The following is a 57,671-nucleotide window of genomic DNA, read 5'->3' as shown; positions in this document are numbered from 1 at the left end:
AAGCAATGCCCTGGATAAAAAGCAAACCGCGCGTAACAGTGGTTCGGCCGGTTGGTTGCGAAACTGGGGCCATGGTTGGCACAGCGGCCTCTTCTACTACGGCGACGATGCTCTCAACGGCTACCGCTTTGAACGACTCGACTCACGCATTGCCAAGCAAATCGGTTTGGGCAAAGCGTCCCTTGAGTTGGCGGGAAACCTGCAGCAACGCCTCGACAATCAACCCACCACTTTCGTTGACAACAATTACGACTCGCGCCGGGTTCTGTACTTCAGCGCGGAGTTGACCTTTTAAGATGCCGGGTTGCCTGCCACGCCCACTGCCAAGCCTTGGCCAACTGCTGGCCGGGTTGTACCTGGCACTCATCGGCTTGCTGTTCAGCCTGCCGGCAAATGCTGCCGACATTTTGCTGACCAGTGCGCAGGACAGTCCAGGTGTGCAGTCATTCGTCAGCGCGCTACGCGCAATGCGTCCCGCTGACAGCGTGCAGTTTCAGCTGCTGTCGAGCCTGCCGATGCCGGATAAGCTGCGGCCCGGCACACGCCTCATTTTGCTCGATCTACCCAGCCTCGACTGGCGCCTGCAAGAGACCCAAGGCCCGCCAACCCTGGTATTGCGCATCAGTCGCTTGCAAGCTCGCCAGCGCTTTGGCGCCACAGTCCCCTTACGCCTGAGCTTGCTTTGGAGCGACCCGCCGCTCGACCGACAACTGCGCCTGATCCGCCTGATATTGCCGCAGGCCCGACGAATTGGGGTGCTTTACGATGGCCACAGCGAATTCCTGTTGAAAGAGCTGCAAATGGTCGCTCTGCCGCTGAACCTCGAAGTGGTCGCCGGGCGCTGGGACAACACCAGCGATAGCCGCCCCTTGCAGGCGTTGCTCAAGAACAGTGACGTGCTACTGGGTCTGGACGATCCGGACCTGTACAACCCTAAAACCGCAAAAAACCTGTTGCTCAGCAGTTATGCTCGACAGCTTGCCCTGATCGGCCCTAACGCGGCATTCGTCAAGGCCGGTAGCCTGGCCAGCACCTACAGCGATCAAAGCGACTGGCTGGCGATACTCGACGAGTTGCTCGACCGGCCCCCGGCAGGTTGGCCGCGCACGCTCTACCCGAAGCACTTCAAAGTATCCAGCAATCTGCAAGTGGCCCGTTCATTAGGGATTGAACAGATGAATGAAGCTTCCATTGCAAGACAGTTGGCCGAAGGAGAAAGCCGCCCATGACTTTCCGTCGTCGCTGGGACATCAACACCCGCACGCAAATCATCAGCCTCGGTCCTGCCCTGCTGCTGACGCTGCTGTTGATCAGTTTCTTTACCTTCGTACGGATTCAGGACCTGCGACAAGAGCTCAATCACACCGGCCAGCTGATTGCCAATCAACTGGCGCCTGCCACCGAGTACGGTGTGATTTCGGGCAATAACGAAGTTCTTGAAAGCTTGCTCAAGGCCACGCTCGCCACCCCCAACGTACGTTTTCTGGAAGTACAGGACAGCGCCAACCGCATATTGGTTTACGTCGAACAACCTTCTGAAACCCATAGCCGTTCGCAACAAGTCGAAGTGTTCCAGGCTCCGGTGCGTTTGCAACGCATCGCGCTCAACAATGATTTTTTCCAGGACAGCCACTTGCTCAAGACGAGCGCTGGCGAAGATTACCTGGGCCGCGTGATCGTCGGTTTGTCGAATGACGCCTTCAGCCAACGCCAACAGGAAATCCTGTTCAAGGCTGCGATCCTGGCGTTGTTCGCGCTGCTATTTACCTTTCTGGTGGCCCGGCGCCTGGCAGTGGGGTTTTCCAAACCCATCCGCGACATCGGTAATGCGGTCAAGGCGATTCAGGAAGGCGATTACAAAACACCGCTGCCGATCGTCGACGACACCGAACTCGGGGCGCTCTCGCAACATATCAACAATCTTGCCAGTGGCCTGGAACAGGCCAGCCGCGAACAGCATCAGGCAATGGCGCAATTGATTCAGACCCGCGAAGAAGCGGAAAAGGCCAACAACGCCAAGTCGGATTTCCTGGCAATGATGAGCCACGAATTGCGCACGCCAATGAATGGCGTGCTGGGCATGCTGCAATTGCTGGAAACCACGGCAATGACCGAGGAGCAGGTCGAATACGCGGCACTGGCCTCGGAATCCACCGAACACTTGCTGAAGGTCATCAACGACATTCTCGATTTTTCGCGTATCGAGCGTTCGGAACTGGAGCTTGAACACATTCCGTTCAACCTCGCGGACCTGATCGGCACCTGCGCCCAGTCGTTCCAGCACAACGCTGCGCAACGCGGCCTCGACCTGGCATTGATGATCCCCGAAGACATGCGCGCGTTGCAGGTCCAGGGCGATCCGACGCGAATCAGGCAAATATTGGTCAACCTGATCGGTAACGCCCTGAAATTCACTGAGCAAGGACGTGTCAGCATCGAACCGCAATGGCAGTCGCTGGATCACGAACTGCTGTGGTTCACCTGCACCGTTCGCGATAGCGGCATCGGGATTTCAGCGCAAAGCCTGGAGTTGATGTTCAATGCCTTCCAACAGGCCGACAGTTCTATTTCAAGGCGTTACGGTGGCACTGGATTAGGCCTGCCGATTGCCCGCACGCTGGCGGAGCGGATGGGTGGCACCCTGCGCGCACAAAGCGAAGAAGGCCTGGGTTCAGTGTTCACGCTGGAAATCCCGCTGGCTCTGTATAAGCAGAAACTGCCCGTGGTCACCCCCAAAGCACCCGCCGGCAACAGCGATGGCGAGGGACGCAACGTGTTGCTGGTGGAAGACAACCCGGTGAACCAGACGGTGATCGAAGCCATGCTGCGCAGCTTGGGCTTTACCGTCAGCGTCGCGGTCGACGGCGCGCAAGCAGTGCGCAGCGCCGAAAGTCTGATTTTCGAAGCGATATTAATGGATTGCCGTTTGCCGATCATCGATGGCTATGAAGCCACCCGGCAGATTCGACAATTGCCCGGTTGCGCCGACTTGCCAATCATTGCGCTGACTGCCAATGCCTTACAGGGTGACCGGGAGGCCTGCCTCGCGGCGGGGATGAACGATTACCTGGCCAAGCCGTTCAAACGCGCCGATCTGCAGCAAATTCTGCTGCGTTGGGTGCAGTAGTACAGGCCTTTCGACCATCTGCGACTGGCGTGAAAGGCGAAAGTGCGGCAGTCTTAGGCACCCGAACAGGCCCGAAAAGGGGCTTGAATAATAATTTCAGTGCACAAGTGTACATTCATGTCCTTGGTGCTGTGACTTTCACCACAACGCAATAGTCTATGAGTAGGCTGCTGACTCGAGGCATGAATGCTTCGATCGGCCGGGAAGATTTGCCCCCCCTGCCGCATGGGATTATTGAGGAGCTCGCATGACCAAACAAAACGCCTTTACTCGGGAAGACCTGCTGCGCTGCAGTCGCGGTGAGCTATTCGGCCCAGGTAACGCGCAACTGCCCGCCCCGAACATGCTGATGGTGGATCGCATCACCCATATCAGCGAAGAAGGTGGCAAGTACGGCAAAGGTGAATTGGTCGCCGAGCTGGATATCACCCCGGACCTGTGGTTTTTCGCCTGTCACTTTGAAGGTGATCCGGTGATGCCGGGCTGCCTGGGCCTCGATGCCATGTGGCAATTGGTCGGGTTTTTCCTCGGCTGGCAAGGTCTGCCGGGCCGCGGTCGTGCACTGGGTTCGGGCGAAGTGAAATTCTTCGGACAAGTCCTACCGACTGCCAAGAAAGTTACCTATAACATTCAGATCAAACGTGTGTTGAAAGGCAAGCTGAACCTGGCCATTGCCGATGGCTCGGTCAGTGTCGACGGCCGAGAGATCTACACCGCCGAAGGCCTTCGGGTCGGCGTTTTCACCTCCACTGACAACTTCTAAGGGTTATCCGCATGCGCCGCGTCGTTATCACTGGTCTGGGCATCGTTTCGTGCCTGGGCAATGACAAAGAGACCGTCTCCGCTAACCTGCGTGCAAGTCGCCCTGGCATCCGGTTTAATCCGGAATATGCCGAAATGGGTCTGCGTAGCCAGGTTTCCGGCTCCATTGACCTTCCTCTCGAAGAGCTGATCGACCGCAAGATCTATCGCTTCGTGGGCCACGCGGCAGCTTATGCCTACCTGGCCATGAAAGACGCCATCACTGACTCCGGTCTCACCGATGAGCAGGTTTCCAACCCGCGTACCGGCCTGATCGCAGGTTCGGGTGGTGCTTCCACGCTGAACCAGATGGAAGCGCTGGACATCCTGCGCGAAAAAGGCGTGAAGCGCGTTGGCCCATACCGTGTAACGCGGACCATGAGCAGCACCGTTTCCGCTTGCCTGGCCACACCGTTCAAGATCAAAGGCCTGAACTACTCCATCGCATCGGCCTGCGCCACCAGTGCTCACTGCATCGGTACCGCCATGGAACAGATCCAGATGGGCAAGCAGGACATCGTGTTTGCCGGCGGCGGTGAAGAAGAGCATTGGAGCCAATCGTTCCTGTTCGACGCCATGGGCGCGCTGTCCAGCCAGTACAACGAAACCCCGGAAAAAGCTTCCCGTGCCTACGACGCCAAGCGTGACGGTTTTGTCATCGCTGGTGGTGGCGGCATGGTGGTGGTCGAAGAGCTGGAACACGCTCTGGCTCGCGGCGCGAAAATCTATGCCGAAATCGTTGGCTACGGCGCGACCTCCGATGGTTACGACATGGTCGCACCAAGCGGCGAAGGCGCCATCCGCTGCATGCAAATGGCTATGTCCACCGTTGATACGCCAATCGACTACCTGAACACCCACGGCACCTCGACTCCGGTCGGCGACGTCGCGGAAATGAAAGGTGTGCGTGAAGTGTTTGGTACCAACGCTCCGGCCATCAGCTCCACCAAGAGCCTGTCGGGTCACTCCTTGGGCGCTGCCGGCGTTCACGAAGCGATCTACTGCATGCTGATGATGGAAGGCAACTTCATGGCGGGTTCCGCCAACATCGACGAACTGGACCCGGAAGTGGCAGACATGCCGATCCTGACCAAGACTCGCGAAGATGCCACCATCAACACGGTGATGAGCAACAGCTTCGGTTTCGGCGGCACTAACGCCACGCTGGTACTCAAGCGCTGGTCGGGCAAGTAACACCCCCGCCGCTTCGCTGCACAAAAAAACGCCCCGACTGGTTCGGGGCGTTTTTTGTGCCTTAAAAATAAAACCCGGGGGTGAGCCTGTTCGCGATAACGGACTGTGAGCCAGCACACATGTTGAAGGCCAATACGCCATCGCGAGCAGTCTCGCTCTCACGGGATTTGGCGAAAACCCAGTTTATTTGTTCAACACGAACATGAAACTTTTGTCATCAAACTCAAGGCCCTGCGACCAAATGTCGCGTATTTGGCGGGCTGCAGGATTTTTACCGAATTCGCAAATATTCGTTACCGAACTTACCTGTTTACTTAGCAAGCTATCAAAATATATAAAAGAGTCCTGCACATGCCTTGGTGCAGGTAACTGAGATTGGAGCTAGCAGATGACTGTAAAAGTAACTGAACGCGACGATTCACATATGTCCCATGAAGGCGTAGCTGCCGGTATCCGGATTTGGGATGTGCATCAACAAGACATGCTGGTCGGCATGTTCCACTCCGAGACTGATGCACACAACTACAAGTCTGAACTTGAAGTACTGGAGCAAAAGCGCGAAGCGCAGTCCGCCTGAGCAATTACAGCATTGAAAACGACAAACCCCGCCATGAGCGGGGTTTGTCGTATTGGCTGCCGCTAACGGCTTACCACATCAGATCGTCAGGGATCTGATAGGCCGCGTACGGATCGTCTTCAGCGTTCACTTCTTCGGTTTGCACATTCATCTGCACGATCCGATTCGGGTCGCGCTCCTGAATCTTCAGGGCCGCTTCACGCGGGATGACCTCGTAACCCCCGCCATGATGAACAATCGCCAGCGAGCCGCTACTGAGCTTGTTGCGCATCAGCGTGTTGACCGAGATACGCTTGACCTTCTTGTCGTCAACGAAGTTGTAGTAATCCTCGGTGGTCAGCTTTGGCAAACGCGAGACTTCGATCAATTGCTTGATCTGCGCGGCACGGGCCTTCGCTTCAGCCTTCTCCTGCTGCTGACGGTTCAGCTCCTGGTCTCGCTTGACCTTCTCGGCCAACGCCTCCTGCGCGAGGCGCTGCTGCGTGTCGTCCTGTTCGATCTGGCCTTTATGGACCAGACGTTGCTGTTTCTGCTTCTCTTTGCCGACCTGTTTGGCCTGCTTTTGGTTGACCAGCCCTGCTTTGAGCAACTGGTCGCGAAGGGAAATGCTCATGGCGCTTATTTCTCACTTAGGCAACTGCTCAACCGCAGTTGGGCAAATTCTTTTCCTGACGTTTGGCCTCGCCCCACAGGACGTCCAACTCTTCGAGGGTGCAATCTTCTATGGGACGATGGGTGTCGCGCAATGCCTGTTCGATAAAACGGAAGCGTCTTTCGAATTTGCTGTTGGCACCGCGCAAGGCGGTTTCCGGATCGACCTTCAGATGCCGCGCCAGATTGACCACGGAAAACAGCAAGTCGCCGACTTCATCGGCAATCGCCGCCGGGTCGTTGTCCGCCATCGCTTCGAGTACTTCATCCAGTTCTTCGCGAACCTTGTCCAGCACCGGCAAAGCATCTGGCCAATCGAAACCGACCTGCCCTGCGCGCTTCTGCAACTTGGCAGACCGCGACAATGCCGGCAGCACAGCAGGCACATCGTCGAGCAACGACAGTTGCTCGGGCACGGAAGATTTCTCGGCGCGTTCCTCAGCCTTGATTTCTTCCCAACGCTGTTTGACCTGCTCTTCACTCATACGCGGAACATCCAGTGGCGCGTACAAATCGCCAGTCGGAAACACGTGCGGATGGCGACGGATCAGCTTGCGCGTAATGCTGTCGACAACGCCTGCAAATTCAAAACGCCCTTCTTCGCGCGCCAACTGACTGTAATAAACCACCTGGAACAGCAAGTCGCCCAGCTCACCCTGCAAGTGATCGAAGTCGCCGCGCTCGATGGCGTCGGCAACTTCGTAGGCTTCCTCAAGCGTGTGCGGAACAATGGTGGCATAGGTTTGCTTGATGTCCCACGGGCAACCGAATTGCGGGTCGCGCAGCCGGTTCATCAGGTGTAATAAGTCTTCGAGTGAATACATCAATCAATCTCTACACAAAACCAATGTGGGAGCGGGCTTGCTCGCGAAGAGGGAGTGTCAGTCAACATTAATGCTGGCTGACCCACCGCTTTCGCGAGCAAGCCCGCTCCCACAAGGGATCGGGGGATCATCACGGCGTCCGGTTACGACGGGTTTCGATGATGTTCGGCAACTGGGAAATACGTCCCAGTAATCGACCCAATGCATCCAGCCCCGGAATCTCGATCGTCAGCGACATCAGCGCGGTGTTGTCCTCTTTGTTCGAGCGGGTGTTGACCGCCAGCACGTTGATGCGCTCATTGAGCAGCACTTGCGAAACGTCACGCAGCAAGCCCGAACGGTCGTAGGCCCGGATGATGATGTCCACCGGATAAGTCAGCACGGGCACCGGGCCCCAACTGACCTGGATGATGCGTTCCGGCTCGCGTCCGCCCAGTTGCAGCACCGAGGCGCAGTCCTGGCGGTGAATACTCACACCCCGGCCCTGGGTGATGTAACCGACAATCGCATCACCTGGCAACGGCTGGCAGCAGCCCGCCATCTGCGTCATCAAGTTGCCGACGCCCTGAATCTGAATGTCGCCACGCTTGCCCGGTTTGTAGCCGGTAGCCTTGCGCGGGATCAGCTCGAGCTGTTCGTTGCCGCGCTCCGGCTCGACCAGTTGCTGCGCCAGATTGACCAGTTGCGCCAGTCGCAAGTCGCCGGCACCTAATGAGGCGTACATGTCCTCGGCGGTCTTCATGTTGGCCTTTTCGGCCAACTTGTCGAAGTCTACCGCTGGCAAACCAAGGCGAGTGAGTTCGCGCTCGAGCAAGGTTTTACCGGCCGCAACGTTCTGATCGCGCGCCTGCAATTTGAACCAGTGAACAATCTTCGCCCGAGCTCGCGAGGTGGTGACGTAACCCAGGTTGGAGTTCAGCCAATCACGGCTCGGAGTGCCGTGCTTGCTGGTGATGATCTCGACTTGCTCACCGGTTTGCAGGCTGTAGTTGAGCGGCACGATGCGCCCGTTGATTTTTGCGCCACGGCAGTTGTGACCGATTTCGGTGTGAACGCGGTAGGCAAAATCCAGCGGTGTCGAACCCTTCGGCAAATCGATCGCGTGACCGTCAGGGGTGAAGATATACACCCGGTCGGGCTCGATATCGACGCGCAGCTGTTCCGCCAGACCGCCAATATCGCCCAGCTCTTCATGCCATTCGAGTACCTGGCGCAGCCACGAGATTTTCTCTTCGTAGTGGTTGGAGCCCGATTTTACGTCGGTGCCTTTGTAACGCCAGTGCGCGCAAACGCCCAGCTCGGCCTCTTCGTGCATCGAATGCGTACGGATCTGAACTTCCAGCACCTTGCCTTCAGGGCCAATCACGGCAGTGTGCAGCGAGCGGTAGCCGTTTTCCTTGGGGTTGGCGATGTAGTCGTCGAACTCTTTCGGAATGTGTCGCCAGAGGGTGTGGACGATACCCAGCGCGGTGTAGCAATCGCGCATTTCCGGCACCAGCACCCGCACGGCGCGCACGTCGTAGATCTGGCTGAACTCCAGACCCTTGCGCTGCATTTTGCGCCAGATCGAATAGATGTGTTTGGCACGCCCACTGATGTCTGCATCGACACCGGTGGCCTGCAATTCATTTTTCAACTGGCCCATCACGTCGGCGATGAAACGCTCGCGATCCAGCCGCCGCTCATGGAGCAACTTGGCAATCTGCTTGTATTGATCGGGCTCCAGGTAACGGAAGGACAAGTCCTCCAGCTCCCACTTGATATGACCGATGCCGAGACGGTGAGCAAGCGGCGCATAAATGTCGAAGACTTCACGCGCAACACGATTGCGCTTCTCGTCGTCGGCGGTTTTCACCGCCCGGATTGCGCACGTGCGTTCGGCCAGTTTGATCAACGCGACACGCACGTCGTCGACCATCGCCACCAGCATCTTGCGCAGGTTCTCGACCTGGCCTTGCGTGCCCAGCACCGCTGATTGACGAGGGCTGAGACTGGCGCTGATGGCCGCCATTCGCAACACGCCATCGATGAGTTTGGCCACGACCGGACCAAAGCGCTGACTGACCGCGGGCAACTGGATCTGGCCCTCGCGCACGCCGCGGTACAAGACCGCAGCGACCAGTGAATCCTGGTCGAGCTTGAGGTCGGCGAGGATCTCGGCGATTTCAAGACCGGTGCGGAAACTCGAGGTCCCTTCAGACCACAGGTTCTTTGCCGCATTGGCTTGTTGCTCTGCCTGTCGAGCGAACTCGCAGGCTTCCTTCAAGGCTTCGCGATCCAGTGCCAGATCGACACTGACCGCGTGATCGAGCCAAGCCTCGAGATTGATACTGCCGTCGGTGTTGATCGGCTGGTGTGCTCTCACCTGTACCATCTTGCTTACCTTCCCTACGACGCAGATTCAATGCGTCAAAATCGCTGACCTTCGTTGCCCGTGCGCCCACGCCAAGGCTGGTGCGTGGCTGCACGGGCGGGACAGTCGGACCAGACGAGCCATCCTAGCTCGCTTCAAATAACGCCATGGCCTCGACATGTGCCGTCTGAGGAAACATATCGAGAATCCCGGCACGTTTTAACCGGTAGCCCTGCTTGATCAATTCGACCGTATCGCGCGCCAGAGTTGCAGGGTTGCACGACACATACACCAACCGTTCAGCGCCTAACGACTTGAGTGTGCGCACCACCTCGAAAGCACCGTCACGTGGTGGGTCCAAGAGTACCGCACAAAAGCCTTCGGCGGCCCATTCGACATCAGTCGAAAGCTGGGATAAATCGGCCTGAAAAAACTGTGCGTTATGCAGATTATTGCTAGCAGCGTTGGCGGCTGCCCGCTCAACCATCGCTTGCACACCCTCTACCGCCACCACTTCACGCGCGACCTTGGCCAGCGGCAAGGCGAAATTACCCAACCCGCAGAACAGGTCCAGAACCCGTTCATTAGCGTGGGGCTTCAGCCAGTCCAGCGCCTGGGCGACCATGGCTTCGTTGACTGCCGCGTTGACCTGAATGAAATCTCCCGGCCGATACGCCAAGGTCAAATCCCACTGTTCAAGCCGATAACCCAATGCTTGATCCGCCTCGACCGGATGCGGCTCGCCATCGCCGTGCAGCCACAACTGAGCGTCGTGGAATGCGCAAAAATCCTTGAGGATGACCCTGTCAGCGTCGGACAGCGGCGCCATGTGCCGTAGCAAAACGGCCAACGATGTACCGCTGAACAATTCCACATGCCCCAACGCCTGAGGTTTGCTCAACCGCCGCAACATTTCCGGCAGGCGCGTCATGATCGGTTGCAAGGGCTGTACCAGCACCGGGCATTCGTTGATTGCAACGATGTCCTGACTGCCCGCAGCGCGAAAGCCGACCTCAAGCTTTTTGGTCTTCATGTCCCACCGCACGGCCACTCTGGCGCGACGACGGTAGCCGAACTCCGGACCACTCAAGGGTGCGGCCCACTCCTGGGGTTCGACCCCTGCGACTTTGGACAATTGCTCGGCGAGCATGCGCTGTTTCAGGGCAAGCTGTTCGTTGTGAGGTAGATGTTGCACGCTGCAGCCACCGCAGCGGCCAGCATGCGGGCACGGTGCCGGGCGCCGTAATTCGCTGGCTTGAAATACACGCTCGGTGCGTGCTTCGACCACTTTGCCGTGCGCGCCCAACACCCGCGCTTCAACTTCTTCACCCGCCAATGCGCCGATGACGAACCAGGTGCGACCTCCAAAAAACGCGATACCCCGACCGTCATTAGCCAGGCGCTCTATATGCAAGCGCTGCTTTTTGCCGGTCGGAATTTGCGGGGCCTTGCTGCCGCCAGTCGGCTGGAAGCGCAGGCCTCTCTCTTGCTTGGCCATCAGTTGGGCGCGTCGAAGATGCCGGTCGACAAGTAACGGTCGCCACGGTCGCAGATGATCGCAACGATCACCGCGTTTTCAACTTCCCGGGACAAACGCAGCATCGCGGCCACGGCACCGCCCGAGGAAACGCCACAGAAAATGCCTTCTTCACGGGCCAGACGTCGGGTCACGTCTTCAGCTTCGACCTGTGCCATGTCGACGATACGGTCCACGCGGTCAGCCTGATAAATCTTCGGCAGGTATTCTTGCGGCCAGCGACGAATACCCGGAATGGCCGAGCCTTCCATCGGTTGCAGGCCAATGATCTGCACGCTGTCGCTTTGCTCTTTCAGGTAGCGAGAAACGCCCATGATGGTGCCGGTGGTGCCCATCGAGCTGACGAAGTGCGTGATGGTACCTTCGGTTTGACGCCAGATTTCCGGTCCCGTAGAGGTGTAGTGCGCTTCAGGATTGTCGCCATTGGCGAACTGATCCAGCACCTTGCCACGGCCTTCGGCTTCCATCCGCTGGGCGAGATCACGCGCGCCCTCCATGCCTTCTTCCTGGGTGACCAGGATCAGCTCGGCGCCATAGGCCGTCATGGCCGCTTTGCGTTCTGCACTGGAGTTGTCCGGCATGATCAGGATCATCTTGTAACCCTTGATTGCCGCGGCCATGGCCAACGCAATGCCGGTATTACCCGAAGTCGCCTCGATCAGCGTATCGCCTGCGTGAATCTGCCCGCGCAACTCGGCACGGGTAATCATCGACAGCGCCGGACGGTCCTTGACCGAACCCGCCGGGTTGTTCCCTTCAAGCTTGAGCAAAAGGGTGTTGCTGGTAACGCCAGGCAGGCGCTGCAAACGGACCAGCGGAGTGTTGCCGACGCAATCGGCGATGGTTGGGTACTGCAATGTCATGGCGTATTCGCAATCCAGACTGCGGGGGCGCCCATCATACCGGCAAACCGATCCAGGCCATATCACGCAAAGTGTTGTACTTATTGCTTATAGGAATAAGCGTCGCGGAATAAATCCAGCGCCGCAGGGTGAGTCTCCCGCAGTACCGCGCAAACACATACTGGCTGGGTTTCATCACCCCATGACTGGCACGGCCACCGTGGGAGTGGGCTTGCCCGCGAGGACGTTATCGCTGAGACCGCGCCCCTCAGCCACCAGGCGCAGGTTCATTCGCAATCCGGCGCCGGTGTTTTCCGCCCAGATCGTCCCACCCTGACGCTGCACCGCATTGCTCGCGATGCTCAACCCGAGCCCGAACCCGCCATTGCCCGGGCGCGAGCCGTCGAGACGAATGAACGGTGAGAAGATTCGCTGCAGATCGGCCTCGGCTACACCGCCGCCCTGATCCTCCAGCCACAGGTGCCAAAATTCGCCATCACGCCTGCCGCCCAGGCTGACCACGCCGCCCGCAGGTGAGTGACGAATGGCATTGCGCAGGATGTTTTCCAGCGCCTGAGCGAGTGTGTTTAGGTTGCCCCGCACCCAGCAGGTGGCAGCGACCGCGCAATGCAACTGGCTCGCTGGCCAGCCACTTTCATAGCAGGCGTTTTCGGTGAGCATTTCCCACAGCGCCTGAATCTGAATGGCCTCATCAGGCAACGGTGAACGCTCGGTGTCGAGCCAGGCCAGTTGCAGCGAGTCTTCAACCAGCCGCTGCATGCCATCGACTTCGCGGCCAATGCGCTCGCGCAACTCAGCCAGGTTTTGCTCGCTTTCACTGGCCACCCGCAGGCGACTCAACGGGGTACGCATTTCATGAGACAGGTCACGCAGCAATTGTTGCTGCAGAGCCACCGTGGTTTGCAGGCGTTCGGACATGTGATCGAAGGCGCGACCCAACTCGCCCAGCTCATCCTGACGATTGGTGGTGTGGCTGGACAGGCGCACGCTCAGCTGATCAGCTCGCCAGGCGTTGGCCTGTTCGCGCAGGTTATTGAGCGGCACAACCAGCAATCGGTACAACCCGACGCATAACAGCAAGGTAAACAGGCCCGGAATCACGCCGTTGGTAATCACGCGCCAGAACACTTGGTAGTGTCCGGGCATAAACCGCTGGGGCAATTCGATGACCAGGCTGCCCGCCGCCGGATCACCGGGAAACGGGACACGCAGCCACGGCAGTGCTTTTCTATGAATGGGCCATTCCAGTCCGCGCAAGAAAGTCAGGCGCTCGATTTCCTTGGCGGTGAGCGGTTTGCTGCTCAAGGACTGCAAATCACCGCCGATCACGCCCACCCAGGTGGATTCGCGACGCTGCATTTTCTGCAGCCAGGCATCGACGCCTGCACGCTGGCCACCCTGCCACGCCTGCTCGGCCTCGGCGGCATAACGTGCAAGAGTGCCTCGGGCGTCATCCGACAGGAATTGGTTTTTTTCCTCCATGTACCGGCCCCAAGACCAGCTCAGCCAGATCATCAGCAGGCAGAACGCAACCAGCAGGCAGGCCAGTTTCCAGAACAGCGAATGCTTGCCCGGCAGATCAGACCATTTCATCGGCAGCACTCAACACATAACCCTTGCCCCACACGGTGCGGACTTCGCGCTCGGTATAACCGATGGCTTTGAGCTTGCGACGAATCTGGCTGATGTGCATATCAAGGCTGCGGTCATGGGCGGCATAACCGCGTTGCAACACCTGCTGATAAAGGAAGGCTTTGCTCAATACTTCATCGCCGTTGCGACTGAGCGTCTCCAGTAACCGATACTCGCTGCGAGTGAACCCGGCGGCCTGATCGCGGTAAAGGACATCACACAGCTCATCGTCAAAATGCAAGTTGTCCACCAGCGTGGTAATCGTCGCGGGTGCTGGCCGACGGTCCAGCGCCACTCGCCGCAAGATCGCTTCAATACGTACCCGCAACTCAGCCATGCTGAAGGGTTTGGGCAGGTAATCATCGGCACCGGAGCGAAAACCGCTGATGCGATCAGACTCGGCACCGAGCGCCGACATCAGCACCACCGGGGTGGAATGGCTCTGACGCAACTGGGTCAGCACATTCAACCCGTTCATCCCCGGCAGCAGAATATCCATCAGCACCACATCAAAGGCTTGTTCGCGTGCAATGGACAGGCCTTCCTGGCCGTTCTGGCACCAGGTGACCTGAAAGCCACAGCGCTGCAAATGCTCGTGCACATAGGCACCGAGCACCAGGTCGTCTTCGATGGACAGGATTCGCGGATGGCTAACAGGGACGGGATTCATCAGTATCTGCAAATAATTCTCAGTTGCCTGATTATTCAAGATTGCTCCGTCGTCGGCAACCCATGTTTGCCCACGACGCAAAACCATGGGCCAACGCTACGAATCACGACATCAATTTACGAAGATTGCCCGCAAGCAAATGGCTACACTGCGCAGGTGGCGTGTGCTGGACGTACGCGCAGCTTCTTTTAATAGCGGGATGCAGGAGAGATGCGTGCTCAAGAAACTGGGAATTAAAGGCCGCGTGCTGTTGCTGACCCTGTTGCCGACCAGCCTCATGGCGTTGGTATTGGGCGGATATTTCATCTGGATTCAGCAGTCCGACCTGCAAACCCAATTGATGCAGCGTGGCGAAATGATCGCCGAACAGCTCGCACCGTTGGTGGCCCCTGCCATGGCTCACCAAAACAACGACCTGCTGGAACGCATCGCCACCGAGTCGCTGGAACAACAAGACGTTCGCGCGGTGACGTTCCTCGCCCCCGACCGCACACCGCTGGCCCATGCCGGCCCGACCATGGTTAACCCTGCGCCACTGGGCAACGGCTCGCAAATGCTGCGCCGCAGTGGCAATGACGCGACGCGCTACCTGCTGCCGGTGTTTGGCAAACATCGCAATCTGGCAGGCGATGTGATTCCCGAAGAGGCCGATCGCCTGCTGGGCTGGGTCGAACTCGAACTGTCGCACAACAGCATGCTGTTGCGCGGTTATCGCAGTCTATTCGCCAGTTTGCTGCTGATTGGCGGTGGCCTGATCGGTGCGGCGCTGCTGGCGTTACGCATGGGCCGCACGATCAACCGGCCGCTCAGCCAGATAAAACAAGCCGTCGCGCAGCTCAAGGACGGGCACCTGGAAACCCGTTTGCCACCGCTTGGCAGTCAAGAGCTGGACGAGTTGGCGTCTGGCATCAACCGTATGGCCGGCACCCTGCAGAACGCGCGCGAAGAATTGCAGCACAGCATCGACCAAGCCACCGAAGACGTCCGCCAGAATCTGGAAACCATCGAGATCCAGAACATCGAACTGGACCTGGCGCGCAAGGAAGCCCTTGAGGCGAGCCGAATCAAATCCGAGTTTCTGGCCAACATGAGCCACGAAATCCGCACCCCGCTGAACGGGATTCTCGGCTTCACCCATTTGCTGCAAAAAAGCGAGCTGACCCCACGCCAACTGGACTATCTGGGCACCATCGAAAAGTCCGCCGACAGCTTGCTGGGCATCATCAACGAAATTCTCGACTTCTCGAAAATCGAGGCCGGCAAACTGGTGCTCGACCACATCCCTTTCAATCTGCGCGACCTGCTGCAAGACACACTGACTATTCTCGCTCCGGCTGCACACGCCAAGCAGCTGGAACTGGTGAGCCTGGTGTACCGTGACACGCCGCTGTCACTGGTGGGCGACCCACTGCGCCTGAAGCAGATTTTGACCAACCTGGTCAGTAACGCGATCAAGTTCACCCGCGAAGGCACCATCGTCGCCCGGGCGATGCTTGAAGAAGAGCACGAAGACAGCGTGCAACTGCGCATCAGCATTCAGGACACCGGCATTGGCCTCTCAAGCCAAGACGTTCGTGCACTGTTCCAGGCTTTCAGCCAGGCTGATAATTCACTGTCCCGGCAACCTGGGGGCACCGGTCTGGGGTTGGTGATTTCCAAGCGCTTGATCGAGCAGATGGGCGGTGAGATTGGTGTCGACAGTACGCCAGGTGAAGGGTCTGAATTCTGGATCAGCCTGAGCCTGCCCAAAACCCGTGACGATGCCGAAGACTTGCCCGGGCCACCGCTGCTGGGGCGTCGCGTGGCGGTGCTCGAAAACCACGAACTGGCGCGACAAGCCTTGCAGCATCAACTGGAAGACTGCGGCCTGGAAGTGACGCCGTTCAACACGCTGGAAAGCTTGGCCAACGGCGTGACAGGCGCGCATCAAACAGACCAGGCAATCGACCTGGCGGTGCTCGGCATCACCAGCAACGACATGCCGCCAGAACGTCTGAACCAGCACATCTGGGACCTCGAACACCTGGGCTGCAAGGTATTGGTGTTGTGTCCGACCACTGAGCAGACAATGTTCCACCTGTCTGTCCCCAACCCGCACAGCCAGCTTCAGGCCAAACCTGCCTGCACCCGCAAACTGCGGCGGGCATTGTCGGACCTGGTCAACCCGCGTCAATTGCGCAGCGAACCCGGCGAGCCGGTATCCAGCCGAGCACCAAAAGTGCTTTGCGTCGACGACAACCCGGCCAATCTGTTGCTGGTACAAACCCTGCTCGAAGACATGGGTGCCAAAGTGCTCGCGGTTGAAAGCGGTTATGCGGCGATCAATGCGGTGCAGAACGAAACGTTCGACCTGGTGCTGATGGACGTGCAGATGCCCGGCATGGATGGACGCCAAAGCACCGAAGCGATTCGCCAGTGGGAAAGTGAGCGGCACTGCACTCCCCTGCCGATTGTCGCGCTCACCGCGCATGCCATGGCCAATGAAAAACGCGCATTGCTGCAAAGCGGCATGGACGATTACCTGACCAAACCGATCAGCGAACGGCAACTGGCGCAGGTGGTGCTGAAATGGAGCGGGCTGGCGCTGCGCAATCAAGGGCCAGAACGAAACGGCGACAACCTCGGTAACGCGCCTGAACTGCAAGTGCTCGATCACGAAGAAGGTTTACGCCTGGCCGCTGGTAAAGCGGATTTGGCGGCGGATATGTTGGCCATGTTACTCGCCTCGCTTGAGGCCGACCGCGAAGCGATCCGTTTTGCCCGCGACGCCAACGACCAGAACGCCTTGATCGAACGTGTCCATCGCCTGCACGGCGCGACCCGCTATTGCGGAGTGCCGCAATTACGCTCTGCGTGTCAGCGCAGTGAAACCCTGCTCAAGCAACAAGACCCCAAAGCCTACAGTGCGCTTGAAGAGCTGGACCGGGCGATCAATCGCCTGGCGGCCCAGGCCCGTATAAACGCTTGATGCTTTTTCCAGGAGGAACGCATGCGCACCATTCTTTTCAGCAGCCAGACCTACGACCGCGACAGCTTTCTGAACGTTGAGCTACCCGACGGCATCGAGCTGCACTTTCAATCGGCCCGCTTGAGCCTGGACACGGTGGCGCTGGCGGAACATCACGAGGTGGTTTGCGCCTTCATTAATGACGACCTCAGTGCTGCCGTGCTGGAACGCCTGGCCGCCGGTGGCACACGCCTGATAGCCCTGCGCTCGGCCGGTTACAACCATGTCGATCTGACAACGGCAAAACGCCTTGGGCTGACGGTCGTGAGGGTCCCGGCCTATTCGCCGCATGCAGTGGCCGAACACGCGGTAGCGCTGATCCTGGCGCTCAATCGCCGTCTGCACCGCGCCTATAACCGTACGCGCGAAGGCGACTTCAGCTTGCACGGGCTGACCGGATTCGACCTGGTGGGCAAAACTGTCGGCGTGGTCGGCACGGGGCAGATCGGCGCAACTTTCGCAAAAATCATGAATGGCTTCGGTTGCAAATTGCTGGCGTATGACCCTTACCCCAATCCGCTCGTCGAAGCGCTCGGCGCTCGCTATGTCAGCCTGGAACAGCTGCTGGCCGAATCACAGATCATCAGCCTGCATTGCCCGCTCAATGAGCAAAGCAAACATTTGATCAACGGTGAATCACTGACCCACTTGCAGCACGGCGCGATGCTGATCAACACCGGACGTGGCGGCCTGGTGGACACACCGGCGCTGATCGAAGGGTTAAAGAACGGTCAACTGGGCTATCTGGGGCTGGATGTGTATGAAGAAGAGGCTCAGCTGTTCTTCGAAGACCGATCCGACTTGCCGCTGCAGGACGATGTACTGGCGCGACTGCTGACATTTCCCAACGTGATCATCACGGCGCATCAGGCGTTCCTGACCCATGAAGCGCTGGGTGCAATTGCCGCGGACACGCTGCACAACATTGCAGCCTGGGCGGCTGGCAAGCCGCAGAACCTGGTGGATGCGCACTGAACCGGATCGAAGGTCACAGGCACCCTCCATGCTGTGTTGATGTCCGTGCTAGCATGCCGCGCATATTTGGAGGACCCATGGTCGAGCACGATTTTCGTTATAACCTGATGAACCCGCAACACACCCTCACCGAATGCCGCGCCCTGGTGCCAGGCCGTTATCAGGTCACCGGCAACGGCGGCTCGATTCGCAATAACGACGTGCTGGTGGTGACGCTTAAAGGCAGCAAGGACTTGTCCATGCGCCTGAGCGTCGAAACCGTTCGCCACCTGATCAACCCGCCAGGCCAATGGGTCGCGGTGGCCAGTGGTCCGGTGTTCGGCGAATTGGCAATCCACACCTGGAAAGTCAATTGCGACACCTGCGCCAAAGAGCTGAGCTTCGAATTTGCGGTCGACGCCAAACTCGGCAACAAGGCCCAAAAACCTGCCGCTAGCGCGCGAATTGCAGAATTGGGCTGGACGACCGTTGGCGAGAAACACGTGTGCCCTAAATGCCAGGAGCCTGCGTGATGAAACGCCTTGCCCTGAGCGCGCTGCTTGGCGCCAGCCTGCTGGGATGCGCCGCAGAGCCTGTGCAACTGCAACAGAACCGCAGCTACATTCTGGAATGGATTGGCGAGCGTCCGCTGATGGACTACAGCCACTTGACCATTACCCTCGGTGACGACGGTCGGGCTTATGGCAACGGCGGCTGCAACCATTGGTTCGCGCCGTACACGCTGGAAGGTCACACGCTGAGTTTCGGCAAAATAGGCAGCACCCGCAAACTGTGCGCCCCGGCCGTCATGGAGCAGGAACAACGCTTCTTGCAGGCACTCGAAAACGTTCAGCGCTGGGATATTTCGCCGATCGAGCAAACACGCTTCTGGCCAGCCGAAGGCAAGCCACTGCGCCTGTGGCTTGAAGAGGGTTGATCCCCCGCCAAAAGCTTGTGTAGTGAGCGGATTTATCCCCGCTGGACTGCGCTGCAGGCCCTATTTTTGGAGTCGCTTCGCAACTCGACGGGGATAAATCCCCTCGCCACAGAAAGCATCAATCAATGATCAGTTTTTCGCCTGCAGCGCTTCGAGCTTCGCGATAACGCCTGCCGCCGTCTGCTCGCCCATCAACTGCTCGGGGATTTATCCCCCGCCACAAGCTCGTGTGGTGAGAGGATTTATCCCCGCTGGACTGCGCAGCAGGCCCTATTTTTGGAGTCACTTCGCAACTCAACGGGGATAAATCCCCTCGCCACAGACAGCATCAATCAATGATCAGTTTTTCGCCTGCAGCGCTTCGAGCTTCGCGATCACGCCCGCCGCCGTCTGCTCGCCCATCAACTGCTCACGGACCTTGCCTTTGTTGTCGATGATGTACGTCACCGGCAACGCCTCGCTACGCGGAATGTCGTAAAGTTCGGCGGGATCTTGCGCCAGCACGGTGAACTTGATTCCCAGTTTTTCACTGGCAGCTTTTAGCTCTTCACCCTGCACATTGTCGAAATTAACCCCGAACACGCCGATTTTCTTATCCTTGAGCTGATCGGCCAACGCGTTCAACTGCGGAATTTCGGTTCTGCACGGCCCGCACCATTCAGCCCAGTAATTGAGCACCAGCCATTGCTTGTCCAAGCGTTCGGCGGCGACTTTGTGTCCATTCTGGTCGGTACCATAGTCGTTGCCGCAGCCCCCGAGCATTAACGCGCCGATGATCGCCAATGCTGCTGCCAATCGCCTTTTCATGTCGTGTTCCTTGGTCGAATTTGAATGCGCCTGCGACCCATCGCCTCCCACGGTTCTGGATTACGCGCTGCACGGTTAGAATAGCTGTCACCTTACGCAAGATGCGACCCGCACATGACCGATCTGACGCTTTATCACAATCCGCGCTGCTCGAAATCCCGCGGTGCGCTCGAACTGCTCGAAGCCCGTGGCCTGACCCCGAACGTGGTCCGTTACCTGGAAACCCCGTTAAACGCCACGCAAATCCAGAGCCTGCTGAAAAAGCTTGGGCTGTCCGCACGGCAATTGCTGCGCACCGGCGAGGATGAGTACAAAACCCTTAACCTCGCCGACGCAAGCCTGAGCGAGGCGCAACTGATCGCCGCCATCGCGGACCACCCGAAACTCATGGAACGACCGATTCTGGAAGTCGGCGACAAAGCCGTCATCGGCCGTCCGCCAGAGAACGTACTGGAGTTGCTGCCGTGAGCGAGCCGTACATTCTGGTTCTGTACTACAGCCGCAGCGGCTCGACAAACGAAATGGCGCGGCAGATTGCCCGAGGTGTAGAGCAATCGGGTATGGAGGCGCGCCTGCGCACCGTGCCGGCAATTTCCACCGAATGCGAAGCCGTGTCGCCGGACATCCCGGATGAAGGCGCGTTGTACGCAAGCCTGGACGACTTGAAGAACTGTTCAGGCCTGGCACTCGGCAGCCCCACCCGTTTCGGCAATATGGCGGCGCCGCTGAAGTACTTTCTCGATGGCACCAGCAACCTGTGGCTGACCGGCGCTCTGGTGGGCAAACCGGCCGGGGTTTTCACCTCAACAGCCAGTCTGCACGGCGGTCAGGAAACCACGCTGCTGTCGATGATGCTGCCGTTGTTGCACCACGGCATGCTGATCACCGGCCTGCCTTACAGTGAATCTGCGCTGCTGGAAACACGTGGCGGTGGCACGCCGTATGGCGCCAGTCACCATGCCGGTGCCGATGGCAAAAGCCCGCTGGATGAACATGAAATGGCGCTGTGCCGGGCCTTAGGGCTGCGGTTGGCAAAAACTGCACAAAAACTGGGGAACTGACGTGGCCAAAAAGCCGAAGGTTTTACCCGCCATCGAATGGCTTGAGCCACGGGTCAGGGCGATGCGCGCGATCAGCCTGCTGTGCTATTTCGGCCTGGTGGGTTTGTTGTGCGTGTATTACCTGCTGATCGCCGACCTGCATGGCGCGCGGCCGTGGGTGATTCTGCTGATCGAACTGGTGCCGTTGCTGTTGCTGGCACCGGGAATGATCATTGGCAGCGCCCGCGCCAATTCCTGGCTGTGTTTTATGGTGAACCTGTATTTCATCAAAGGCGCGCTGGCTGCCTATGACCCTAACCGGCAAATGTTTGGATTGCTGGAGATGGGCGCGAGCCTGGCGGTGTTCTGCTCGGCCCTGTTGTACGTGCGCTGGCGTTTCCAGTTGAATCGCAAGTTGGCGGGTGAAGGCGAGATTTCTGTTGCCTGACCGGATGCCTTCGCGAGCAAGCTTGCAGCCACATTGAACGCGTTTCAAATGTGCGGGTGAGCCTGCTCGCGATGCCGTCGACGTGGTCTCAATGATTCACGGTATACGCCAGCATCATCGATATCTGGCTCATCGGCCGTCCGCCACTTTGTTCGTGCCACTGATTGAACACATCCTGCACCAACGCCAGATCACGCTGGCTGGTCGGCACTTTGTCGACGATCTTTTGCGCATTCAATCCCGCGACGACGTCGTAACTGGGCACAAACGTATCTTTGCCGACCATGCGCAAGAACCGCGGCGCCGACAACCCGCCCAACTGGTGACCGTGTTTTTTCAGGTAGGTCCACAGCCCGACGATCTCGGTCACTGGCCAATCGGCGATGAACGCGCCGAAGCTGCCCTTCTCGTGCGCCACGTCCAGCACCAACTGAGCATTGCGCGGCACGCTTTTGAGCTTGCCCAAATGGCGAATGATGCGTGCGTCCTGCATCAGGCGCTCAAGGTGCTCGGCGCTCATGAGCACGACTTTTTCCGGATCAAACTTGAAAAACACTTCTTCGAAGGCCGGCCATTTCGCGTCCACCAAGCTGTGCTTCAACCCCGCGCGGAATACGCGCAATGCCATGGTCGACAGGTAGCGGTCGTCGCTGATCTTGCGCAATTGCGCCGGGGTTTTGGGAACGGGCAGATGGGCTTCCAGTTCAGCCGCTGAACCGAAGCGGTTCAGACAGTATTCGTGCAACCACTTGTAGTCGCGCATGCCCTCTCCTAAAGATTGAAATGAAAACGGCGCCCGCAAGCGCCGTAAGTCAGAGCGGTGTCGAACCTCAGAGGTTCACAACGTTGACGAACCGCGAGGCTGCGGTTTCATCGATACGCAGGTTGGTAAAGTCGAACAGGTTGCGATCCGCCAGTTGTGACGGGATCACGTTTTGCAGGCTGCGGAAAATACTTTCGGTGCGACCTGGCGTCTTGCGGTCCCATTCCTGCAGCATTTCCTTGACCACCTGGCGCTGCAGGTTTTCCTGAGAACCACACAGGTTGCACGGGATGATCGGAAATTGCTTGAGGTCGGAATAGGCTTGAATGTCTTTCTCGTTGCAATACGCCAGCGGACGAATCACAACGTTGCGGCCATCGTCGGCGCGCAATTTCGGTGGCATGGCCTTGAGCGAACCATTGAAGAACATATTAAGAAAGAACGTTTCGACGATGTCATCGCGGTGGTGGCCGAGGGCCATTTTGGTCGCGCCAATTTCGTCGGCGAACGTATACAGCGTGCCTCGGCGCAAACGCGAGCACAGCGAGCACGTGGTTTTACCCTCGGGGATCAGCTCCTTGACCACTGAATAGGTGTCTTTCTCGACGATGTGATATTCCACGCCCAGCGCTTCTAGGTAAGCCGGCAGAACATGCTCAGGAAAACCCGGCTGCTTCTGATCCATGTTCACGGCAACGATCTCGAACTTGATCGGTGCAACCTTCTGCAGGTGAATCAGCACATCAAGCAGGGTGTAGCTGTCCTTGCCGCCAGACAGGCAAACCATGACCTTGTCGCCTTCTTCAATCATGTTGAAGTCGGCAATAGCCTCGCCGGCCTGACGGCGAAGGCGCTTTTGCAGTTTATTCTGGTTGACCGTAAGAGTGCCCATGACGCAAATCCGTGAGGTGTGACGAAAGGCCGGCATTTTACGCAAAAATGCCTCAGGGGCGAAGACCCCGTCCGCCTACCGTGTGCTGACAGTCCCAGCGGCGATTAACAGGGGTTTTTACAGCGCGATTTGCTCTAACGCCCTGCTCCTGCGGGGTTAAGTCCTTTCTATACTGCGTCATAAGGTCGCACACATATTCAGACCTTTACTTACTTGGCCACTTTGGCCCGTAGGCGCTCCACTGGGGGGCGATGGCAAAAACAAGAGGAGTGACTGGCATGATCCATCACGTAGTGGGGCTCTTCACCCACCCTGATCAGGAATGGAAAGACATTCGTGGCGATCAGGAAGAAAGCATCAGCCATATGTACTTGACCCACACCCTGATATTGGCGGCAATTCCCGCTGTATCGGCGTTTATCGGCACCACCAAGGTCGGCTGGGTTATCGGCAGTCGAGCGCCGGTGATGTTGACTCAGGAAAGCGCGCTCTGGATGACGATCATGTCGTACCTGGCGATGCTTGGCGGCGTGGCGGTAATGGGTGCGTTCATTCACTGGATGGCCCGCACGTATGACGCCAACCCAAGCCTGGCACGGTGCGTGGCGTTCGCGACGTACACCGCGACACCGCTGTTCATCGGCGGCCTGGCGGCGCTCTACCCACACATGTGGCTCGGAATGATCATCGGCACCGCAGCCATTTGCTACACCGTGTACCTGCTGTATGTGGGGCTACCGACCTTCATGAACATTCCATCGGACGAGGGCTTTCTGTTTTCGAGTTCTGTACTGGCTGTAGGCCTGGTGGTGCTGGTGGCCATCATGGCGTTTACCGTAATTGTCTGGGGTTTGGGCGTAGGGCCCGTTTATACCAACTGACCCAATTAAAAAGCGAAATCTGCCAATACCGGCCGCCGCGAGGCGGCCTTTTAATGTCAGGGATTTGAGAATGGCGACGACCATTCGGCGCCTCGGCGATTCGCAAGCGCACGGGGTTGCGGCATACTCAAGGCTTGTGGAGACCCATCAAGCATGCCCGAGCAACTCAATACCCGCGTCGAAGACTGTTACCTGCAAGCCGAATCCTTTTTTAAACGTACGTTCAAACGCCCCGTGGTGAGTCTCAAGCTGCGCGGCCAGAAAGCCGGTGTCGCGCATTTGCACGAGAACTTGCTGCGCTTCAACCCTCAGCTTTACCGTGAAAATAGCGAAGACTTCCTCAAGCAGACCGTGGCCCACGAAGTTGCGCACTTGATTGCCCATCAATTGTTCGGCGATAGCATTCAGCCGCACGGTGAAGAGTGGCAACTGATCATGCGCGGGGTGTATGAACTGCCGCCCAACCGTTGCCACACGTACGACGTTAAACGCCGCAGCGTGACGCGTTACATCTACAAATGCCCATGCGCCGACAGCGACTTCCCGTTTTCGGCACAGCGCCATAGCCTGGTGAGACAGGGGCGACGGTATTTGTGCCGGCGCTGCCGCAGTACGTTGGTGTTTAGTGGCGAGATGCGGGTCGAGTAGCGGAATTTTTTGTGCCTGGACTGACCCCATCGCGAGCAGGCTCGCTCCCACAAGTGATTTGTGGCGTGACGTAAATCCAGTGTGGGAGCGAGCCTGCTCGCGATGGGGTCCACAGCATCACTACACAATGACCTTGGTACACCGCAACGCTCCCACAAGTGATTTGCGGCGTGACGTAAGTCCAGTGTGGGAGCGAGCCTGCTCGCGATGGGGTCCACAGCATCACTACACAATGACCTTGGTGCGCCGCAACGCTCCCGCAGGTGATTTGCGGCGTGACGTAAATCCAGTGTGGGAGCGAGCCTGCTCGCGATGGGTCTACAGCATCACTACACAATGACCTTGGTACACCGCAACGCTGCCGCAGGTGATTTGCGGCGTGACGTAAGTCCAGTGTGGGAGCGAGCCTGCTCGCGATGGGGTCCACAGCATCACTACACAATGACCTTGGTGCGCCGCAACGCTGCAATCCGCTCGACACTAAACCCCAATTCCCCCAACACCTGATCCGTATGCTCACCCACCGCCGCGCCGATGTGCCGCGGCGTGGGCAAGCCATCGGAAAACTTCAGCGGACAGGCCATTTGCGCTTGGCGAGTACCATCGCCACGCGGCACTTCTACCACTAGATTTCGCGCCTTCAGCTGCGGATGTCGCACCGCTTCACCCAAACTCAACACAGGTTCGACGCACGCATCGAGTTCGGCAAACAATGCGCATAACTCGGCAAAGTCGTGCTTCTCGAACTCAATCTTCAGTGCGTCCTTGAGCTTCTTCTGCTGTGCCGGTTTTGGCGAAAGGCCCAACGCCGCCAGTGGTTCCAGTCCCAATGCGCTGCACAACTGTTTCATGAACGGCGGTTCCAGGCTGCCCACGGCCATCCAGCGCCCATCGCGGGAACGGTAATAATCGTAGAAGCTGCCGCCATTGAGCACCTGCTGTTCACGGCCCGGCTCTTCGCCGCAAGCGAGGTAACCGGCGCCGGCCATGGCGTTCAAGCTGAACGCGCAATCGGTCATGCTCACGTCCAGATGCTGCCCCTGCCCCGTTTGTTGCCGGGCAATCACTGCCGCCAGCAGTCCGATAACCCCGTGCAACGAACCGCCGGCGATGTCGGCCACTTGCATGCCCAATGGCAGCGGGCCGCTGTCCGCCCGGCCGGTATGACTCGCCAGCCCCGCCAGCGCCAGGTAGTTGATGTCATGGCCGGCGCGGTCCTTGTAGGGGCCGGTCTGGCCGTAACCGGTAATCGACACGTATATCAGCTTCGGATTGATCGCCTTCAGGGCGTCATACCCCAACCCCAATCGCTCCATCACACCGGGGCGGAACTGCTCCAGCACGATGTCGTGGTCTTGCAACAACTGCTTGATCACCTCCAGCGCTTCAGGCTGCTTGAGGTCCAGCGCCAGGCTGCGCTTGTTGCGGTTGAGGTAGGCGTGGCTGGCGGAGACACCTCGATCGTGCGGCGGCAATACGCGCAACAAGTCGATGCGGGTCGGCGATTCGATGCGCAACACCTCGGCGCCCATGTCCGCCAGCAACAGCGAGGCGAACGGCCCCGGCAGCAGTGTCGAAAAATCCAGAATCTTGAGTGATGCCAGTGGACCGGGCATGAATGACCTCCTGTGCGATCCCACAAGCCTAGGCAGCCAATGGCATTGCAGCAATCACCCGATGCGTCAGCAACGGTGACCGTTACGCTCAAATCGCAGGCATTAAAAAACCCGCCGAAGCGGGTTTTTCATTCCAGACAGCCTTTACTTGACGCTGTTCGGGGTTGGGCCTTCGGCCACACCCAGGTCGTCTTCAGGACGGGTATCGGCGATACCACGACCACCAGACGCCAGTTCGGCGTGCATCACATCGACGTCCAGTTCCTTGACCCATTTGGCCACAACCAGAGTGGCAACCGCGTTACCCACCAGGTTGGTCAAGGCGCGGGCTTCGGACATGAAGCGGTCGATACCAAGGATCAAGGCCAGGCCGGCAACCGGCAAGTGGCCCACGGCGGACAGGGTTGCAGCCAACACGATGAAGCCACTGCCGGTCACGCCTGCGGCGCCTTTGGAGGACAGCAGCAACACCACCAGCAAGGTGATCTGGTGCGTGATGTCCATGTGCGTGTCGGTTGCCTGAGCAATAAACACGGCGGCCATGGTCAGGTAGATAGCCGTGCCGTCGAGGTTGAACGAGTAACCGGTCGGGATCACCAGGCCTACAACGGATTTCTTCGCGCCCAGGCGCTCCATTTTGATCAGCATGCGCGGCAGCACCGATTCCGAAGAAGAGGTACCCAATACGATCAGCAGTTCTTCACGGATGTAACGGATCACTTTCAGCACGCTGAAGCCGTGAGCACGAGCGATACCGCCCAGCACCACCAACACGAACAGCAGACAGGTGATGTAGAAGCACGCCATCAACTGACCCAGTTGCACCAGCGAACCCACACCGTAGGCACCGATGGTGAATGCCATGGCGCCCAAGGCGCCGATTGGCGCGAGCTTCATGATCATGTTGATGATGTTGAACATCACGTGAGCGAAGCGATCAATGAAGTCCAGGATCGGCTTGCCATAGGCGCCCAGGCGATGCAGGGCGAAACCGAAGATCACCGAGAACATCAGCACTTGCAGGATATCGCCGGTCGCGAACGCACCGAAGATGGTGTTCGGGATGACGTTCAGCAGGAAACCAACAACGCTTTGATCTGCACCGGCGGCAACATATTGCGCCACTTTGGAGGCATCCAGCGTGGTCACGTCAATGTGCATGCCGGCACCCGGCTGCACGAGGTTGACCACCACCAGACCGACCAGCAAGGCAATGGTCGACACAATTTCGAAGTACAGCAGCGCGTAACCACCGGTCTTGCCAACCGACTTCATGCTCTGCATGCCTGCGATACCGCTGACGACGGTGCAGAAGATAATGGGGGCGATGATCATTTTGATCAGTTTGATGAACCCGTCACCCAGTGGCTTGAGGGCGACACCGGTTTGCGGGTAGAAGTGACCGACCAGGATGCCGATAACGATGGCTACGATCACCTGGAAATACAGGGATTTGTACAGTGGCTGACGAGTCGTCATTGCAAAGTTCCTCAAGAGTGTCGCTGACAACATCCATCTGTTGTCCTGACACCTCAATTGCGAACCCTCCTGCTTCTGGAGGGATTTGTTTTTTCGAGCTGCGCAACGGCAGGCATCTGCTCGTTACATCGCAAGGCCCGTGCCACTATTACCGAATTGACCGCAAGCCTTCTGACATCAAGGGTTACAGGTTTTTAGTTGCCTGCGAACCGTTATGCTGAAGTGGCGGTTTTCCGCCTATCAGCTGATTCACGTCCTGCTATTTGGCGGATATCCGCCTTGTCCCGCGCCAGCCTCCCCGTCTAACATCCGTTGCTCAATGGATGGACCTGCCCTTTTTATGCGCGAACGCACTACCGCCAGTCACTTTGCCCGTGCCGCCCTCGGGGGTGCACTTAGGCGTGGGTATGACTGTTCAAGCCTGTTGCAGCAATTGGGAATCAGCCCCGAATTGCTGGACGAACCCCGGGCGCGCATCGCTCCCGAGCAATTCACGCAATTGATAAAGGCCTTATGGCTGGCACTCGACGATGAGTACCTGGGTTTCGGGCCGGCGCCGAGTAAACCGGGCAGCTTCGCGATGATGTGCCATGCCGTGATCCACTGCCGAAACTTGGAGAAAGCACTTCATCGGGGTTTATTATTTTATAGCCTATTCCCTGAAGGTCCGCGTCTGACCCTGACCCGTGAAGGCGAAATGATGCGCCTGAGCCTTGACGATTCGACGTTCGAGGACCCGGATCACTTCCTCACCGAAAGCCAGTTGATGGTGTGGCATCGCCTGGGCAGTTGGTTGATTGGCCAGCGAATTCGGCTGGAACAGGCGACGTTCAGCTACGAAAAACCCGCACACGGCGCTGAATACGACTTGCTGTTCCCCTGTCCCCAGCAGTTTTCGGCGGCGCAGAGCAGTGTGCTGTTTCACAGTCGTTACTTGAGCATGCCGTTGTTACAAGACGAGCGGACCCTCAAGCACTTCCTCGAGCGCTCACCTGCCGACCTGCTATCGCGCCCGGATGACGGCGACAGCCTGAGCAGCCAGTTACGACGCCTGCTCAGTCGGGACAGCTCTCGCTGGCCGGACCTTGAGGCCGTGGCAGCGCATTTGCACATCAGCCCGCAAACGTTACGTCGGCATCTGCGCGAAGAGGGTTCAAGTTTTCAGGAGCTGAAGGATCAGTTGCGGCGCGACATTGCGATTTATCACCTGGGCCGTGCGGACCTGTCGTTGCAACAGATTGCCGAACAACTGGGGTTTTCCGAACCTTCGGCGTTTCATCGAGCGTTCAAAAAATGGACCGGGTTGACGCCGGGGGCGTATCGCGCGCAGGAGAACTGATTGTGTTGCGGGCCTTGAATAACGCCATCGCGAGCAGGCTCGCTCCCACAACGGTCCTGTGTTCGCAGGGCTTATGTGGGCGAGCCTGATCGCGATGGCGGCGCAAGGAGCAGCACTCAGAACAGCTCAAACCGTCGGAAAATGAATCCGGAATGCCGCGCCGCCCATGGGCGAATCGCCCAACGTCAGTTTTGCGTTGTAGCTTTCGATGATGTCCTTGACCACCGCCAACCCGATCCCTTGGCCCGGATGCTGACGGTCCAGGCGTTCGCCGCGCTGCAGAATACGGGCGCGCTGATCCGGAGGAACGCCCGGGCCGTCATCCTCCACACACACCTCAATGCCGTTGACCGTTTGACGCACGCTGACGCGCACTTCTCCAAGGCATAAGCGGTAGGCGTTCTCTAGCAAGTTGCCCATCATTTCCAGCAAGGCCCCCTGCTCGATTGGCACGTAACACTGGTCCGGCAAATCCAGCGCGACCAAAACACGTTTATCGCGGTAGACCTTGTCCAGCGTATCGCAGAGGCTTTTGAGCACCGGACGCAGGCGCACCTGATGGCGCACCAGACCGCTTTTGCGCAGGCTGGCCCGCTGTAGCTGATAGCTGATTTGCTGGCTCATGCGCTCGATCTGCGTCTGTAACACCCAGGCCTGCTCCCTGTTTTCCGGGCGTTGCGCCATGTCTTCGCTGACACCTTGCAACACCGTCAACGGGGTTTTCAGACTGTGCGCCAGGTCATCGAGGGAGTCACGGTAGCGGCTGCGTTGCTCACGCTCACTGTGCAACAAGCGGTTGAGGGAGCCGGTCAGGCGCAGCAGTTCGCGCGGGTGTTGCTCGCTGAGACTCTCGCGGGTACCGCTTTCGATCTCGTCCAGCTCTTGGCTCAGCCGTCGCAACGCCTGCAGGCCCCAGGTCAGGCCGATCCAGAGCAGCGCCAGCAGCACCAGCAAAGCGGCGCCGAAACCCAGGTACAGGTTCTCACGCAGGCCTTCGAGGGTCACTTCGTACTCGCGAACCGGTTGCAGTGCGACGATGCTGAAGGCTGCACTTTTGCCGCCAAGCAGCTTGACCTCAACGTCGTAGACGAAGAATTCCTGACCGTCAGCCTCGCGAATCCTCGCGAATTCGTTGCCGCGTCCGTCATAACGCGGTTTGTAATTGAGGTTTTCTTCCTTGGTACCTTTCGAGCGCCAGACCAGATGGCCTTCACGGTCGTAGATGTAGCCGAGCAAACGGCTGTCTGTGAGGTTGAAGCGCTCGTCAGGCAACTGCGTGGGCATTTGCAGGCGATTGTTTTCGACCCGCGCGGCGGAGATCAAGGTTGTGACATCCGACGCCAGACGCTGCTCGATTGAATCCTGCAACGCCAGGCTGAACGCGCCCTGCATCGCCGGCAACAGCGCCAGCATGAACAACACCGCCAACAGGGTGGCGGCGAGCATCAAGCGAACACGGAGCGAACGAATCAAGTGCAGCGCTCATTGAACAGATAGCCGAGGCCGCGCACGGTATCGATCGGTTTGAAACCGGCCGGGCCTTCAAGTTTACGGCGCAGGCGCCCCACCAGCACTTCGATCACGTTTGGATCGCGCTCGTCGTCGTCCGGGTAGAGCTGTTCCATCAAGCGGTCCTTGGCCACCACTTGTTGGTGATGCCGCATCAGGTACTCGAGAATCCGGTACTCGTAAGCCGTCAGCGCCAGCGGCTGTTCATCAAGTGATGCTTGTTTACGATTGAGGTCCAGCAAGAGTGGCCCGGCGACGATGGTCGACTGGGTAAAACCGCTGGAGCGGCGCAAAAGAGCATTCAGGCGCGCATCCAGCTCTTCGAACTGGAACGGCTTGACCACGTAATCGTCAGCCCCGGCGGCCAGGCCTTCGACCTTGTCCTGCCAGTTGCCACGCGCCGTGAGGATCAAAATCGGAAACGCCTTGCCGCGCGCGCGCAGCTGCCGAATCAGGTCGAGGCCGCCCATGCCCGGCAAGCCGAGGTCGATCACCGCCAGGTCATGGTTGAATTGCTCGGTCTGGTACAGCGCCTCTTCGGCGTTGGCCACGGATTCAACCACGTGACCACTGTCGGTCAGGCGGGTTTGCAGGTGATGGCGCAACAGCGCTTCATCTTCGACGACCAGCAGTTTCATAACGCTCTCCCGGGCAAATCAACATCTCCAAAGGTACATTGACGCGGTTCGATGGCTAACAGTCTGGCTGTTTTTAGCCCTGCATGGAGTACGACAGATCATAGCGGCCCATAAGCTCTTCCTGACGAAGTTTAATGCCATTGTGCGAGACCGACACGTTGTCGTAACTGGCGCAATAACCGGTCGGGCTGCTCTGCTGGCTCAACCGAGCTCCCCAGGCACTGCCGTGGCTGACGCCAGCATCGATAGTTGAGCTGCTCAGTGCCAGGGTTTTCTTTACCTTCTCGTTGGTCTTGCCTAGTGTCAGGTTGGCAAAATTATCGTCGGAGGCGAACGCCGCAGTGCTCGCGCTCAGGACGGTGAAAGCCAGAAGCAGGTTTTTAAAGCTCGTCATTCGGGATTTCCTCATGCGCTATCAGCTTTTCGGGCACGAGCAAGGTTAACCATCCGGTGCTGAACTCCCCCTGAACGCACTCTGAACCTAAGCTGAATCAAATCGTCTAGGCTGTTTTGATGACTTCCTCAGGAGAACCGAACATGCGCATGTTTCTTGCCCTCGTATTAATCGCGTTGAGCGGTGCAAGCCAGGCTGCTATCAAGACTCAGGAAATCCCCTACCAGAGCACCGATGGCACCAAAATGATCGGCTATTACGCCTACGACGATGCGATCAAAGGCCCGCGCCCGGGTGTCGTGGTGGTGCATGAGTTCTGGGGGCTGAACGACTACGCCAAACGCCGCGCGCGTGATCTGGCTGGTTTGGGTTACAGCGCGCTGGCCATCGACATGTACGGCGACGGCAAAAATACCGAGCACCCAAAAGACGCCATGGCGTTCATGCAAGAGGCATTGAAGGACAGTGCAGTGGCCAGTGCCCGGTTCGAGGCCGGGCTGGATTTATTGAAAAAACAGCCGCAAACCAACCCGGATAAAATCGCCGCCATAGGTTACTGCTTTGGCGGTGGCGTGGTGCTGAACGCCGCCCGTCAAGGCCTGCCATTGGCGGGCGTGGTGAGTTTCCACGGTGCGCTGGCAACCAATACGCCAGCGACGCCTGGCAGCGTCAAAGCAAAAATATTGGTCGAGCATGGCGCGAAGGACAGCATGGTGACGCCTGAAAACGTTGCCGCGTTCAAAGCAGAAATGGACAAGGCCGCAGCCGACTACACATTCGTCAGCCTCAAGGATGCCAAGCACGGTTTCACCAATCCGGATGCCGATCGGCTCAGCCATGGCGATCATGGTGGCCCGGACATTGGTTACAACAAGGCTGCGGATGAGAGCTCGTGGGCGGATATGCAGGCGTTCTTCAAGAAGATTTTTAGTTGATGAGGTAGACCGAGGCCCAGTCTTCGCGAGCAGCTCGCTGCCACATTCGATCTGTGCGACACCCAAGATCCTTTCTGGGGGCAAGCCTGCTGACTGCGAATCCAGGGCTTTGCACTACCCAGCCCCAAGGCAACCCGGCAAAATGCCCGACATGAACTCAACCACTGTCCTACCCGCCTGCTGCTCCCCGCTCGATAGCGTTTGGCCGCTGCCTTTTTTGCTGCCGGACACCGTGCTGCTCAGCACGCACTTCGATACCTCGCAACTGGCCAGCGATGATTTTCAACGCAGCGCAATCGATGCACCGGCAAGCATTCAGCGCTCGGTTGCCAAGCGGCAAGCCGAGTTCTTGGCGGGGCGCGTTTGCGCACGAGCCGCACTGCAGCAATTGGAAGGATTGAGTTTCAGCCCGGCCATCGGTGAAGACCGGGCGCCGGTCTGGCCGGCGCACATTACCGGCTCGATCACCCATAGCACTGGTCGCGCGGCGGCGATTGTCGCCAAGAAAGCCGCTTGGCGCGGGCTGGGCATGGATTTGGAAAACATGCTGAACCGCGAGCGGGCCGAACGCCTGGCTGGCGAAATCCTCACGCCGCCCGAGTTGCAGCGCATGGCTGTTGCGCCTCGCGATCAGTTGGCGATGCTGGTAACGCTGACGTTTTCGGTGAAGGAAAGTGTGTTCAAGGCGCTCTACCCGATCGTTCAAAAACGGTTTTATTTCGAGCATGCCGAACTGTTGGAATGGACCGAGGCGGGCCACGTGCGGTTGCGGTTGCTGACCGACCTTTCCAGTGAATGGCGCAACGGCACGGAACTGGATGCACAGTTCGGGATAAAGGATGGGCAACTGTTGAGTCTGGTCAGTATCAAAAGCTGATCAACGCTTCTCCTGGTTCCTCGGCCAACTCAAACTGAAACAGGCTCCGCCCAGACTTTTACTCTTGCTGATCAGCGCACGGCCATCATGCCAATGGATAATGCGGCGCACGATGGACAGCCCCAATCCATGCCCGCCCGAAGCGCGGGTGCGGCTGTCATCGAGGCGCAGGAAAGGAGTAAAGATTTTCTCCCAGGCAATTTCCGGCACGCCTGGCCCGTCATCTTCAATGTCCACCCGGCAACGCTGCTGGCCCACCTGGTAACTGACCGTGACCGTGGACGATGCGTGACGCATGGCGTTGCTCACCAGGTTCTGGATCGCCCGGTGCAAGTAACGCGGCTCGGCCTCGACCCACGCGTCGTCGCAGTCGGCGGCGGACAGGCACAGCCCGCGCCGCACAGTGACGTCGGCACGCAGCGGTGCCAGCTCTTCGATCACTTGATTCACCAGCGCATCCAGGTCGATACGCTGAAAATTCAAGGCTGGCGAACCTTGCTCCAGCCGCGCGTACGTCAACATCTCGTCCACCAGCCGATCAAGGTCCTCGATGTCGTGGTCCATGCCTTCGCAGTATTTTTGCAGCGCTTGCGGCGTGTTGGCCGAGCCGATCATCTCCAGGCCAAAGCGCAGCCGCGCCACCGGCGTACGCAACTCATGCGACACCGCGCGTACCAGCTCGCGCTGGATGGCCAGCAATTGTTGCAAGTGCTCGGCCATCCCGTTGAACGCCGACGCCAACCTTCCCACGGAGTCCGCGCCGCGCGCAGGCACGCGAGTTTCCAGGCTGCCTTTGGCTATGCGCGTGGCGGCAGCCTCCAGCCCCCGTAAACGGCGCTCCAGTTGACGCACCAATAAATAGACGATCAACCCGATCAGGCTCAGGCCCAGGGCTGCAATCAACACCAGCCACTCCGGCGGATAAGGGTTCATCTGATACAACGGGCCAATCTCCAGCACCCACGGCGTACCCACCATGCCGGCAAATACCCGGATCGAATCCCCTTCCTTGCCCAGCGCCATGACGGTGTCGCCCTCAGACACGCGGCGACTCTGGTCTTCATCCATGTCCGCCTCGTCGACGGTGACCAGACGCAAGTCAAAACCGAAACCCTTGTCTTCCTTGAGCTGCGCCAGACGCTGCGGCTGATCCGCCACCGGAACCCGCACCAATTCATCCGCCAGCAAATAAATAGTCGCGCGCGCCAGTTGTTCGCTGATTTGTTGGACTTCCCCGGTCAGCATTAACTGTTCTTTGTCGCTGACCAACCGGTAAACCTTCGCCGCGTGAGGGCCGGTTTGCTCCACCAGCGCTTGACCGCGCAACACTCGGGTGCGTTGCGTGAGGTCGAGATCGGTCTGGGTAAAAGTCTTCAACGCCAGTGGAATACCCAGCAACCGCTCCCACACCAACAAGGCGCGGTGGCGTTCGGTCGCGTTCATTGGTTGCAGGTTGTCGGCCATCAGCGAAAACGTGCCATGCGCCAGACGTTCGCGATATTGCTCACTGCGCACCTGATTGAGCAGGTGCAATGCGAGCACGCCGAGCACCGCGACCAGAATCAGCGCGGCACACATGCCGCCATAAATACGCAGGAAAATCGAGTTCACAGCGACGGGTCTACGCAGGCTTCCGGCACGAACAAGTAGCCTTTGCTACGAATGGTCTTGATCAAGCGCGGATGGTCCGGGTCATCGCCGATTTTCGGACGGATCCGCGAAATGCGCACATCGATCGAGCGATCCTGGCCGTCGTAACCGATGCCGCGCAGGGCGGTAAAAATCTCTTCCCGGGACAGAATGCGCCCGGCGTTTGCCACCAGCAGCCACAACAGGTCGAACTCGGCGCTGGTCAATTCGATGCCGTTGTCGTGCAGCCAGGCTTCACGCAGCGCGTTGTCGACCACCAATGGGCCAAACTGCAGCCGGCGCTGTTTTTCCGGGGCCACGTCCGGCGCTTCACTGCGGCGCAACAAGGCCTGGATACGCGCCAGCAGCAATCGCGGGCGCACGGGTTTGCACACGTAATCGTCAGCCCCCAGATCCAGGCCAAGAATCTGATCGGTGTCGTCGGTGCGTGCGGTCAACATCAGGATCGGGCCGTCGAAGCGGTCGCGAACCTTGCGGCAGATACTCAGGCCATCTTCACCCGGCAACATCAGGTCAAGAATGACCAGGTCAGGTTGTTCCTTGAGGATGCGGGCGGCCGCCAGCGCGCCGTTGCCCTCAATTGAAACGCGCAGGCCGTTGGTTTCAAGGTAATCGCGGGTCAGTTCGGCCAGACGCTGGTCGTCTTCCACAATCAATACCTGCCAGGCTTCTTGCTCCACGGTGACCTCTGCTTGCCAACAACACTGATAAGGAAGGATCCGCCCGTCTTTTTGTCATGATTGGGGAGGATAAGAATGCGTGTCCATCGGCCGATTGTATAAACGTCGAACGCGTGTAACACAAGCTGCCAAATGCGTTCGGACAGCAGGTTTTTTTGTGATAGGGTTCGCGCCCCTAAAAATCCGCCCGGACCGGTGCCGACAACTGAAATCCCATGACAAACGGTCTACTCCAGCAGGGTCGCGGCCTACACGCTATTTACACCTTTCACGCACAATTTACGCACAGGTTTATCCACAGGTAGTACGTTGCAACACCCTCCAAAACGCATTATCTTGTAGCCCGGCGCAAAAAAAACCCTACATGTAGGGTTTTGCTCCAAAAACCAATCACAAACCGGTCCTCTATTTCAAGCGCTTTATTGCCTCTGTCCGGTTGAACCAAACGTATTTTCGAAAGACCAAACCGCGCGTGCGGATGGCTACTGTTTTTAAGCCGAAAACGGCGTTAACGGTACGGGTGTTGCAGTCAATTACTGTCACCCATAAGGATCCGGTTTCAGGCTCAAGGCCTGGGATCAAGACTTCGGCATGGAAGCGGCGCCCCAATAGCCCCCTTCCTGATCTGTCCCGAAGTTGGTATGCCCGGCACCTCGCCGGTTGTAGTGCTTCAGGACGGAACGGTGGGCACCGTGATGGTGCCCAAACAAACATAGAGAATGTGGAGACAACCCCCCATGCAAACCGACACAACTCGCGAGAACCCGCAGGGCACCTTGCCGCAGGCCGCTGATTCGAATTCGGATCTGTCCGCCACTGCGCCTGGCCAGCTGCGCGTGATCAAGCGTAACGGCACTGTCGTTCCTTATACCGATGACAAAATCACCGTCGCCATCACCAAAGCGTTTCTCGCAGTTGAGGGCGGCACCGCTGCCGCTTCGTCGCGAATCCACGACACCGTTGCCCGCCTGACCGAACAAGTTACCGCGACCTTCAAGCGTCGCATGCCTTCGGGCGGCACCATCCACATCGAAGAAATCCAGGATCAGGTAGAACTGGCCCTGATGCGTGCCGGCGAGCAGAAAGTAGCTCGTGACTACGTGATCTACCGTGATGGTCGTTCGAAAGAGCGCGCCACCCGCGCACCGGTCGAAGAAGCAGTACAGGCTCACCCCTCGATCCGCATTACCCGTGCCGACGGTAGCTTTGCGCCACTCGACATGGGCCGCCTGAACACCATCGTTACCGAGGCCTGCGAAGGCCTGGAAGAAGTCGACGGCGACCTGATCCAGCGCGAAACCCTGAAAAACCTGTACGACGGCGTGGCCCTGACCGACGTCAATACCGCCCTGGTGATGACCGCCCGTACCCTGGTTGAACGTGAGCCGAACTACTCGTTCGTCACCGCTCGCCTGCTGATGGACACCCTGCGTGCCGAAGGCCTGAGCTTCCTGGAAGTCGCTGAAAGCGCGACCCACCACGAAATGGTCGACCTGTACGCCAAGGCCCTGCCCTCCTACATCGCCAAGGGTATCGAATTCGAATTGCTGAACCCGATCCTGGCCACCTTTGACCTGGAAAAACTCGGCAAGGCGATCAACCACGAACGCGATCAGCAGTTCACGTACCTGGGCCTGCAAACCCTGTACGACCGTTACTTCATTCACAAGGACGGTATCCGCTTCGAACTGCCGCAGATTTTCTTCATGCGCGTGGCCATGGGCCTGGCCATCGAAGAGAAAAACAAAGAAGACCGTGCAATCGAGTTCTACAACCTGTTGTCGTCCTTTGACTACATGTCCTCGACGCCAACCCTGTTCAACGCCGGCACCCTGCGTCCACAGCTGTCGAGCTGCTACCTGACCACCGTGCCGGATGACCTGTCGGGCATCTACCACGCGATTCACGATAACGCCATGTTGTCGAAATTTGCTGGCGGCCTGGGCAACGACTGGACGCCGGTTCGTGCACTGGGTTCTTACATCAAGGGCACCAACGGCAAATCCCAAGGCGTTGTGCCGTTCCTTAAAGTAGTGAACGACACTGCCGTTGCCGTTAACCAGGGTGGCAAGCGCAAAGGCGCTGTCTGCGCCTACCTGGAAACCTGGCACATGGACATCGAAGAGTTCATCGAGCTGCGCAAGAACACCGGTGATGATCGTCGTCGTACCCACGACATGAACACTGCCAACTGGATCCCTGACCTGTTCATGAAGCGCGTCTTCGACGACGGCAAGTGGACCCTGTTCTCGCCGTCCGAAGTACCAGACCTGCATGACCTGACAGGCAAGGCTTTCGAAGAGCGTTACGAGTACTACGAAGCCCTGTCCGAGTACCCGGGCAAGATCAAGCTGTTCAAGACCATCCAGGCCAAAGACCTGTGGCGCAAAATGCTCTCCATGCTGTTTGAAACCGGCCACCCTTGGCTGACCTTCAAAGACCCGTGCAACCTGCGCAGCCCGCAGCAGCACGTCGGTGTTGTTCATAGCTCGAACCTGTGCACCGAAATCACCTTGAACACCAACAAGGACGAAATCGCCGTTTGCAACCTGGGCTCGATCAACCTGCCGAACCACATCGTGGATGGCAAGCTGGACACCGCCAAGCTGGAACGCACCGTGAACACCGCCGTGCGCATGCTCGATAACGTTATCGACATCAACTATTACTCGGTGCCGCAAGCGAAGAACTCCAACTTCAAACACCGTCCGGTTGGCCTGGGCATCATGGGCTTCCAGGATGCGCTGTACCTGCAGCACATTCCTTACGGCTCCGACGCTGCTGTCGAGTTCGCCGACAAGTCGATGGAAGCGGTCAGCTACTACGCGATCCAGGCTTCCTGCGACCTGGCTGACGAGCGTGGCGCTTACGAGACGTTCCAGGGTTCGCTGTGGTCCAAAGGCATCCTGCCGCTGGATTCGCAACAGATCCTGATCGAGCAACGTGGCCAGAAGTACATCGATGTTGACCTTAACGAATCCCTGGACTGGGCACCGGTTCGTGCCCGCGTTCAAAAAGGCATTCGTAACTCCAACATCATGGCCATTGCGCCGACCGCGACCATTGCCAACATCACGGGCGTTTCGCAGTCGATCGAACCGACCTACCAGAACCTCTATGTGAAATCGAACCTGTCGGGCGAATTCACCGTGATCAACCCGTACCTGGTTCGCGACCTGAAGGCTCGCGGTCTGTGGGACTCGGTCATGATCAACGACCTGAAGTACTACGACGGTTCCGTGCAGCAGATCGAGCGCATCCCGCAAGAACTCAAAGAGCTCTATGCAACCGCGTTCGAAGTAGACACTAAGTGGATCGTAGACGCGGCAAGCCGTCGTCAGAAGTGGATCGACCAGGCTCAGTCGTTGAACCTGTACATCGCTGGCGCTTCGGGCAAGAAACTGGACGTGACCTACCGCATGGCTTGGTACCGTGGCCTGAAAACCACTTACTACCTCCGTGCCCTGGCCGCGACCAGCACCGAGAAGTCGACCATCAACACCGGCAAGCTGAACGCTGTTTCCAGCGGCGGCAACCACGGTGACGATTCGGTCCTGGCAGCACCTGCCGGCCCTGCTCCAGTGCCAAAGGCTTGCGCCATCGACGAGCCGGATTGCGAAGCTTGCCAATAAGCTGAGCCGGTAACACCAAACCCCCGACAGGCCACTGGCTTGTCGGGGGTTTTCTTTTGCCTATGAAAAGGCCGGGGCTGGTCTGACGCCCTCGCCAGCAGGGTGGCTCCCACAGGAGAACGAATTCCAATGAGGGAGTCAGCCTGCTGGCGAAGAGGGCCTGAGCAGCAAAAAAATGTCGGCGGACAAAACCCCGGTCACAAAAAACCCCTCTTTCGAGGGGTTCTGAGTGCAGCAATCAGCCAACCAGCATCAAGTCATCTGAATGATGGTTTGCATGATGGTGCTTTGGGTGGAGATGGTCTTGGCGTTCGCCTGGTAGTTGCTTTGCGCCTTGATCAAGTCGACCAGTTCGTTGGTCAGGTTGACGTTGGACTCTTCCAGCGAGTTGGAAGCAATCGAGCCCAAGGTGCCGGTTTGCGGCGCGTCGTAGCCCGGGATACCCGAGGCATAGGTTTCTTTCCAGCTAGTGCCGCCAACGGGTTGCAGGCCCTGCTCGTTGGTGAAACTGGCGAGCGAGATCTGGCCGATCGGCTTGGTCTGGTTGTTGCTGAAGTTGGCCAGCAACACACCGCTGCCGTCGATGGTCAGGTTGGTGATCTGGCCGGTGGCGTAGCCGTTCTGCGAAGGAATCGAACGCGCGGTATCGGCGTTGAACTGCGTCGTGTTAGCCATCGAGATGGTCACGCCCGCGGTGCTGGCTGCGGCGCCGTTGGCCGTCCAGTTACCATTGGTCACGGTGCCTGGCGTCCAGTCCTTGATGGTCAGGTCGCTGCTGAGCACGAACGTAGGTGGAGTGGTCGCAGGTTTCACAGGGGTGCTGACCTGGGTCAGCTTGCCGGTGGTATCGAACGTCATGGTCGACGGAATCGGCGCGTTCGGGGCAGTAGGTGCCGTACCGTCCGGGTTGCGACCGTCAATCAGGGTGTAGGTGTCCCAGGTATTGGCGCCAGTCTTGACCATGTATTGATCCATGGTGTGCTGGTTGCCCTGACTGTCGAAAATCGGGGTGCTGAACTGTTTGGTGAAGGTTTCCGACTTGGTCGGATCGAACTTGTTGGTCGCAACGGCTTGATCAATCGGATCAGCCGAGGAGTTCAAGTTGATCGTCGACGATACCGTGGTGGTGGTTTTCGGCGCCAGGTTGGAGGTGTCGATGCGCAGGTCGGTCAGTACGCCGTTCTGGATCTTGCCGTTGGCGTCCACACCGTAACCTTGCAGGCGCGAAGTGCCGTCAGTGTTGGTGACGTAACCGTCCTTGTCGACCTTGAACGTACCCGCCCGGGTGTAGGACAACGAGCCGTTGTTGTTCATGACAAAAAAGCCCGAACCGTTGATGCCCATGTCCAGCACGTTGCCGGTGTTGTTGATGTCGCCCTGGGTGAACTGCTGGGAAACGTTGGCCAGACGCACGCCGTTACCGACGGTCTTGCTACCGGAACCCAGTTTGGTCGCCGAGTAAACGTCTTCGAATTCTGCACGGGACGATTTGAAACCGGTGGTCGCGACGTTGGCGATGTTGTTGCCGGTTACGTCCAGTTGTTTGTTGGCTGCATAGAGACCGCTAAGGCCGATATTGAAAGACATATTCCACTCCTTTGTGCCGTGTTAGTCGGCTCTACATACCAATTGTTTGGACTTTGGACAGGGCAACGCTGCCCAATCCGGCGAGGTTAAGCATCAACTCACCGCCGGTCTGGCTGATGGTCACGCTGTTGACGGTCGCCGGCAGGTTGGTGATCAGCGATACGGCCTGGCTGTCGATGGTGGTCGACGCCGCGAAGGTGTAGGTGCCCGACGGTACCGTCTCGCCCGCATCGTTCTTGCCATCCCAGATGAAGCTGGCGTTGCCGGCTGCCTGAGTGCCCATGTCGATGGTGCGAACAGCCTTGCCATCGGCATCGGTGATTTTCAGGGTTGCAGCGGACACCGACGTTGGCATCACCACCGAACCGGTCATGCTTTTCGAGGTATCGACCACAGCCTTGCTGCCCGGCGCGATAACGGAACGCCCGACCAGCGACGACGCCTGCAAAGCCTGGGAAGAGTTGTAGTTGCCGGCAATGCCGCTCACGGTATCGTTGAGCGTGGTAATGCCTTCCAGGCTGCTGAACTGCGCCAACTGAGCAACGAACGCGCCGTTGTCCTGCGGCTCCAGCGGGTTTTGGTTTTTCAGTTGCGTCACCAGCAATTGCAGGAACGCGTCTTTGCCCAGCGCTTGTTTGCCGGTCGAGCTGTTGGTTGCCGCTGCCAGGCCGTCAGTCGTGGTACTGGTCTTGATCGACGAATTGGCCAGGATGTCTTTGAGGCTCAAGGCGCTCGTGGTATCGGTCACACTCATGGAAAGTCGCCCCTTATCACTGACCCAGGGTCAGGACCTTCTGCATCATGGTTTTGGCGGTGTTCATCATTTCGGCGTTGGTCTGGAACGAACGGCTCGCGGAAATCATGTCGGCCATTTCCTCCACCACGTTGACGTTCGGGTAGTAGACGTAACCCTTGGCGTCGGCAGCCGGATGGTTAGGTTCGTAACGCGCTTCCAGGTTGCTTTGGTCTTCGACCACACCCAGCACCTGCACGCCCTGGCCGGCGGCATCCTGGCTCTGAAACAGCGAATCGCTGCCGCCGTTCTGACCACCCTGGAACATGGTGGCGAACACCGGGTGGCGCGCGCGATAGGTCTGGTCGATGCTCGACGAAACGGTCTCGGCGTTGGCGATGTTACTGGCGACGGTGTTGAGGCGAGTGGTTTGAGCACTCATGCCGCTACCGGCAATGTTGAAAACACTGGCTAGGGACATGACTTACTCTCCGCGCAGGGCTGAGATCAGCCCTTTGAATTTACTGTTGAGCAGGGTGAAGCTGGCTTGAAAGCCGACGGCGTTTTCCGCGTAGTTCGACTGTTCGAGCTGAGCGTCCACGGTGTTCTGGTCAATCGAGGGTTGCATCGGCGTGCGATACATCAGCGACTCATCGCCATTGCCCAGGCCTTCAGCTTCGATGTGACGGCTATTGGTCATGTTCAAAGCGAAACTACCGCTCTTGGTTTTCTCGTTCTGCGCGGCAAGCACCTTCGAGAAATCGAGATCCCGCGCCTTGTAGTTCGGGGTGTCGGCGTTGGCGATATTGTTGGCCAGGACTTCGGCGCGCTGTGCGCGAAAGCCCAAGGCTTGTTCGTGAATACCGAGCGCTTTATCGAAGCTGATGCTCATGTCGGGAAACCTTCGGGTGACCTGATTTTTCGTACGATGAACATAGCAAGCGGCGTGCCAATTAAAATAAGCCCGGAAACAGGGGCTTTGCGGGCAGAAGTAACGCGGCAATGCCAGAAAAGCGGCAACCGGTTTCCGCTGCCTGCCGCTTTTCTGCCGCTTGCCTCCCCCGCAAGAACACTGCCTCGCCACAGAGCTTGCTCCCAGAGTGTCTGATGGCGCCAAGGCAAAAAAAACGGGAGCCCTGAGGGCTCCCGTTGTTTATGCCGCCGAAAAATTATTTCGCCTGGTAAATGATCCCCGGGCTGCACTGAACCATCTGGTAATGATCCGGCAACCCGTTCAACGCCTCTGAAGCGCCAAGAAACAGATAACCACCCGGTTTGAGCGTGCTGTGGATGCGCAGCAGGATGTCTTTCTTCACCTCAGCGGAAAAGTAGATCAAAACGTTGCGGCAAAACACGATGTCGAATTTGCCAAGGCTCGCGTAGCTGTCCAGCAGGTTGAACGAGCGGAATTCGACACGGCTTTTGATCGGTGCCTTGATCGCCCAGCGTCCCGGCCCCTTCGGGTCGAAATAACGCTGCAGGCGCTCCGGCGACAGGCCACGGCCGATTGCCAGGCTGTCGTACTCACCGGTCTTGCAGTTGTTGAGCATGGTGCCGGACAAATCAGTGGCAACAATCTGCACACCCATCCGCAACTGCCCCATGTTGACCCGCTCGAACTCGTCGATGGACATCGACAGCGAATACGGTTCCTGACCCGAAGAGCATGCCGCCGACCAGATCCGCAACCGTTGGCCGGGGGCGGCCTTGATCGCTTCGGGCAGGACTTTGTTCTTCAGGACTTCAAACGGATACGTGTCTCGAAACCACAGGGTTTCATTGGTGGTCATGGCATCCACTACCTGCTCGCGCAAACCACTGCGCGGTTGGGTCTGGATCCGCTGCACGAGCTCACCCAGGGATTTGATGCCCTGCTGTTCCATCAGCTTGTTGAGACGGCTCGACACCAGGTACTGCTTGTTTTCGCCAAGCAAAATGCCACAGGCTTTTTCCAGAAACACCCGGAACTGTTCGAAATCCAAATTACCCGTAGACAAGATGCCGCCTCTTAAATCGTATTAACCACCAGGGGCAGAAGGCCCCTAGCTGATATCTGCTGCTTTGATCCGGTCGACTACCCGGGATGCCAGGTCATCAGGACGGAATTTGGCAAGGAAGTCATCGGCACCCACCTTCTTGACCATCGCCTGATTGAACACGCCTGATAACGAAGTATGCAGGATGATATGCAGTTTTTGCATACGCGGGTCGTTGCGGATTTCTGCCGTGAGCGTGTAGCCATCCATCTCCGGCATCTCGATGTCGGAGATCATCATCAGGAACTCCTCTTCCGGTTTTTTGCCGTCTTCGACCAGTTTGCGCAGGTAATCCAGCGCTTGCTTGCCGTCGTTCAACGCGACCACTTCAACACCCACGGTTTGCAGGCAACGCGTCACCTGTTTGCGCGCCACGGAGGAGTCATCGACCGTCAGCACACGCAAGGACAGCGCCTTGTGCTGGGTTTCGACATCCACTACACCCACCGAAATCGCTTCCGGAGTGGGCGCAACTTCCGCGAGCACTTTTTCGACATCGATGATTTCGACTAACTGGTTGTCGACTCGCGTCACTGCTGTCAGGTAATGGTCGCGCCCGGTGCCCTTGGGTGGCGGATGGATCTCCTCCCAGTTCATGTTGACGATGCGTTCTACCGAGCGCACCAGGAAACCCTGGGTCTTGGTGTTGTACTCCGTGATGATCACGAAAGGATTGCTTTGATCTTTAAGTGCACCGGAACCGGTTGCCATCGCCAGATCAAGAATCGGAATCGTCGCCCCTCGAATATTCGCCACACCGCACACGACCGGACTGGATTTGGGCATCAACGTCAGCTTGGGGCATTGCAGCACCTCACGGACCTTGAATACGTTGATGCCATAGAGCTGCTGGCCGTCGAGACGGAACAGCAACAGCTCCAGGCGATTTTGCCCAACCAGTTGTGTGCGCTGGTTTACCGAATCCATTACACCAGCCATGCCAAGACTCCTACACCAACGCTAAGGGTGTTGCGACGCACCAGAATCACTAAACGGCACGGCGCTTGCTTTTTAACTCTTATGAACACAGAACCGACATTTTTCCGACGCCTGACATCAAACACTCGCAAATTGCTTTGCGCGGTGTCAGCCGTTTGCCTGTTCAACGCTGGCAGCCCTGCCCTTGCTGACGCGGTTACCTTGCCTGACATGCTTATCGGCGTCACTCAGGGCTTTCTTGAATTCACCGTAGAAGACTATCTGGCTACCAGTCAAACGGAGGGTCGCTACGAAATTCAGGTCAACCAGCTCGATCCGCGACTGCGCATGCCGATGTGCGACAAGGAATTGACAGCCAGCCTCGAAAGCCCGGCAGTGCCGCTGGGACGGGTCACGGTCAAGGTTCGTTGCGAGGGCAGCTCGCCGTGGACGGTGTTCGTGCCCGCTCAAGTCCGCCTGTTTCGCGACATTGTCACCACTACCCGGCCGCTGCGCCGCACCGGTATTGTCGAGCCTGACGATGTCACCCTGCGCGAGCGCGACATTAGTTTGATCAGCCAGGGCTATCTGACATCTCTCGATCAGGCGATAGGGCAAAAACTTACCCGACCAATGGTCGCCGACCAGGTCATTACGCTGGTGAACATCGAACAAGCTGAAGTCATCAGCAAAGGCGATCAGGTTGTGATTACCGCGCGCAGTGGTACGCTCAGCGTGCGTATGCCCGGCGAAGCGCTGTCCAACGGCGGTTTGCGTGAACAGATCCGTGTAAAAAACCTCAACTCCAATCGGGTCATCAAGGCGCAGGTCATCGCGCCCGGACAAGTGGAAGTGGCCATGTAAGCCTCACCGCTCGTGAACATATGGCGCGCCGCCCGGCGGTTGCCTAAACTGTGCCCCATGCAGGAAAAGCACTGGCGCAGGCAGGCTCATTGATAAATGGGCCTAAAGTTTTCGCAGGGATAGCCGAAAACATGGCAAGCGTCCAAATATCCAGAGGTTTTTTGATCATGGTCATTGATTTCAGCCGTTTAAACAGTTCCTCGACACTGACGGGCAGTACGCGTACCAGCGCCAGCAAGGAAACTGCCGAAGCCGGCAAATCCGCAGCACTGGAGGCTCCAGCCGAACAGGCCAGCACCGTCAAAAGCGGGGAATCGGTACACCTCAGCAATGAGGCTCAACAGTTGCAGAAGGTCACTGACAAGCTGCGCGATCAGCCTGCCGTCGACAACGCCCGCGTGGCCGAGTTGAAAGCAGCGATTGCCGATGGCAGCTATAAAGTCGACAGCAACCGTGTAGCCAGCAAACTGCTCAACTTCGAAGCCCAGCGCTAGGCCCAAGGCCTGCGCCAGGCTTTTGGACGCTTAAAACCCAAGGCCAGCCATGCACGACACTAATCTACTGCAACTGATCACCGACGACTTTGCTCCAGCGCAACAGTTGCTGGAATTACTGCAAACCGAATCCATCGCCTTGCACGGTCGCGACATGCCGCTGCTCGAAGAAATTCTGGCGCGCAAACAGGCGTTGATCATTCTGCTTGAACAGCATGGCCGCAAGCGCAGCGAAATTCTCGCCAGCCTCAATCTGCCGACCAACCGTAATGGCCTGGAGCAACTTGCCAGCCAGTCGAGCGTGGGTGCCGATCTGCTGGCGCAAAGCGATGTGCTGACTGACCTTTTGGCACAATGCCAAGCGACCAACGTCAGCAATGGTCAGTCAATTTTGGTGCAGCAGGCCGCCACGGCCAATCAGTTGAAGATCCTCACCGGCGGTGAACCGCCAGCACTTTATGATGCGCGCGGTTCAACCGCCAAGCTTGCGAAGCCGCGTCCACTCAGTCAGGCTTAAGCCCGCAATCACGCACGCACTATCAAGACGCGCAACATGCTGGCAATATGCTGGCCAGTCATAGTCATATTTTGTCTGGAGATTGATTAACCGTGTTCAATGCCTTAAGCGCGGAAGATGCTCCGCAGCCACCCAAGGTGCTCACCACGCCCCTGGAAATCTCCGGCACCCTGCGCCAGCTGCAAGAAAGCCATGATCCGCTGATCATCACGTTCCATGAACGTACCCAGCGTTTCCAGAGCTATCTGGTGGACATCGACCGTGACAGCGCCACAATTGTTCTGGACGAAATGATCCCCAGCGACGGCGAACGCTTTCTGCTGGCCGGCGAGCCGTTCCGGGTCGAAGGTTTCCATGAGGGCGTGCGCATTGCCTGGGAAAGCAACGGAGCGATGACTGTCGACGATTCCGATGGCGGGCGTTGCTACCGTGGCGCCATGCCCACCGAAGTTGTGTATCACCAGCGCCGTAATGCCTTCCGTGCCGCGTTGAAACTGGCGCAACTGGTGAATGTCGATCTGGATGGCGAGAAGCTCAAGGCTCCCATCAGCGGCAAGCTGCTGGACATCTCGGCTACCGGTTGCAAGCTGCGGTTTGAAGGCGACATCACCGACAGCCTGCAACTGGGCCAGGTGTACGATCGCTTCGCCGCCGCCCTGCCCTTTGGCAGCATGACCGCGCCGGTTGAATTGCGTTACCTGCATTTTGAAGAAAAAATCGCCACGACCTTCGCCGGTGTCCGCTTTCATAACATGAGCGGGCTGGTGCAGCGTCAGGTCGAGCGATTCGTTTATCAGCTTCAGCGCGAGGCGCGTCGTTTTGATAAGGACGACATGTAACACACCGCCTCAATAAAAAACGGGCAGCCCCTTGCGGTGGCTGCCCGTTTTTTTATGCCCGACTGTTAAGGCCTGGCCTCGGTAAAACTCTGCTCGCGAGGCGCGTCAGGATCTTCCGGTGTCGGCTCGGTCTCAGCCTCCGGGCCAGCCTCGGGCTCGGGCTCGGGAGGTGGCTCGGGATTGATCGGATTCTGCATCTGTTCCTGCACCACTTGCTCATCGACACGCGGGTCAAGCGCAGCAACCAGCGGTGAGCTCGACATGCTGTCCGGCATGGCCACGTGATGCAACGGAGCATCGTCTACCTGGTGCAGATTGGTCACCGCTTTCGGGCGAATTCGCCACACCAGCACCAACGCGAAGAAACTGAAAAACGCATACAGCATATGACTGCCAAACAGTTTCATCAGTACCCCGGCCACCAGCGGCCCGATACTCGCCCCCACGCCGTAAGTCACCAACAACATGGCCGTCAGCGACACCCGACGATCGCCTTCGACGTGGTCATTGGAAAATGCAACCGCCAAGGGATACAGGCAGAACTGCACCAACGAGCAGAAGAACCCGGCAATGAACAGCACTTCCAGAGGCACTTGCGTCATGATCGCCAGCGGCAGTGCAGCCAACGCCAGGCTGAATGCAAAGCAGCGAATCAACAATGCGCGATCATAACGATCAGACAACCAGCCCAACGGCCACTGCACCAGCAGTCCGGCAAAGATGCAGCTACCCATGAACAGACCGACCTGCTCGGTAGACAGCCCCTGCTGGGACGCATACAGCGGCGCCAAACCGTAGAACGAACCAACGATCAGCCCGGCCCCCAGCACCGTGCTCAGCGACTGCGGCACACGCTTGATGAAGAACCGCGGCTCCATTGGCGCAGGGTGTAATGGCGCAGGGTGGATCCTTCGGGTCAGGGCGACCGGCACCAGGCACAAAGCGAAGCACAGGGCGACCAGCATCAACAGTTCAAGACCCAACGCCGGGTGCATGACCAATATCAGCTGCCCCAACACCAGCCCCAGATACGAAGCGATCATGTAGCCGCTGAACACCATGCCGCGCTGTTTCGCTTCGGCCTGCTCGTTGAGCCAGCTCTCGATGACCATGTACTGGCACATCATGCCCAAGCCAACGATCACCCGCAGGAACAACCAGGCCGGCAGCCAGTTGATCAATCCATGGCCCAATACCGCCGCACCGACAATCCCGGCACACGTGGCATAGGCCCGAATGTGCCCGACCCGCGCGATCAGCCTGTGGCCAATCTTGCCGCCCAGCACCAGGCCAAAATAGTTAGCCGCCATCAGGGCGCCCACCCACAGGCTGTCGACATTATCGGCAGCCAGGCGCAGGCCCAAATATGTACTCAGCAGGCCAGAGCCGATCAACATCATCAGCGAGGCGAAATACAGGGCTCGAAAGGATTTCCAGATTTGGCGCATCGGCGTTCCGAGCGGCTCCTTGAAGTAAGAATCGGACTGTCTGAAAGATAGTCCGATGGCGACGATTCGTCAGGCCTGGGCTGCTAGAACACGCCGTTCCCAGGGAGTAATTTCATCAAAGAAGCTGGTCAACTCCATGGTCTTCGAAGCGATGTAACCTTCGATGAACTCCTCGCCGAACAGTTCCTTCGCCAATTGGCTACGTTTCAGACGCTCAAGAGCGGCATGCAGGGTACACGGCAATGAAAGATTATCCGGCACCTCGAATTCGCCTTGAATGGCCTCGCTCGGTTCCAATTGATTGACGATGCCGTACAGCCCTGCAGCCAAGCTTGCGGCAATGGCCAGATACGGGTTTGCATCAGCGCCCGGCAAGCGGTTTTCAACCCGGCGAGCGACCGGCGAACTGGCAGGAATGCGCAAGCCCGCCGCACGGTTATCATGCGACCAGCAGGCATTATTCGGCGACGCGAACGGATGGCATAAGCGCTGATAAGAGTTAACGTTGGGCGCAAACAGCGCGGTGAAATCGGCCATCGCAGCCTGCTGTCCACCAATGAAGTGGCGGAAGGTAGCGGTGGGTTCGCCGTTCTCGCTGCTGAACACGTTTCGTCCGGTGCCGATATCGACGATGCTCTGATGGATGTGCATCGAACTGCCCGGCGTGTGCGCGAGCGGCTTGGCCATGCAGACCACTGTCAGCCCATGCTTGAGCGCAACCTCTTTCAGCAGGTGTTTGAACAGGAATGTCTGGTCGGCCAACAGCAAGGGATCGCCGTGCAGCAAGTTGATTTCGAACTGGCTGACGCCCATTTCATGCATGAACGTATCGCGCGGCAGCCCGAGCGCTGCCATGCATTCATAGACTTCACTGAAGAAGGGTCGCAAGCCGTTATTGGAACTGACACTGAACGCTGAATGCCCATCCTCGCGTCGACCGTCCAGGCCCACGGGCGGCTTGAAGGCTTGAGTCGGATCAGGATTGGGCGCGAGTACAAAGAACTCCAGCTCGGTTGCAACCACAGGCGCCAAACCGAGGGCTGTGTAACGCGCAATGACACTCTTCAGTTGGCCGCGAGTCGACAAGCTTGAGCTTTCGCCCGTCAGCTCATCCGCATCGCAAATGGCGAACGCTCGCGGGTGCTTGCTCCAGGGCAAGCGGTGGATCTGTGCGGGATCGGCCACCAGCGCGAGATCACCATCATCGCTGCCGTAGAAACGCGGCGCCGGGTAGCCACCCATAATGCATTGCAGCAGCACACCCCGCGCCATCTGCAAACGCCGCCCTTCCAGAAACCCCTCAGCGGTCATTACTTTGCCGCGCGGCACACCGTTCAGGTCCGGCGTGACACATTCAATCTCATCAATGCCCGTCAATCGCTGTGCGAGTGAGCGCTGGCCATCGGTTGTCATGACGCAATCCTTGTTGTTGTACGAGCCACTAACGGCAACCCGTACAAAATAGGCTTCACCTGTTCGGAATATCAAGCAGTCGCGACGAAAACAACCCTTCAGGGAAGGTAAAGGCTGAACACGCCGCCGCCCAAAGGCCCGCCATTACTTATTTCAGTGTGGCCGCCTACGCCATTGCGTTGATGCAACGCGGCGATCCGCCCAGCGAAATAAAGGCCCAGTCCGGTGCTGCCGCTGCTGTGGTTGATGCCTTGGACATAATCGGCCTGACGCTCGATCATGGCTTGCGGGAACCCCTCGCCATCGTCGTTGATGGTGAGCACCAGTTGCCCGGCGTTATCGCTGACACTGATCAACACCGCATTGCGGGCGTAGCGAATGGCGTTATTAATGCTGTTGGCCAGCACCGAGGCGATCAACTCGCGGTCGAAGAATCCCAGTGGACTCAACGGGTCTACTTCATAGGTCGCCATGATGCCTCGACTGGCAAAAACGTCCTGATGGCACGCCAGTTGTGCCTCGATGAAATCATCCAGCTCGTGATAAGCCGGCTGCAACGGCATCTGGTTTACACCCAGTTTGTACAACCCCAGCAGTTGCACCAGCATGCCGTTGAGGTGCGCGAACTCGAAGCCGATCACGCCTTGCTCCGGTGTGTGTTGGGCGGTGTCGGGCAAACGCGCCAGCCATTGGCCGTGGGCCTGCATCAACAAGGCCAGGGAGTTCTTCATATCGTGCACGGTGGAGGCAATCACCGTGGAAAAGTCCAGTGCCGGGTCGTCTTGGTTCATGCGCCGAACGCCTTGATCTTCAGTTTTTGATAGCGCGGATGACGCGCGTCAGTGTCAGGCATCATGCCCACCATTTTCAGACAGGCTCGACATTCATCGAGCTCGGCAGAGGGCACGCTGGTATCAGTGCCATGCAGCAGTGACTGGGCCATGTTCAAGGCGATGCTGATATTCTTCGGCTGCAACGCCAGCGCTTTTCGAAACACATTGCGGGCCTCCACCAGATCGCCAGTCTTGTAAACGCGCACACCCTGGCGATTGAGGTCGGCTGCAACGCTGCCGGAATTGAGAATGGCTGGGTCGTCCGTCAACTTCGCGATGCCTTGCATCACGACAGGATCGTCACCGTAGATTTCGGCACAGTTTTTCAACATCGACGCGCCGGCACTCGCCTGCCCCAACTGTTGCAGCTGCTTGGCAACCAGCAGCGCCGCTTCGGCGCTCATGAATTGCTCCATTCCATCCAGACGCAGCATCGCCTGCTCAGTCAGCTTTTCGGCCGTTTCGGCATCGTTCAGCAGCAGGCTAGTGGCTTTCATCAGCCGCGCACGAATCTGCAGGCCCGGATCGGTAGGGTTTTCCTTGGCCACCGCGCTCAACGTAGTGTTGATTTCCAGACGGGTGCGGGTATCCAGCCCTCTATCGCTGCCCTTACTGATCAGTGCGTGAGCCAGCCCCAAGTTACTTTCCGCATCTTTGAATCGCGATTGAGCCCCTTGGGAAACTGCCTGACGATAGGCTTTGGAGGCGGTGTCGAAATCTTCGTTGGCCATCGCCAGCTTACCGAGCAACGCCTGGCGCCGTACCGCCAGCGGCGACAAGCGAATAGCCTCTTCCAGAATGTTCTGCGCCGCTTTGGTGTCACCTTCTGAAACCAGTACATCGGCCATGCCATCGTAGAGCGCCGGCATCATCGGGAACACTTTCAACGCTTTCTCGTAAACACCTTTGGCCTGAGCGACCTGGCCACGTTTAAACAGCAATTTGCCCAACCCTGCGAACGCCCAAGGCAAAGGCCGGTCGGCGATGATGCTGTCATAAAGACGCTCCAGCGCTTCGTTCTGATTCAGGTCACGCAACGCGTCAGCCCGATAGCGCAGACACAACGGTGAGTAACGGATGTCTTGCTTGCACAGCGCAATACAGGCATTCAGCACTTCAACCGGTTTACCACGATCGAGGGCTTGCAGAATTGGCTTGAGCAAGGTCTTGCGCTGCTCCAGTCGCTCCAGGCGCTGCGCCAGGCCGGAACGGTTGAACGGCTTGGTCAGGTAGGCATCAGGTTCATGCTCCAATGCGCTGAGGACCATGGCCTGGCTGGTTTCAGCCGTCACCATGACAAACACACTTTCATGGCTGATCAGTTTCTCCAGCATCAGGTCTTCCAGCACCTGCTGACCGTTCTTCTTGCCGTCGCCCAGATGGAAATCCTGCAGGATGAAATCGTAGGATTTCTGCGAACACATGCGCAGCGCCTGCTCACCGCTGTCGGCGGTGTCCACTTCTTTCACCCCAAGCTCACGCAACATGGACCTGACGGAACTGCGGAAATCCGAAAAATCATCGACGATCAGAAAACGCTTTTGGTGATACGACAGCATCGAGGATTTCCAGGCAATTTAAGAAGAGTACCGTGATCGTTCGGGTTATCGGCCAGTACTGGCGTTCCCTTGAGCTTTTGCACTCGCGGGTAACGGTTAAATATTTGAACGTGTTATTGAAAAACGGGATTATCCTGATTCACCGATGCGTCTTTCTATCGTTCTTAGTTGATCGCATTTCCAGCCGCCGACAAAGGCAGAAGTTATGAACTCCCCTTCCAACCATCCAGCCACTTGCGATCGTGAAAATCTGAGCGCCAGTACGCTGGATTTTCCAGTGGTGGGCATTGGCGCCTCGGCGGGCGGACTGCAAGCACTTCGGCTGTTCTTTGAAAACATGCCTCAAGAAAACGGCATGGCCTTTGTGATCATTCTTCACCTGTCACCCGACCACGAAAGCATCGCGGACAAGATCATCCAGGAATCGACAAAGATGCCGGTTCTGCAGGTCAATCAAACGGTGCCTATCGAAAAAAACCGGGTGTACGTCATATCACCAGGGCAGCGGCTCGCGATGAATGATGGCGTGCTGCAGGTCAGCCCGACAGACCCGCGTGATGGCCGTCATGCCTCGATCGATCTGTTTTTCAGGGATCTGGCGGTCGTCCACCGCGAACGCGCGTTTTGCCTGGTGCTGTCTGGTACTGGCTCGGATGGCGCTGTCGGTTTGTCACGCATCAAGGAACAGGGGGGGATTACGCTGGCCCAGGCCCCGGAAGACGCTGAGTTCGATGGCATGCCATGCGCAGCGATTGAAACGCACATGGTCGACTTTGTATTGCCGGTAGTGGACATGCCGCAAAAGCTGTTGGAGTTGTGGCGCAATACGCAGGACATTCGCCTACCGACCGCGGCCGAACCTGAACCCAAAAATATCGAAGCGATATCCGAGCGCGAAGCAGCCGTCAACGAACAACTGCTACATGATGTGCTGATCCTGTTACGCACCGGCACCGGCCATGATTTCAAACATTACAAACGCGCAACCGTACTACGCCGCATCGAACGCCGGATGCAAGTGACGGCGCAGTCAGATCTGAAAGCCTATTACCTGTATCTTCAAAACAACCCGGAAGAAACCAAGGCACTCCTGGGAGACATGCTGATTGGTGTGACAAATTTCTTTCGGGACCGTGAGGCTTTCGAGGCACTGGAACGCGATGTTCTGCCGCAACTGGTCAGCGCCGCAATATCTTCGGAACCGGAGAAGGAAGAAATCCGGGTGTGGTCGGCCGGTTGTTCTACGGGTGAAGAAGCCTACAGCCTGGCGATGCTGCTGACCGATCAACTGCAACAGGACAGCAGTAGCGCCTCGCTGCAATTGTTTGCCACCGACATCGACGAGCGCGCTATCAGCGTCGGCCGCAGCGGACTTTACCCTCAAGCGATCATTACCGATGTGCCTCCGACACGGCTGCGCCATTACTTCATCAAAGAGAACGAGCACTACCGAATCCGCAAGGAAATCCGAGAGCGCGTGCTGTTTGCCAAACACAGTTTGTTGTCCGATCCGCCATTCTCACAGATCGACCTGATTGTTTGCCGCAATCTGCTGATTTATCTGGATCGTGAAGTTCAACGCGAAATTCTACAGATGTTCCACTTCGCGTTGCGTCCAGGTGGGTTCCTGTTCCTGGGCTCTTCCGAAAGCGCAGACGCCTGCCATGAATTGTTCGCCCCGATAGATAAACGTAACCGGATCTTCCGCGCCAAGACTGGCACGGCCAACAGCCGCCGCACACCAACAATGCCCCGCGGCGGCTATGTGCGCAGCAACATTTCACGCGAGGCCCCGCAAAGTAGCGTGCAACGCAAGTTGTCATTCGCCGACATTCATCAGCGAGCCCTGGAACAGAGCGCATCGCCGAGTGTAATCGTCGATTCCAATGCCGACATCCTGCACATGAGCGAAAGCGCAGCACGCTTCTTGCGTCACGTGGGTGGTGAGCTGTCGCGTAATCTATTGACGCTGATACTTCCAGAACTGCGGCTGGAACTTCGCACCACATTGTTTCAGGTCCAGCAAAGCGGTTTGTCGGTTAAATCGCGCGATGTGCCGATCAAACGAGGAGAGCGCAGCTATTTGATTGACCTGGTCGCTCACGCCTACAAGGAGGGCGACTCGGACGGTGACTACGTGCTGGTGATTTTTGAAGAAGTTGAAGTCGATCCAACGGAGTTGACTGCCACTACCGTGCTGCAAACGGAAGATCAGGTGCTGGCCAATCTGGAGCGCGAACTGCAACGAACCAAGTTGCACTTGCAGGACACTGTCGAACAATCGGAAGTCTCTAGCGAAGAGCTCAAGGCCTCCAACGAAGAAATGCAGGCCATTAACGAAGAACTACGATCAGCCACTGAAGAGCTGGAAACCAGTAAGGAAGAGCTGCAGTCGATCAACGAAGAACTATTGACGGTTAACTTCGAGCTAAAAACCAAGGTTGAAGAAACCGACAAGATCAACGATTACCTGACCAACCTGATCGCCTCTACCGACATCGCCACGGTGTTCGTTGATCGCAGCATGCGCATCAAGTGGTTCACGCCTCGCGCCACCGAAATCTTCAGCATGTTGCCGGTGGATACCGGCCGCTCCCTGCTTGATATTACTCACCGCTTGATTTACGAAAATCTTGCAAGTGATGCGGCACAGGTTTTTGAATCGCTGAACATGATCGAACGTGAAGTCAGCAGAACCGAGAACCGTTGGTACATAGCCCGCCTGCTGCCTTATCGCTCGAGCGAAGATCACATCGACGGCACAGTGCTCACCTTTATCGACATTACCAAGCGTCGTGCGGCGGAAGAGGAACTGCGTCTGGGCGAAGAACGCATGCGCCTGGTTGCCGAAAGTACCCGCGACTACGCGATTATCACGCTCGACGAATCAGGTCTGATAACCAGCTGGAACAAAGGCGCGGAGTTGATATTCGGCTACAGCAAAAACGAAGCAGAAGGGTCGTACTACGACTTTATTTTCTCTGCGCAGGATCGTGCGTCTGGAGCGCCTGAAGCAGAACTGCTGGAGGTTCGTACAAAGGGTCGACGTGAGGATGAGCGCTGGCACTTGCGCAAGGATGGGAGCCGCTTCTTCTGCAGCGGCGAAGTGACCTTGTTAAGCGGTGACACGCTGAAAGGCTATGTGAAAATCGCCAGGGACCTGACGGGCCACAAACGCCAGCATGAGGAACAAAGCCAACAATTGGCCGAGACGCGTAATACAAATTACCTCAAGGATGAGTTCTTTGCGGTGATGTCCCACGAGCTCAAGCACCCATTGAATCTGATTCAACTGAACGCGGAGTTGCTCCGCCGTTTACCCATCACCAAATCGGTGGCACCGGCAGCTAAGGCCGTGAATACAATCTGCGATGCAGTAACCAGTCAGGCAAGGATTATTGATGACTTGCTGGATGTCGCCCGGGTTCGAACTGGCAAGCTCAAATTGCAACCGGTTGCGGTAGATTTCAACAGCGTGCTGCGTGAGATTCACAGTGTCGTACTTAATAACCAGCATGATGTTGTGGTTGAGCTCGTAGTGCCTTCCAATACTTTGATGGTCCACGCAGACCCGACGCGGCTGGAGCAGATCATCTGGAACCTGGTGAACAATGCGTTGAAATTCACTCAGCCCAAGGGTTGTGTGCAATTGATCATGAGCCAGGTGGGGGAAATGGCTCGGCTCGATGTGAAAGACAATGGCGCTGGCATCGCTCCTGATAACCTGGAGCATGTTTTCGACCTGTTTGGTCAGGCTGAAAAGCAGCATGCGGCGCACAACAGGGAAGGTTTGGGGATCGGCCTTTCACTTGTCCGTCAGTTGACCGAAGCTCAGGGTGGTACCGTTGAGGTCAGCTCGGCAGGTGTAGGAGCGGGCTGCACATTTACTGTTTATCTGCCACTGACCGGAACTGAAAGTGAGGCTGGGTCACTCGCCCGCATAGACGACGCAACAGGACGATTGAGCGGCCTGACAATCCTGTTGGTGGACGATTCTCTTGAAGTATTGGAAACACTTAAAATGTTATTGGAAATGGAGGATGCGCAAGTGATCGCATTCGACCGCCCGGCAGAGGCTTTGGACGCGGCTAAGAGCATGCGCTTCGATTTGATTATCTCGGATTTGGGTATGCCGGTTATGACCGGTCACGAGCTGATGAGTGCGTTACGCGAGTTGCCGCTGGTCAAGGATGTTCCGGCAATAGCGCTCACCGGTTATGGGGCAAACAGTGATATTCAGAAGTCCCGGCAATCGGGATTTGATCAACACCTCGGCAAGCCCGTTTCTTATGACAACCTGATTGAAACGATCGAGTCGTTGCGCCGTCCTCAGTCCTGACCTAAATCAGCTCATATAGGCGCGCTGGACAAAAGCGCGTCTATCTATAGCCTGTCTCAAGCGCTCTTTGTGCTCAGCCCAAGCGTTAGGGTCGACTTTAGTTAAGCGCATTAGCGAAAGCATGGCGGTCTTGGCTGCGAGGTACTCAGCCCATGCATCGTCAACCCTGAGCTTAAGCCGTTCCCGATCAGTCATTTCCATGCGCCGCAGTGCCAGAACTGACTCATCCGTAATAACCGGCCCAAGCGTTATCTGCACGCGGTGGGGCGCTATAAACGCCTGGCTATCTGCAACAATTTGCCTTGCCCGCTGCATACCCCACTTCAGTGCCTCGCAGTAATGCCCGTCAGTGCTGCGGTCGTGAAACTCCTCACAAATCGACCAGCCGCTAACCCCATAAACGCCAACGAATACTTCGATAATCCTCTCAAGACTCACGCGGGCTTGTACCTCTATTTGCAACCCATCATTTAGCACTTCTTCATGCATATGGAGGGGCAATCGCGCGTTTGTCCATAACCAGAATTGAGCGCCTCTTCGTCGCATCGCGTTCGCTCCCTGAGATGTCCAAAGAGTAAGGCACAGCACTCAAAGACTCGCCAATGCACGTCGTCGGCCTATGACCAAAGACGCCCACTTTCCTGCGGGCAAAACAAAACCCCAACTGCTTTCGCAATTGGGGTTTCGGAATTTAATCTTGACGATGACCTACTCTCACATGGGGAAACCCCACACT

General features: G+C 57.8%; 52 protein-coding genes (1 of these 52 running past the window's edge). 24 read left to right on the top strand and 28 right to left on the bottom strand.

All coding sequences use genetic code 11. The features are described from left to right. From ACQR3R_RS28685 to ACQR3R_RS28660, 6 genes are all read left to right on the top strand, one after another. Window positions 1-295: the final stretch of a TonB-dependent receptor domain-containing protein gene (locus tag ACQR3R_RS28685; protein WP_428277778.1), read on the top strand. It extends 1,829 nt beyond the left edge of the window; 295 of the gene's 2,124 nt are visible here — the last part of the coding sequence; the start codon falls outside the window, past its left edge; it ends in the stop codon at window positions 293-295. A gap of 1 nt (window position 296) precedes the next feature. After that, on the top strand, window positions 297-1,229 hold the full coding sequence (locus ACQR3R_RS28680) for an ABC transporter substrate-binding protein (protein ID WP_428277776.1): 933 nt from the start codon (window positions 297-299) through the stop codon (window positions 1,227-1,229). After that, window positions 1,226-3,127: an ATP-binding protein gene (locus tag ACQR3R_RS28675; RefSeq protein ID WP_428277774.1), complete on the top strand. Its 1,902-nt coding sequence runs from the start codon at window positions 1,226-1,228 to the stop codon at window positions 3,125-3,127. The genes ACQR3R_RS28680 and ACQR3R_RS28675 overlap by 4 nt, the downstream gene beginning before the upstream one ends. 247 nt (window positions 3,128-3,374) lie before the next feature. Continuing rightward, on the top strand, window positions 3,375-3,890 hold the full coding sequence (gene fabA / locus ACQR3R_RS28670; protein WP_010211704.1) for a 3-hydroxyacyl-[acyl-carrier-protein] dehydratase FabA: 516 nt from the start codon (window positions 3,375-3,377) through the stop codon (window positions 3,888-3,890). 11 nt (window positions 3,891-3,901) lie between these two features. After that, complete coding sequence (gene fabB, locus ACQR3R_RS28665; RefSeq protein ID WP_428277770.1) at window positions 3,902-5,122, top strand: beta-ketoacyl-ACP synthase I; 1,221 nt, start codon at window positions 3,902-3,904, stop codon at window positions 5,120-5,122. Between the two features lie 388 nt (window positions 5,123-5,510). Next, a complete protein-coding gene (locus ACQR3R_RS28660) occupies window positions 5,511-5,699 on the top strand; it encodes a hypothetical protein (protein ID WP_428277768.1) in 189 nt (62 codons plus the stop codon). A 70-nt stretch (window positions 5,700-5,769) separates the two neighbouring features. On the opposite strand, the gene ACQR3R_RS28655 is transcribed toward ACQR3R_RS28660, so the two are convergent. The 7 genes from ACQR3R_RS28655 to ACQR3R_RS28625 form a co-directional block, all read right to left on the bottom strand. Then, on the bottom strand, window positions 5,770-6,312 hold the full coding sequence (locus ACQR3R_RS28655; RefSeq protein ID WP_428277766.1) for a DUF2058 family protein: 543 nt from the start codon (window positions 6,310-6,312) through the stop codon (window positions 5,770-5,772). Window positions 6,313-6,340: 28 nt separating this feature from the next. Next, window positions 6,341-7,174, bottom strand: coding sequence for a nucleoside triphosphate pyrophosphohydrolase (gene mazG / locus ACQR3R_RS28650; RefSeq protein ID WP_428277764.1), 834 nt, complete (start codon window positions 7,172-7,174; stop codon window positions 6,341-6,343). Window positions 7,175-7,304: 130 nt separating this feature from the next. Further along, window positions 7,305-9,539, bottom strand: a complete 2,235-nt coding sequence (gene relA / locus ACQR3R_RS28645) for a GTP diphosphokinase (RefSeq protein ID WP_428277762.1) — start codon at window positions 9,537-9,539, stop codon at window positions 7,305-7,307. A gap of 133 nt (window positions 9,540-9,672) precedes the next feature. Beyond that, on the bottom strand, window positions 9,673-11,025 hold the full coding sequence (gene rlmD, locus ACQR3R_RS28640) for a 23S rRNA (uracil(1939)-C(5))-methyltransferase RlmD (protein ID WP_428277760.1): 1,353 nt from the start codon (window positions 11,023-11,025) through the stop codon (window positions 9,673-9,675). After that, entirely contained in the window at window positions 11,025-11,927 is a 903-nt protein-coding gene (cysM, locus tag ACQR3R_RS28635) for a cysteine synthase CysM (RefSeq protein WP_428277758.1), read from the bottom strand. Before cysM ends, rlmD begins: the two co-directional genes overlap by 1 nt. 174 nt (window positions 11,928-12,101) lie before the next feature. Then, window positions 12,102-13,520: a histidine kinase sensor domain-containing protein gene (locus tag ACQR3R_RS28630; protein ID WP_428277756.1), complete on the bottom strand. Its 1,419-nt coding sequence runs from the start codon at window positions 13,518-13,520 to the stop codon at window positions 12,102-12,104. Further along, on the bottom strand, window positions 13,507-14,229 hold the full coding sequence (locus tag ACQR3R_RS28625; protein ID WP_428277754.1) for a response regulator: 723 nt from the start codon (window positions 14,227-14,229) through the stop codon (window positions 13,507-13,509). Before ACQR3R_RS28625 ends, ACQR3R_RS28630 begins: the two co-directional genes overlap by 14 nt. 214 nt (window positions 14,230-14,443) lie before the next feature. Between ACQR3R_RS28625 and ACQR3R_RS28620 the strand changes: the two genes are divergently transcribed. From ACQR3R_RS28620 to ACQR3R_RS28605, 4 genes are all read left to right on the top strand, one after another. Further along, window positions 14,444-17,197 (top strand): response regulator, encoded by a 2,754-nt coding sequence (locus tag ACQR3R_RS28620; protein ID WP_428277752.1) that lies wholly within the window; start codon window positions 14,444-14,446, stop codon window positions 17,195-17,197. Between the two features lie 21 nt (window positions 17,198-17,218). Further along, entirely contained in the window at window positions 17,219-18,211 is a 993-nt protein-coding gene (locus tag ACQR3R_RS28615; RefSeq protein WP_428277750.1) for an NAD(P)-dependent oxidoreductase, read from the top strand. Between the two features lie 77 nt (window positions 18,212-18,288). After that, window positions 18,289-18,723: a hypothetical protein gene (locus ACQR3R_RS28610; RefSeq protein WP_428277748.1), complete on the top strand. Its 435-nt coding sequence runs from the start codon at window positions 18,289-18,291 to the stop codon at window positions 18,721-18,723. Next, window positions 18,723-19,127, top strand: a complete 405-nt coding sequence (locus tag ACQR3R_RS28605) for an META domain-containing protein (protein ID WP_428277746.1) — start codon at window positions 18,723-18,725, stop codon at window positions 19,125-19,127. The genes ACQR3R_RS28610 and ACQR3R_RS28605 overlap by 1 nt, the downstream gene beginning before the upstream one ends. Window positions 19,128-19,466: 339 nt before the next feature. Here ACQR3R_RS28605 and ACQR3R_RS28600 read toward each other — a convergent pair whose 3' ends face one another. Beyond that, window positions 19,467-19,934: a redoxin domain-containing protein gene (locus tag ACQR3R_RS28600; RefSeq protein ID WP_428277744.1), complete on the bottom strand. Its 468-nt coding sequence runs from the start codon at window positions 19,932-19,934 to the stop codon at window positions 19,467-19,469. Between the two features lie 114 nt (window positions 19,935-20,048). On the opposite strand from ACQR3R_RS28600, the gene arsC reads away from it, so the two are divergent. The 3 genes from arsC to ACQR3R_RS28585 are packed head-to-tail and all read left to right on the top strand — an operon-like array spanning window position 20,049 to window position 21,422. Further along, on the top strand, window positions 20,049-20,402 hold the full coding sequence (gene arsC / locus ACQR3R_RS28595) for an arsenate reductase (glutaredoxin) (RefSeq protein ID WP_428277742.1): 354 nt from the start codon (window positions 20,049-20,051) through the stop codon (window positions 20,400-20,402). Next, entirely contained in the window at window positions 20,399-20,995 is a 597-nt protein-coding gene (gene wrbA, locus ACQR3R_RS28590) for an NAD(P)H:quinone oxidoreductase (RefSeq protein WP_428277740.1), read from the top strand. Before arsC ends, wrbA begins: the two co-directional genes overlap by 4 nt. Before the next feature lies 1 nt (window position 20,996). Further along, window positions 20,997-21,422: a DUF2069 domain-containing protein gene (locus ACQR3R_RS28585; protein ID WP_428277738.1), complete on the top strand. Its 426-nt coding sequence runs from the start codon at window positions 20,997-20,999 to the stop codon at window positions 21,420-21,422. Window positions 21,423-21,510: 88 nt separating this feature from the next. On the opposite strand, the gene ACQR3R_RS28580 is transcribed toward ACQR3R_RS28585, so the two are convergent. After that, window positions 21,511-22,185 (bottom strand): DNA-3-methyladenine glycosylase I, encoded by a 675-nt coding sequence (locus ACQR3R_RS28580; protein ID WP_428277736.1) that lies wholly within the window; start codon window positions 22,183-22,185, stop codon window positions 21,511-21,513. Between the two features lie 67 nt (window positions 22,186-22,252). Next, window positions 22,253-23,077 (bottom strand): tRNA 2-thiocytidine(32) synthetase TtcA, encoded by an 825-nt coding sequence (gene ttcA, locus ACQR3R_RS28575; protein WP_428277734.1) that lies wholly within the window; start codon window positions 23,075-23,077, stop codon window positions 22,253-22,255. 278 nt (window positions 23,078-23,355) lie between these two features. Here ttcA and ACQR3R_RS28570 point away from each other — a divergent pair, with 278 nt between their 5' ends. Together ACQR3R_RS28570 and ACQR3R_RS28565 are read left to right on the top strand one after the other, a co-directional pair. Beyond that, window positions 23,356-23,958: a YIP1 family protein gene (locus ACQR3R_RS28570; RefSeq protein ID WP_428277732.1), complete on the top strand. Its 603-nt coding sequence runs from the start codon at window positions 23,356-23,358 to the stop codon at window positions 23,956-23,958. Window positions 23,959-24,111: 153 nt separating this feature from the next. Next, the gene (locus ACQR3R_RS28565) at window positions 24,112-24,606 is read left to right on the top strand and encodes a SprT family zinc-dependent metalloprotease (RefSeq protein ID WP_428277730.1); all 495 of its coding nucleotides are present in this window, start codon (window positions 24,112-24,114) and stop codon (window positions 24,604-24,606) included. 434 nt (window positions 24,607-25,040) lie between these two features. On the opposite strand, the gene ACQR3R_RS28560 is transcribed toward ACQR3R_RS28565, so the two are convergent. Both ACQR3R_RS28560 and ACQR3R_RS28555 read right to left on the bottom strand, forming a co-directional pair. Then, window positions 25,041-26,222: a CoA transferase gene (locus ACQR3R_RS28560; protein ID WP_428277728.1), complete on the bottom strand. Its 1,182-nt coding sequence runs from the start codon at window positions 26,220-26,222 to the stop codon at window positions 25,041-25,043. A gap of 144 nt (window positions 26,223-26,366) precedes the next feature. Then, window positions 26,367-27,701 (bottom strand): C4-dicarboxylate transporter DctA, encoded by a 1,335-nt coding sequence (locus ACQR3R_RS28555; RefSeq protein ID WP_428277726.1) that lies wholly within the window; start codon window positions 27,699-27,701, stop codon window positions 26,367-26,369. Between the two features lie 340 nt (window positions 27,702-28,041). Between ACQR3R_RS28555 and ACQR3R_RS28550 the strand changes: the two genes are divergently transcribed. After that, on the top strand, window positions 28,042-29,040 hold the full coding sequence (locus ACQR3R_RS28550; RefSeq protein ID WP_428277724.1) for an AraC family transcriptional regulator ligand-binding domain-containing protein: 999 nt from the start codon (window positions 28,042-28,044) through the stop codon (window positions 29,038-29,040). A gap of 126 nt (window positions 29,041-29,166) precedes the next feature. Here ACQR3R_RS28550 and ACQR3R_RS28545 read toward each other — a convergent pair whose 3' ends face one another. The 3 genes from ACQR3R_RS28545 to ACQR3R_RS28535 all read right to left on the bottom strand — a co-directional run bounded on the left by ACQR3R_RS28545 (window position 29,167) and on the right by ACQR3R_RS28535 (window position 31,581). Continuing rightward, window positions 29,167-30,513: an ATP-binding protein gene (locus tag ACQR3R_RS28545; protein WP_428277722.1), complete on the bottom strand. Its 1,347-nt coding sequence runs from the start codon at window positions 30,511-30,513 to the stop codon at window positions 29,167-29,169. Then, a complete protein-coding gene (locus ACQR3R_RS28540) occupies window positions 30,510-31,187 on the bottom strand; it encodes a response regulator (protein WP_428277720.1) in 678 nt (225 codons plus the stop codon). Before ACQR3R_RS28540 ends, ACQR3R_RS28545 begins: the two co-directional genes overlap by 4 nt. A gap of 73 nt (window positions 31,188-31,260) precedes the next feature. Next, window positions 31,261-31,581: a hypothetical protein gene (locus ACQR3R_RS28535; RefSeq protein WP_428277718.1), complete on the bottom strand. Its 321-nt coding sequence runs from the start codon at window positions 31,579-31,581 to the stop codon at window positions 31,261-31,263. A gap of 143 nt (window positions 31,582-31,724) precedes the next feature. Here ACQR3R_RS28535 and ACQR3R_RS28530 point away from each other — a divergent pair, with 143 nt between their 5' ends. Together ACQR3R_RS28530 and ACQR3R_RS28525 are read left to right on the top strand one after the other, a co-directional pair. Continuing rightward, window positions 31,725-32,516 carry a dienelactone hydrolase family protein gene (locus ACQR3R_RS28530; RefSeq protein WP_428277716.1) on the top strand — a complete coding sequence of 264 codons (792 nt, stop codon included), beginning with the start codon at window positions 31,725-31,727 and terminating at the stop codon, window positions 32,514-32,516. 151 nt (window positions 32,517-32,667) lie between these two features. Then, on the top strand, window positions 32,668-33,393 hold the full coding sequence (locus tag ACQR3R_RS28525) for a 4'-phosphopantetheinyl transferase superfamily protein (protein ID WP_428277714.1): 726 nt from the start codon (window positions 32,668-32,670) through the stop codon (window positions 33,391-33,393). On the opposite strand, the gene ACQR3R_RS28520 is transcribed toward ACQR3R_RS28525, so the two are convergent. Further along, the gene (locus ACQR3R_RS28520) at window positions 33,394-35,004 is read right to left on the bottom strand and encodes an ATP-binding protein (protein WP_428277712.1); all 1,611 of its coding nucleotides are present in this window, start codon (window positions 35,002-35,004) and stop codon (window positions 33,394-33,396) included. It lies immediately after the preceding gene. Beyond that, window positions 35,001-35,723: a response regulator gene (locus ACQR3R_RS28515; protein ID WP_428277710.1), complete on the bottom strand. Its 723-nt coding sequence runs from the start codon at window positions 35,721-35,723 to the stop codon at window positions 35,001-35,003. Before ACQR3R_RS28515 ends, ACQR3R_RS28520 begins: the two co-directional genes overlap by 4 nt. Before the next feature lie 737 nt (window positions 35,724-36,460). Here ACQR3R_RS28515 and ACQR3R_RS28510 point away from each other — a divergent pair. Next, a complete protein-coding gene (locus tag ACQR3R_RS28510) occupies window positions 36,461-39,355 on the top strand; it encodes a ribonucleoside-diphosphate reductase subunit alpha (RefSeq protein WP_428277708.1) in 2,895 nt (964 codons plus the stop codon). Between the two features lie 252 nt (window positions 39,356-39,607). Here ACQR3R_RS28510 and flgE read toward each other — a convergent pair whose 3' ends face one another. The 6 genes from flgE to ACQR3R_RS28480 all read right to left on the bottom strand — a co-directional run bounded on the left by flgE (window position 39,608) and on the right by ACQR3R_RS28480 (window position 44,650). Continuing rightward, entirely contained in the window at window positions 39,608-40,942 is a 1,335-nt protein-coding gene (flgE, locus tag ACQR3R_RS28505; RefSeq protein ID WP_428277706.1) for a flagellar hook protein FlgE, read from the bottom strand. A 31-nt stretch (window positions 40,943-40,973) separates the two neighbouring features. Then, window positions 40,974-41,696, bottom strand: coding sequence for a flagellar hook assembly protein FlgD (gene flgD, locus ACQR3R_RS28500; protein ID WP_428277704.1), 723 nt, complete (start codon window positions 41,694-41,696; stop codon window positions 40,974-40,976). Window positions 41,697-41,712: 16 nt separating this feature from the next. Beyond that, window positions 41,713-42,156 carry a flagellar basal body rod protein FlgC gene (gene flgC / locus ACQR3R_RS28495; protein ID WP_054054819.1) on the bottom strand — a complete coding sequence of 148 codons (444 nt, stop codon included), beginning with the start codon at window positions 42,154-42,156 and terminating at the stop codon, window positions 41,713-41,715. A 3-nt stretch (window positions 42,157-42,159) separates the two neighbouring features. Next, the gene (gene flgB / locus ACQR3R_RS28490) at window positions 42,160-42,567 is read right to left on the bottom strand and encodes a flagellar basal body rod protein FlgB (protein WP_428277702.1); all 408 of its coding nucleotides are present in this window, start codon (window positions 42,565-42,567) and stop codon (window positions 42,160-42,162) included. A gap of 277 nt (window positions 42,568-42,844) precedes the next feature. Continuing rightward, window positions 42,845-43,672 carry a protein-glutamate O-methyltransferase CheR gene (gene cheR, locus ACQR3R_RS28485; RefSeq protein ID WP_428277700.1) on the bottom strand — a complete coding sequence of 276 codons (828 nt, stop codon included), beginning with the start codon at window positions 43,670-43,672 and terminating at the stop codon, window positions 42,845-42,847. Between the two features lie 45 nt (window positions 43,673-43,717). Next, the gene (locus ACQR3R_RS28480) at window positions 43,718-44,650 is read right to left on the bottom strand and encodes a chemotaxis protein CheW (RefSeq protein ID WP_428277698.1); all 933 of its coding nucleotides are present in this window, start codon (window positions 44,648-44,650) and stop codon (window positions 43,718-43,720) included. Window positions 44,651-44,860: 210 nt separating this feature from the next. On the opposite strand from ACQR3R_RS28480, the gene flgA reads away from it, so the two are divergent. The 4 genes from flgA (at window position 44,861) to ACQR3R_RS28460 (ending at window position 47,343) form a co-directional block, all read left to right on the top strand. Next, a complete protein-coding gene (flgA, locus tag ACQR3R_RS28475; RefSeq protein WP_428278048.1) occupies window positions 44,861-45,493 on the top strand; it encodes a flagellar basal body P-ring formation chaperone FlgA in 633 nt (210 codons plus the stop codon). Between the two features lie 167 nt (window positions 45,494-45,660). Then, complete coding sequence (flgM, locus tag ACQR3R_RS28470; RefSeq protein WP_428277696.1) at window positions 45,661-45,987, top strand: flagellar biosynthesis anti-sigma factor FlgM; 327 nt, start codon at window positions 45,661-45,663, stop codon at window positions 45,985-45,987. A gap of 49 nt (window positions 45,988-46,036) precedes the next feature. Beyond that, window positions 46,037-46,504 carry a flagellar export chaperone FlgN gene (locus ACQR3R_RS28465; protein WP_428277694.1) on the top strand — a complete coding sequence of 156 codons (468 nt, stop codon included), beginning with the start codon at window positions 46,037-46,039 and terminating at the stop codon, window positions 46,502-46,504. 92 nt (window positions 46,505-46,596) lie between these two features. After that, window positions 46,597-47,343, top strand: a complete 747-nt coding sequence (locus ACQR3R_RS28460) for a flagellar regulator YcgR PilZN domain-containing protein (protein ID WP_428277692.1) — start codon at window positions 46,597-46,599, stop codon at window positions 47,341-47,343. A gap of 65 nt (window positions 47,344-47,408) precedes the next feature. Here ACQR3R_RS28460 and ACQR3R_RS28455 read toward each other — a convergent pair whose 3' ends face one another. The 4 genes from ACQR3R_RS28455 to ACQR3R_RS28440 form a co-directional block, all read right to left on the bottom strand. Beyond that, window positions 47,409-48,791 (bottom strand): MFS transporter, encoded by a 1,383-nt coding sequence (locus tag ACQR3R_RS28455; protein ID WP_428277690.1) that lies wholly within the window; start codon window positions 48,789-48,791, stop codon window positions 47,409-47,411. A gap of 69 nt (window positions 48,792-48,860) precedes the next feature. Further along, the gene (locus ACQR3R_RS28450; RefSeq protein WP_428277688.1) at window positions 48,861-50,204 is read right to left on the bottom strand and encodes a glutamine synthetase family protein; all 1,344 of its coding nucleotides are present in this window, start codon (window positions 50,202-50,204) and stop codon (window positions 48,861-48,863) included. A 98-nt stretch (window positions 50,205-50,302) separates the two neighbouring features. Further along, the gene (locus ACQR3R_RS28445; RefSeq protein ID WP_428277686.1) at window positions 50,303-50,995 is read right to left on the bottom strand and encodes an ATP-binding protein; all 693 of its coding nucleotides are present in this window, start codon (window positions 50,993-50,995) and stop codon (window positions 50,303-50,305) included. Beyond that, complete coding sequence (locus tag ACQR3R_RS28440) at window positions 50,992-52,596, bottom strand: response regulator (RefSeq protein WP_428277684.1); 1,605 nt, start codon at window positions 52,594-52,596, stop codon at window positions 50,992-50,994. Before ACQR3R_RS28440 ends, ACQR3R_RS28445 begins: the two co-directional genes overlap by 4 nt. A 205-nt stretch (window positions 52,597-52,801) precedes the next feature. Here ACQR3R_RS28440 and ACQR3R_RS28435 point away from each other — a divergent pair, with 205 nt between their 5' ends. Then, window positions 52,802-56,935: a CheR family methyltransferase gene (locus tag ACQR3R_RS28435; protein WP_428277682.1), complete on the top strand. Its 4,134-nt coding sequence runs from the start codon at window positions 52,802-52,804 to the stop codon at window positions 56,933-56,935. Between the two features lie 6 nt (window positions 56,936-56,941). Here ACQR3R_RS28435 and ACQR3R_RS28430 read toward each other — a convergent pair whose 3' ends face one another. After that, a complete protein-coding gene (locus ACQR3R_RS28430) occupies window positions 56,942-57,424 on the bottom strand; it encodes a hypothetical protein (protein ID WP_428277680.1) in 483 nt (160 codons plus the stop codon). Between the last annotated feature and the right edge of the window lie 247 nt (window positions 57,425-57,671).

The sequence above is a fragment of the Gordonia sp. IEGM753 genome (assembly GCF_050321825.1).
Taxonomy (GTDB): domain Bacteria; phylum Pseudomonadota; class Gammaproteobacteria; order Pseudomonadales; family Pseudomonadaceae; genus Aquipseudomonas.
This window is presented reverse-complemented; position numbering and strand designations above follow the sequence as displayed.

Coding starts and splice junctions, on each gene's coding strand:
- ACQR3R_RS28605 (WP_428277746.1), top strand. CDS start 18,723: ATGAAACGCCTTGCCCTGAGCGCGCTGCTTGGCGCCAGCCTGCTGGGA.
- ACQR3R_RS28680 (WP_428277776.1), top strand. CDS start 297: ATGCCGGGTTGCCTGCCACGCCCACTGCCAAGCCTTGGCCAACTGCTG.
- ACQR3R_RS28435 (WP_428277682.1), top strand. CDS start 52,802: ATGAACTCCCCTTCCAACCATCCAGCCACTTGCGATCGTGAAAATCTG.
- ACQR3R_RS28540 (WP_428277720.1), bottom strand. CDS start 31,187: ATGAAACTGCTGGTCGTCGAAGATGAAGCGCTGTTGCGCCATCACCTG.
- ACQR3R_RS28480 (WP_428277698.1), bottom strand. CDS start 44,650: ATGGCTGGTGTAATGGATTCGGTAAACCAGCGCACACAACTGGTTGGG.
- fabA (WP_010211704.1), top strand. CDS start 3,375: ATGACCAAACAAAACGCCTTTACTCGGGAAGACCTGCTGCGCTGCAGT.
- ACQR3R_RS28610 (WP_428277748.1), top strand. CDS start 18,289: ATGGTCGAGCACGATTTTCGTTATAACCTGATGAACCCGCAACACACC.
- fabB (WP_428277770.1), top strand. CDS start 3,902: ATGCGCCGCGTCGTTATCACTGGTCTGGGCATCGTTTCGTGCCTGGGC.
- ACQR3R_RS28525 (WP_428277714.1), top strand. CDS start 32,668: ATGAACTCAACCACTGTCCTACCCGCCTGCTGCTCCCCGCTCGATAGC.
- arsC (WP_428277742.1), top strand. CDS start 20,049: ATGACCGATCTGACGCTTTATCACAATCCGCGCTGCTCGAAATCCCGC.
- ACQR3R_RS28565 (WP_428277730.1), top strand. CDS start 24,112: ATGCCCGAGCAACTCAATACCCGCGTCGAAGACTGTTACCTGCAAGCC.
- ACQR3R_RS28530 (WP_428277716.1), top strand. CDS start 31,725: ATGCGCATGTTTCTTGCCCTCGTATTAATCGCGTTGAGCGGTGCAAGC.
- ACQR3R_RS28465 (WP_428277694.1), top strand. CDS start 46,037: ATGCACGACACTAATCTACTGCAACTGATCACCGACGACTTTGCTCCA.
- ACQR3R_RS28615 (WP_428277750.1), top strand. CDS start 17,219: ATGCGCACCATTCTTTTCAGCAGCCAGACCTACGACCGCGACAGCTTT.
- ACQR3R_RS28510 (WP_428277708.1), top strand. CDS start 36,461: ATGCAAACCGACACAACTCGCGAGAACCCGCAGGGCACCTTGCCGCAG.
- ACQR3R_RS28630 (WP_428277756.1), bottom strand. CDS start 13,520: ATGAAATGGTCTGATCTGCCGGGCAAGCATTCGCTGTTCTGGAAACTG.
- flgB (WP_428277702.1), bottom strand. CDS start 42,567: ATGAGCATCAGCTTCGATAAAGCGCTCGGTATTCACGAACAAGCCTTG.
- ACQR3R_RS28535 (WP_428277718.1), bottom strand. CDS start 31,581: ATGACGAGCTTTAAAAACCTGCTTCTGGCTTTCACCGTCCTGAGCGCG.
- ACQR3R_RS28570 (WP_428277732.1), top strand. CDS start 23,356: ATGATCCATCACGTAGTGGGGCTCTTCACCCACCCTGATCAGGAATGG.
- ACQR3R_RS28430 (WP_428277680.1), bottom strand. CDS start 57,424: ATGCATGAAGAAGTGCTAAATGATGGGTTGCAAATAGAGGTACAAGCC.
- ACQR3R_RS28600 (WP_428277744.1), bottom strand. CDS start 19,934: ATGAAAAGGCGATTGGCAGCAGCATTGGCGATCATCGGCGCGTTAATG.
- ACQR3R_RS28455 (WP_428277690.1), bottom strand. CDS start 48,791: ATGCGCCAAATCTGGAAATCCTTTCGAGCCCTGTATTTCGCCTCGCTG.
- ACQR3R_RS28655 (WP_428277766.1), bottom strand. CDS start 6,312: ATGAGCATTTCCCTTCGCGACCAGTTGCTCAAAGCAGGGCTGGTCAAC.
- ACQR3R_RS28675 (WP_428277774.1), top strand. CDS start 1,226: ATGACTTTCCGTCGTCGCTGGGACATCAACACCCGCACGCAAATCATC.
- ACQR3R_RS28445 (WP_428277686.1), bottom strand. CDS start 50,995: ATGAACCAAGACGACCCGGCACTGGACTTTTCCACGGTGATTGCCTCC.
- ACQR3R_RS28555 (WP_428277726.1), bottom strand. CDS start 27,701: ATGACGACTCGTCAGCCACTGTACAAATCCCTGTATTTCCAGGTGATC.
- ACQR3R_RS28440 (WP_428277684.1), bottom strand. CDS start 52,596: ATGCTGTCGTATCACCAAAAGCGTTTTCTGATCGTCGATGATTTTTCG.
- ACQR3R_RS28450 (WP_428277688.1), bottom strand. CDS start 50,204: ATGACAACCGATGGCCAGCGCTCACTCGCACAGCGATTGACGGGCATT.
- flgE (WP_428277706.1), bottom strand. CDS start 40,942: ATGTCTTTCAATATCGGCCTTAGCGGTCTCTATGCAGCCAACAAACAA.
- flgA (WP_428278048.1), top strand. CDS start 44,861: ATGCTTATCGGCGTCACTCAGGGCTTTCTTGAATTCACCGTAGAAGAC.
- flgM (WP_428277696.1), top strand. CDS start 45,661: ATGGTCATTGATTTCAGCCGTTTAAACAGTTCCTCGACACTGACGGGC.
- ACQR3R_RS28660 (WP_428277768.1), top strand. CDS start 5,511: ATGACTGTAAAAGTAACTGAACGCGACGATTCACATATGTCCCATGAA.
- cysM (WP_428277758.1), bottom strand. CDS start 11,927: ATGACATTGCAGTACCCAACCATCGCCGATTGCGTCGGCAACACTCCG.
- ACQR3R_RS28560 (WP_428277728.1), bottom strand. CDS start 26,222: ATGCCCGGTCCACTGGCATCACTCAAGATTCTGGATTTTTCGACACTG.
- ACQR3R_RS28580 (WP_428277736.1), bottom strand. CDS start 22,185: ATGCGCGACTACAAGTGGTTGCACGAATACTGTCTGAACCGCTTCGGT.
- ACQR3R_RS28550 (WP_428277724.1), top strand. CDS start 28,042: ATGCGCGAACGCACTACCGCCAGTCACTTTGCCCGTGCCGCCCTCGGG.
- ACQR3R_RS28625 (WP_428277754.1), bottom strand. CDS start 14,229: ATGAATCCCGTCCCTGTTAGCCATCCGCGAATCCTGTCCATCGAAGAC.
- rlmD (WP_428277760.1), bottom strand. CDS start 11,025: ATGGCCAAGCAAGAGAGAGGCCTGCGCTTCCAGCCGACTGGCGGCAGC.
- flgD (WP_428277704.1), bottom strand. CDS start 41,696: ATGAGTGTGACCGATACCACGAGCGCCTTGAGCCTCAAAGACATCCTG.
- mazG (WP_428277764.1), bottom strand. CDS start 7,174: ATGTATTCACTCGAAGACTTATTACACCTGATGAACCGGCTGCGCGAC.
- ttcA (WP_428277734.1), bottom strand. CDS start 23,077: ATGGGCACTCTTACGGTCAACCAGAATAAACTGCAAAAGCGCCTTCGC.
- flgC (WP_054054819.1), bottom strand. CDS start 42,156: ATGTCCCTAGCCAGTGTTTTCAACATTGCCGGTAGCGGCATGAGTGCT.